The sequence below is a fragment of the Terrabacter sp. P2_E3 genome (assembly GCF_056403915.1).
Genome location: NZ_JBFUEN010000009.1, coordinates 393257 through 450927 on the forward strand (window position 1 = coordinate 393257; position 57671 = coordinate 450927).

The window sequence follows — 57671 nt, forward strand, 5'->3', positions numbered from 1 at the left end:
GCCACGTAGACAGAGGCCATGCCTCCGTCTGCGAGGTGGGAGAGGATGCGGTACCGGCCGTCGATCACCCGACCGACGAGGGCGTCCGCCACGCTGGACGTCACGCCCCGCAGTTTACGGGCTGGGTCTGCGCATCCCGTGCAGGCCAGCCGCGGCGGGGTCTCGCGGTGCGGGCGCGCTGCCCGCCCCGATGGGCGCGCCGGTCAGGCGCACCGCGAGACCTCCGCCTGCGCTCCGCGCCCGAGGGGCCGTCCGGCGACCTCCCCGTCGGGCGGCTCGGGACGCGGAGCGGCACCCCGTCAGAGGCGGTCGTAGACGGCCATGACGTTGGCCACGTAGCGCTTCGTGTCCTCGTACATGCCCTTGGTGCGGACCGAGTAGAGGCCCTGGTAGTAGCCGGCGATGGCCTGCTCGCGCGAGTCCGCGCTGGCCTGCAGGGCGCGGATGATGAGGACGCCTCCGGTGATGTTGTCCTGCGTGTCGTAACGGTCGAGCGTCCGGCCCGCGAGCTGCGAGGCCCACGTCTGGGCCACCGGCATGAGCTGCATGACGCCGACGGCGTTGGTGTAGGAGACGGCGCGCTGGTACCACCCGGACTCGAGGTAGCCGATGGCGAGAGCGAGCTTCGGGTCGACGCCCTGGCGGGTCGCGGTCGCCCGGATCATCGCGGCGGTGTCGGTGCGGCTGGGCACGTCCATGGCCGCGAGCTTCGCCTTGCTCTCGGCGACGGCCTGCGCGGTCTTGCTGGGGTACTGGTAGCCCGGCGCGGGGGCCGGGGCGGGGGCCGGTGTCGTGGGCGCGGGGGCCGAGACGGTGCCGGGGATGACGATCTTCTGGCCCACGTAGATGCGGCCCGCGTCGGCCAGCTTGTTGGCCGCGAGCAGCTTGGTCAGCGAGACGCCGTAGCGCTGTGCGATGACGCTCATGCTGTCGCCCGCCTTGACGACGTAGATCGTGCCGGCACCGCTCGGGGTCGTCGGTCCCGTCGCCGGCTTCGAGGGCGTCGGGGTGGAGGGCTTGGGCGCCGACGGCGTCGGGGTGGCCGGTGCCTTCGCACCCGGCACGCTGATCCGCTGCCCGACGAAGATGAGTCCTGCGTTGGGGAGCCGGTTCGCGGCGAGGAGCTTGGTCAGCGAGACCCCGTAGCGCTTGGCGATCCCGCTCATCGTCTCGCCCGCACGCACGACGTGGATGACGGTGGCGGTCGTGCTCGCCGGGCGGACGGTTGACGCCGTCGACGCGGCGGACCGGGCCGGGGTCGCCGAGGGGCGACCGGGCACGAGGAGCTTCTGCCCCGGGTGGATCACCGATCCGCGTGCGGTGAGCCGGTTCTTCTCGACGATCGCCTGGACGGTCGTGTGGTTGGCGAGGGCGAGGTGCCAGATCGTGTCACCCGGGCGGACCGTGACGGTCTTCCACGGGGTGGCGGCCACGGGGGCCACGGCGGCGTGTGCGGGTAGCGCGAGCGCGGCGACGTCGGCGAAGGGCATGGGGTGGAGTCCTTTCCTGGAGCCCGAGCTGAGTTCGAGAAGCGTGGAGGGGCGTTCGGAAGGGGTTCGGTGAGGTACTGGAGGGTGTTGTGATGCTGCTGCGGTGTTGTGAGGTGCTGTGTGACGCTTGTGAGCGGAGTGGCGCCTGTGACGATAGCGCATAATTGAGCACTAAAGTATAAATACACCCGTGTAATTCGTCCCGGTCTGCTCCAGCACGCCTCGGTCGGCGGTGTGCGCGGACCGGTCGGGACGGTGGCAGACTCTCGTCCTGTGAGCGAGACCCCTGAGCTGCAGCCCGACGTGCCCACCACCCGTGACCTCGAGTCGCTCGTCGGGGAGTGGCTGACCGTTCCCGACGCCGCCGAGCGGTTCGGTCTGCAGCTGTCGCAGGTGCGCCAGCTCATCGCCGACCGCGAGGTGCTCGCTGCCCGCATCGGTGAGCGGCGCGTCGTCGCGATCCCGGCGAAGTTCTTCGACGAGACCGGCCCGCGGCCCGAGCTGCGCGGGACCTTCACCGTGCTCGCCGACGGTGGCATGGACGACGACGAGATCATCGAGTGGCTGCACACCCCCGACGAGACGCTGCCCGTCGAGGGCGCTCCCATCGACGCCATGCTGGCCGGCCACAAGACCGAGATCCGGCGCCGGGCGCAGGAGCTCGCCTTCTGACGCGTCCTGGCGCGTCCTGACGGACCGAGGGCGTATGCCGTCCGGCCGGGTCGTCAGGACCGGCGGGCCGTCGAGACCGCGACGAGCGCCTCGAGGACGTCGAGCGCCGACGTGTCGTAGGAGCCCGTCGCCCGGGCCCGGTCGACGGCGCGGCAGGCCTCGTCGGCCAGGGTCGCGATGAGGCTCTCGACCCGGTCGACCGCCCCGGTGTCGAGCAGCACCCTGCGGATCGCCTCGACGCCGGCAAGCTCGAGGTCGTCGCGCCCGAGGAGGCTCTCGACCGTGTCACGGTCGGTGTCGGACGCCGCGTCGAGGGCGTGGGCCACGAGCACGGTGCGCTTGCCCTCGCGCAGGTCGTCACCCGCGGGCTTGCCGGTGGCCTCGGGGTCGCCGAAGACGCCGAGCAGGTCGTCGCGCAGCTGGAACGCCTCCCCGAGGGCGAGCCCGTAGTTCGACAGGGGGGCGAGCGACCCGTCCGGCGCGCCGCCGACGAGCGCCCCGATGAGCAGCGGGTGCTCGATGGTGTACTTCGCGCTCTTGAAGCGGATCACCTTGCGCGCCGAGGCGACCCGGGCGTCGAGGTCGAGCCCGTCCCAGCCGCGGGCGGACTCGAGCAGGTCGAGGAACTGGCCGCCCATGAGCTGCGTGCGCATCGAGTCGAAGAGCTGACGGCCGCGGGCCAGCTCGTCGGCGGGCAGGCCGCACGTCGCGTAGAGCTCGTCGCACCACGTGAGGCACAGGTCGCCCGCGAGGATCGCGGTGCCCTCGCCGAAGCGGTCGGCGTCACCCGCCCAGCCACGCGCCTGGTGCAGCGAGGCGACGGCACGGTGCGCGGATGGCATACCCCGTCTCGTGTCGCTGCGGTCCATGACGTCGTCGTGGAGCAGGGCGGCGCCCTGGAAGAACTCCATGCTCGCGGCCAGGCGCACGAGCGCGTCGGAGTCGGCGCCACCTGCGGCGCGGTAGCCCCAGTAGAGGAAGCCGGCGCGCAGACCCTTGCCGCCGGTCAGCAGGCCGGACACGGCCGCGACGAGCGGGGCTGTCTCCTCGCCGATCGCGGCCAGCGACTGCGTGGCCCCGGCGATCTGCCCGTCGATCGCCTGCTGCACCCGACGGCGCAGCACGTCGAGGTCGGTGGGGGTCTGCACGGGGTCCTCCATCGAGTCGCGGGAATCGGGGTCAGCCTACGCGGCGCGCGGGTGCGCCCGTGAACAGCCCGGACACCGCGGACGCGCGCGGCTTATGGTGTGCGGCATGGCACACGGCACGGCATCCTCGATGGCGCGGGCGGAGCGGTTCACGCGGTCCATCCCGGCGATGATCGAGGCCGACACCCCGACGTACAGCTTCGAGTTCTTCCCGCCCAAGGACGACGCGTCCGAGGCACAGCTCTGGGACGCCATCCGACGCCTCGAGAAGGTGTCGCCGAGCTTCGTCTCGATCACCTACGGCGCCGGCGGCGGCACCCGCGACCGCACCGTCCGGCTCACCCAGCGCGTCCTCGAGGCGACCTCGCTGACGCCCATGGCGCACCTGACGTGCGTCGGGCACTCCGTCGCCGAGCTGCGCGGCATCGTCGGGTCGTATGCCGCCGCGGGGGTTCGCAACATCCTGGCCCTGCGCGGTGACCCCCAGGGCGGCCTCGGCCAGCCGTGGGTGGCGCACCCCGAGGGCCTCGACCATGCCGACGAGCTCGTCGCGCTGGTCCGGGGGCTCGGCGACTTCACCGTCGGTGTCGCGGCCTTCCCCGACGGCCACCCCGAGTCGGGCGACATCAGCGAGGACGCAGAGACCCTGATCCGCAAGGAGCGCGCTGGCGCCGAGTTCGCCATCACCCAGATGGTCTTCGACGTCGACCACTACCTCCGGCTGCGCGACGAGCTCGCCCGGCGCGGGTCGCGTCTGCCCGTCGTCCCGGCGATCATGCCGATCACCAACGCCCGTCAGGTGGTGCGCATGGCGCAGCTCGCGGGGCAGCCGATGCCGACGGCGGTCACCGACCGTCTCGAGCGGCACGGCGACGACGCCGCCGGGGTCCGGGCCGAGGGCATGGCGATCGCCACGGAGTCGTCGCGCCGCCTGCTCGACGAGGGTGCTCCCGGGATCCACTTCATCACGATGAACCGGTCGTCGGCGACGCTCGAGGTCTTCGGCAACCTCTGACCGGCGCGGAGACTCGGAGGACGAGGGGCCCACCGGCGACAGGTGCGGCCAGCCCGACGACACGAGGACGACCGGCCCCCAGGGAAGGGCCGGCCGTCCGGTGCGTGGACCGGGTCGGTCAGGTGGTGCTCGACGGGGTGGCGGTGCCGTTGGGGGAGGCCGGGGCCTCGCCCTGCTGGCCCGACTGGCCCTGGGGGCCGTCGCCGTCGTGGTCACCGCCACGGCCGCCGGGTCCGCCCGACCCGCCAGGTCCGCCCTCCTGGACGGCCGTCACGGCGAAGGACGCGTCGACCTGCACCGTGATGTGGGTGCCGTCGGTGCGCACCATGTGCGCCTCGTAGACGCCGTCCGAGTCGGTCTCGACGCGCTCGATCGTCGCGGTCGGCTCCTTGGCCTTGGCGGCCGCCGTCACCTTGGCGGCGACGTCGCCAGTGAGCAGCGTCTCGTCGGAGCGCATCGGCTTGCTCGGGTCGGTGTTGCCGTTGGTGTTGCCGTTGGCCTGGGGGCCCTCGCCGAGCTGGCCGTAGCTGGTGGCGGTGCCGGTGGCACCCGTCTCGTCCGCGCTCGCGAGGGCGGCCCCGCCGAGCGCGAGCGCCGACGCGGCCACGATGCCGGCGCCTGCCAGCGCGATGGTCTTGTTCTTCATGCGTTCCACTCCTTCGATGGGCTGGCCTCGTGCCAGCTGTGTCCACCGTCGGCAACAGCCCTGTGTCCCCACCCTCGTCAGGGTGGGGAGGTCCTGTGAGAGGTCTGCGGACCTGTGGGGGCCCAGGTCCGGGGGTGGCCGGCGCTCACCGGGCCGGGCGGTCAGGTCTCCTGGTCGAAGGGTCGCTCGAGACGCTCGTCGGCCCGGGCCGACGGCGGCGGTGGCGCAGCGGTCCCGCGGCGCTCCCGGCGCTCCCGGCGCTCCCGGCGCTCCCGGCGCTCGGAGGGCACGGCGATGCCGACGCGTTCGCCCCACGCGTCGTAGCGGCGCTTGTAGCGGCGGATGCGTGCGGCCAGCTTGTAGACGAGGAACGCGCCGAGCACGAGGAAGAGCAGGGCGATGGCCGCGGCCCACCACGGGTGCGCGATGGCGAGGGCGGTGACGCCCGTGACGGTCACGTCCTCGGTGGTGCTGACGAGGACGTTGCTCGCCGGCTCGGGGGAGGTGTTGACGGCAGCGCGCAGCCCGGCCTTGATCCCGTGCGAGATGAGGGCCGTGACACCACCGGTCGCCGCGCCCACGGCGGCGTCGAGGCTCGCCGTGTCGTGGCCGATGAGGTAGCCGATCGTCGCCCCCACGGCCGGTCTGACGACGGTGTGCACGGAGTCCCAGGCGGAGTCGACGTAGGGGATCTTGTCGGCGAGCATCTCGACGACGAAGAGGACGCCCGCCCCGATGAGCACGTCGGTGCGAGCCAGGGCGTTCGGGATCTGGCTCAGGTTGAAGATCTTGTCGGCCAGCCCGAGGACGAGCACGACGGCGTACGCGTTGATGCCGCTGCCCCACCCGGTGGTGAAGGCCATGGGGATGAGCTCGGCGCCCACGACACCCCTTCGGTCGTGCGCCGGTCGCGGTGCGCCGGTGCGGCTGTGGCCCGACCGGTCGGCCGAGCCCAGGTCCAACGTCCCTGACGCTCCCGTATTCCCGGGGGTGGCGCAACGGGGCGCGCTGCAGGCGGCGGGAGGGGGCAGCGGAACGGGCCCGATCCGTGAGCGGACAGGACCCCTGCGCCCCTCCGTTCGCGGACCGAACCCGCGCCATCACTCTGTCGCCGGGGACGCCGCACGGACCTGAGCACGGGTACTCAGATCGGTCCGGAGCGGGGCGAAACGGACGCGTGCGGAGAGGTCGGCTGCGGCGGCCCGGGATCGCGTGGACGTGACGCGCGGACCGTCTTGACAGGCTGTCGGCGCCAGGGGTTAGGCTTCGAGTATCGAACAGGTGTTCGAACGTCGTCTCTTCGGGTGAGGTGCCCGGGAGGTGAGGTCCGAGCCGGTGTCCGAGCCAGTCAGTTGTCAGTCAGTTGTCAGTTCAAGTCGTCGGTTGGTGTCGGACCGCTCGTGTGGGGCGCGGGTGGTCTGGGTCGTGATGTCCGGCCTCGACGTGTCCGAGGGAGACGTGTCGTGGTGCGCAGGTTCAGTGATGCCGTGCAGGTGAGAGTGCGCGAGCGGGAGCAGCAGGAGCAGTCCGTCGTGGGCCGCTCCGGTGGTCCGGTCGGAAGGTCGACCCGTCCGCCCGGGTCCTCGAGGTCCTCACGGGACTCCGGGTCGTCGGGACCCTCGGGTTCCGAGGCCGGGTCCCTCGAGGCGCCGCCAGAGGCGTTCATCTGGCGCGGGCGCCTCTACGTCGTCCGTGGCGTCCTCGCCCAGTGGCGCGAGCGGCGGGCCTGGTGGCACGACGCGCTCGAGGCCGACGAGGCGCAGGTCCGTCCCGGCGAGACGCTCGTCGCCGCGGCGAGCGAGCAGCACGTCTGGCGCGTCGAGGCGAGCCCGGGATGGTCGTTCACGCCCGGGGTCTACGACCTCGCCCACGACGAGTCCCCGCGCGGCGACCACTGGTCGCTCGTCCGGGTCGCCGACTGAGCCCATGAGACGAGAGAGGAGAGGAACCACCATGACCACCGCCCACGACCTGCGCCGCCCACCCATCTCGGTCGCCGTGCTCGACCTGCTCGAGCGGGGCCGGACCACCCTCGAGACCGCGTGCCGCACGAGCGACGCGTCCGAGCGCTATCGCGACGCCCACCTCGGAGCCCTGCGCGCCGCCGCGGCCCTCGTCGCAGCCCGCACCGTGCCGTCGCCACGTTCGCGACCGCGCAGCGTGTGGCAGGTGCTGCCCGGGGTGGCCCCGGAGCTGGGGGAGTGGGCCGCCTTCTTCGCCGCCTGCTCGGCGCACCGGTCGGTCATCGACCGCGGCGGTCACATCAGCGCACGCGAGTCCGACGACCTGCTGCGCCAGGCCGAGATGTTCCTCGAGATCGTCCAGGACCTCCTCGGTGTCCCTGCGACGATCCCGCTGCCGCAGTCGATCACCCCGGTCTCGAGGAGCCGGGCGAGCGGGTGACGACCGGCATGACCACCACCATCACCAGCGGCCGCACGAGCAGCGCGGCCGGCAGCACCGAGAGCTTCGTGCACCTGCACGTCGCGTCCGGCTACTCCATGCGCTACGGCACGGCCAAGCCGCACCAGCTCGTCGAGCGTGCCGCGGCGTTCGGGCAGCCGGCGCTCGCCCTGACCGACCGCGACGGGCTCTACGGCGCCGTGAAGTTCGTCCGCTCCTGCATGGAGCACGACGTCGCGCCGGTCCTCGGCGTCGATCTCGCCCTCGGCCCCGAGCACCCCGAGCGCCAGCGCAGCCGTCCCGTGCGCACCCCGGTCCGTGGCGGCGCCCTCGTCGACCCGCGGCTCCCGCGGGTCACGGTGCTGGCCCGGGGCAGCAGCACCGGCCTCGCCCCGGGTGCCGGGTGGGCGGCGCTCTGTCGCCTCGTCACGGCGACCCACCTGCACGGCGAGCGCGGCAACCCGGTCACGTCCGCGGCCCTCGTCGCCGAGCACGCGCGCCTGCTGCCCGCCCCGCCCGTCCCGTCCGCAGCGGAGGACGACCGGCCCGGCCGGCCCGAGGGCCGGGGTCGATCGGATGGACGAGGCGGACGGCCTACGCCATCGGGGGCGGACGGTGGGCCGTCCCCGCTCGTCGTGCTCCTCGGGCCCGACTCCGACGTCGGTCGTGCGGTGCTCGCCAAGCGACGCGACCACGCCCGGGCGGTGCTCGAGCGCTGGGTCGCGCTGCTGCCGCGGGGCGCCGTCGTCGTCGAGGTCGTGTGCCACGGCGGGCCCGAGCACCAGCCCGGCAGCCTCGGCCAGGCCGGACGCATGCTCGCGCTCGCCCGCGAGGTCGGCGTGCCGAGCATCATCACGGCCGCGGTGCGCCACGCCGACCCGCAGGACGCCGCCATCGTCGACGTCCTCGACGCCGCCCGGCGGCTCGTCGCGCTCGACGCGCGCCACCTCGACCGCGTCACGACGGCCGGGCACCTCTCGCCGACGCCCCTCATGCACGCGCTCGCCCTCGACGTCGTCCAGGTCTCCGGCCCGGGGCTCGTCGGCGGCGGGTCGCTGGCCCGCGAGCAGGCCCGCGAGCTGCTCGCCCGCACGACGGCGCTCGCCGCCGAGTGCGTCCAGGACCCACGGGCCGACCTCGGCATCGGCTCGGTCCACCTGCCCGAGCCGGGTGTCCTCGGCATCCGGCCCGGCACCAACCCGCACCGCGTCCTCGCGCGACGGTGCCGCGAGTCCATCCCGACCCGCTACCCCGGCCGCACCGAGAGCGAGCTCGTCGCCGTCAGCGACCGTCTCGAGGACGAGCTCGGCGTCATCGAGACGCTCGGCTACGCGACGTACTTCCTCACCGTCGCCCAGGTCTGCGACCTCATCCGCGAGATGGGCGTGCGGGTCGCCGCCCGCGGGTCCGGGGCCGGGTCGCTCGTCAACTACCTCCTCGGCATCTCCGGCGTCGACCCGATGCGGCACGGGCTGCTCATGGAGCGCTTCTGCTCGCCGCTGCGGGCCGAGCTGCCCGACATCGACATCGACGTCGAGTCGGCCCGGCGCACCGAGATCTACGAGCGCATCCTCGACCACTTCGGCGGCGACCGGGTCACGTGCGTCTCGATGATGGACACCTACCGGGTGCGCCACGCGATCCGCGACGCCGGGGCCGCGCTCGGGCTCCCGCCGCCCGAGGTCGACGCCATGGCCAAGGCCTTCCCGCACATCGCCGCCCGCAACGTCCGCAACGCCCTGGCCGAGCTGCCCGAGCTCCGGGCGAGCGGCCTCGACGTGCCGCGCCTGCAGCTGATGTTCGACATCGTCGAGCGCCTCGACGGCCTGCCCCGGCACATCGCGCTGCACCCGTGCGGGGTCGTGCTGTCCGACTCCGTCCTGCTCGACCGCACCCCCGTCGAGGCGAGCTGGCTCGGCTTCCCGATGAGCCAGTTCGACAAGGACGACGTCGAGGAGATGGGGCTGCTCAAGCTCGACGTCCTCGGCATCCGGATGCAGTCCGCGATGGCGCACGCGATCGAGGAGGTCGAGCGCGTCGACGGCGACCACGTCGACCTCGACGACGAGTCGCAGGTGCCCTTCGACGACGAGCCGACCTTCGAGCTCGTCCGCTCGACGAAGACCCTCGGCTGCTTCCAGATCGAGAGCCCCGGACAACGCGAGCTCATCGGCAAGTTCGGGCCGCGCACCTTCGACGACCTCATCATCGACATCTCGCTCTTCCGGCCCGGCCCGGTCAAGAGCGACATGATCATCCCGTTCCTCAACGCGAGGCAGGGGTGGAAGGACCCGTCCTACCTCCACCCGTCGCTCGTCCCCGCGCTCGAGGAGACCGAGGGCGTCGTCGTCTTCCACGAGCAGGTGCTCATGATCGTCGCCGAGACCACCGGGGTGACCCTCGCCCAGGCCGACGAGGTGCGCCGCACGCTCGGCACGCCCGACGGGCAGAAGCGGATCGAGGCGTGGTGGCGACCGGCGGCCCGGGACCGCGGCTACGCGCCCGAGGTCGCCGACAAGATCTGGGAGGTCCTCAAGGCGTTCGCCTCGTTCGGGTTCTGCAAGGCGCACGCCGCGGCCTTCGCGCTGCCCACCTACCAGTCGGCCTGGCTCAAGACGCACCACCCGGCAGCCTTCCTCGCAGGGGTGCTCACCCACGATCCCGGGATGTACCCCAAGCGCCTCATCCTCGACGACGCCCGCACCTTCGGCATCGCGATCCTCGGGCTCGACGTCAACGTCTCGACCGGCGCCTACCGCTTCGAACGCACCGACGACGGCGGCGAAGCCATCCGGCTGTCGCTCGCCGACGTCCACGGCATCAGCGAGGCCGAGGTCGCGCAGATCGTCGCCGGACAGCCCTACTCCAGCCTCTCCGACTTCTGGCAGCGTGCCCACGTGTCGCGGCCCGTCGCCGAGAAGCTCGTGCTCGCAGGGGGATTCGACTCGTTGCACGACATCGACCTCGGCGGTCCGTCCCGTCTCGACGAGAGCGGGTCCGGGGTCGTGGGCCGGGCGCGGGGCGGCCTCGGCCGTCGTGGCCGGGTCACCCGGCGCGACCTGCTGCTCCACGTCGCCGAGCTCGACCGCTGGTCCTCCTCGCAGCGGTCGTCACGCCGCTCCTCCCATCGGGTCTCGGCCGCGAGCCGGTCGTCGGGACCGGGCTCCTCACGGGGTCGCGTCACGTCCGTCTCCGCCACGGGAGACATCCGGGCCCTCGCCGCCGCCCAGTCGCAGGGCTCCGCCGGGGCGCCCGAGCAGATCGCGACCCAGCTGACGCTCGACCTCGGCGACACGCCGCGGCTCTCCGCGACGAGCGGCCTGCCGGAGATGACCGGCCCGGAGCGGGTCCGGGCCGAGCTCGAGGTGCTCGGCCTCGACGCGAGCGGTCACGTCGTCGACTTCTACGGCCCGCTGCTCGACGCGCTCGGCGTGACCCGGGCGCGCGACCTGCTCTCCGGGCGCAGCGGCCGCGAGGTCCTCGTCGCCGGGGTCAAGGTCGCCACCCAGACCCCGCCGATCCGCACCGGGCGCCGCGTCGTCTTCCTCACGCTCGACGACGCCACCGGCCCGGCTGACCTCACCTTCTTCGAGGACGTCCAGGGCCCGTATGCCGCCACCGTCTTCCACTCGTGGCTGCTGCTCTGTCGGGGGGTCGTGCGGCGCACCGGTCCACGCGGCGTCTCGATCCGGGCCACCGGCGCGTGGGAGCTCTCGGGCCTGCAGGACGCGTGGACGTCCGGGGGCATCACCGCCGTCCGCGACGCGCTCGAGGCCGCCGACCGGTCGGCGTGGGAGCGCGCCACCGCGCTCGCCGGACCCGACGGGGCACGGTCCGGCGTCGGCGAGGGGCCGGACGGCCGGCGGGTGCTCGTCCACGCCTCGGGGTTCAAGCAGTCGCCGTACGCCGACATCAAGCCGGCGGGCGACGACGTCCGGGGACCGCGCGGCACGAGCGGGCTCGTGCCCACCGAGACGGTGGGCGGCCCGCCACGCAAGCTGTGGCACGCGAGTCCGGGAAGCTCGGGGCACTAGGGTGATGACGCACACGAACCACACGCGGCACCACGCGTACCACGTTCCCAGACGGAGGATCCCGTGCCCGACGAGCAGCGCCCCCAGCGACGTGGAGGGGTCCGGCCGTCGGCCGTCGTCTCGGCCGTGGGCCACCTCGCCGACGAGTGCTCGCAGCGCCTCGGCCGGCCGCTCGAGGTGCTCGACCTCGGTGGCGGCACCGGTGGCGTCGCCGTCCCGCTCGCCGAGGCCGGTCACCACGTCACCGTCGTCGACCCCAGCCCCGACGCCCTCGCCTCGCTCGGTCGCCGGGCCCGCGAGGCCGGCATCGTCGACCGCATCACGGCGGTCCAGGGCGACGGTGACTCTCTCGGCTCCGTCCTGGCCGGGCGCCACGTCGACCTCGCCTGCTGCCACGGCACGCTCGAGTTCGTCGACGACCCCGCGGCGACGCTCCACGCCATCGCGCAGGCGCTGGGCGACGGCGGCGTCCTGTCCCTGCTCGTCTCCGGCCGACTGTCCGTCGTCTTCGCCAAGGCCATCGCCGGTGAGTTCGGCCAGGCCCGCGCGGCCCTCGTCGACCCCTCCGGTCGCTGGGGGAGCACCGACCCGCTGCCGCGCCGCTTCGACGTCGAGCAGCTCGAGACGCTCCTCGCCGACGCCGGCTTCACCGACGTGCGGGTGCGTGGCACCAACATCCTCGGCCACCTCGTCCCGGCCTCGCTCATCGACTCCGAGGCCGACCGCGTCGCCCTGGCCGAGCTCGACGAGCTGCTCGTCACCGGTCCGGGGCGCGAGTTCCTCCGGACCCTCGGCAATGCCCTCCACGTCGTCGCGCGCCGCGACTGACCGCGCCCTCGTGAGCGCGTCGACCCGTCCGACGGGCCGACGATGAGCCGCCGCCAGTTCACCGCGCCGACCCGGGCCGGCTCCGAGCCACCCGACGACACCGGCTGCACCGTCCTGCACGTCGACATGGACGCCTTCTACGCGTCCGCCTCGCTCATCTCGCGGCCTGAGCTGCGGGGCAGACCCGTCATCATCGGCGGCGCGAGCGGGCGGTCCGTGGTGCTCTCGGCAACCTACGAGGCGCGGGCCTTCGGGGTCACCTCGGCGATGCCGATGGCCAGGGCCCAGCGGCTGTGCCCGCAGGCAGTCATCATCGAGCCCGACCACCGCCGCTACGCCGCCATCTCCGAGGCCGTCATGGCGACCTTCGCGACGATCACCGACAGCGTCGAGCCGCTCTCGCTCGACGAGGCCTTCCTCGACGTCTCCGGGGCCGTGCGCCGCCTGGGCCGTCCGACCCAGATCGCCGAGCAGCTGCGCGACACGATCGCCGACGAGCAGGGCATCACGTGCTCCGTGGGGGTGGCCTCGACGAAGTTCGTCGCCAAGCTCGCCTCCAACCTCGCCAAGCCCGACGGGCTCATCGTCGTGCCGCGCGAGGAGGTCGTCTCGTTCCTGCACCAGCTGCCCGTCGGCGCGATCTGGGGCGTCGGCGACAAGACCGAGGAGCACCTGCACCGCCTCGGCCTGCGCACCGTCGCCGACCTCGCGCACACGCCCGTCGAGACCCTCCAGCGTGCCCTCGGCGACGTCTCCGGCCGGAGCCTGCACGACCTCGCGTGGGGTCGTGACCCCCGGTCCGTCGTGCCGGAGCGACGCGAGAAGTCGATCGGCGCCGACGAGACCTTCGCGCACGACATCGACGACCCCGTCCGCATCCACCGCGAGCTGCTGCGACTCGCCGACCGCACCGCGGCCCGGGCCCGGTCCGCCGGCATGACGGGGCGCACCGTGTCGATCAAGGTCCGCTTCGCCGACTTCACGACGATCACCCGCGCCAAGACGCTGCGCCACCACACCGACGTGTCCCGCGACATCTTCGCGACGGCCCGCGAGCTCTACGACCGCCTCGGCCTCCAACGCGCCCGCATCCGGCTCGTCGGGGTCCGCCTCGAGGGGCTCGTCCCGTCGGCCGTCGCTCCCATCCAGGCCACCCTCGACGAGCCCGAGCACGGGTGGCGAGAGGCCGACCGCGCGGTCGACCGCGCGAGCGCCAGATTCGGAGCCGGGTCGGTGCGTCCGGCGTCACTCATGCCCGACCGACCCTCGGGTTCCCAACGCGCTCGGCGCGACCTATCCTGAGGGAAAGAAGTCCGCGTCGGCCGTTTCCGACATACGATTCGGGCACAGTCGATTTCGCACCAGGGAGGTGCCAGGTGGCACTCTCGGAACACGAGGAAGCACTCCTCCAGCAGATGGAGGAAGCCCTCTACGCCGAAGACCCTCGATTCGCCTCGCGGATCGAGAAGACGAAGTCGCGCGGTCTCGGCCGTGGACGCCTCGTCGCCGGAGTGGTGGCTGCGGTCGTCGGTCTCGCCCTGGTCGTCTTCTCGGCGATGAGCAGCAGCATCTGGCTCGGTGCGGTCGGCTTCGCCATCATGGTCGCGGGCATCGTCTACGCGATCACCCCGTCGAAGACGAAGCTCGCAGCCGTCGCCAGCGACGGCACCACCAAGCCGCGGGCCGGCGGCAAGGCCAAGGCCGCCTCCGCCAAGCAGGGCACCTTCATGGAGCGCCTCGAGGAGCGGTGGGAGAAGCGCCGCCGCGACCAGTGGTGACGCGCCGCTGACCGGCCCCCACCTCCACGGACGCAGACAGGACCCCGACGGAGACCGTCGGGGTCCTTCACATCTCCGGGCCGTGTCAGACGAGAGCCTCGCGGGCGGGTCAGGGTCGCGTGGCGTAGACGCCGAGAGCCCACGTCGCGATCATCGCGAACGCCGTGACGAGCTCGATGCCGATGTTGAGGGCCACCGCGCGGATGGCCTGGGTCGTCGCGTGCCAGGCCGGTGCATGCCCCCGGTGCTTGGCCAGCTCGAGGACGTAGATCGTCAGGACGAACCCGAGGGGTCCGCCCACGACGGGCACGACGAAGAAGCCCACCACGGCGACGACCAGCGCCACCGCGACGATGACCCCGTCGACGCCCGCGGTCTTCATCCGTCGCCCGGGGACGAGGTACTGCGCGACGAGGCCCACGGCATACAACAGGGTCGCGATGCCGAAGACGAGCCAACCCGGCCCGTCCTGACGTTCGAACGCCCACACGAGCGTCGCACCCCAGACCAGCAGCAGCCCCGGCAGCACCGGGACGACGATGCCGACGGTGCCCACGATCATCGCGAGCAGAACGAGGACGTTCGTCGCAGTGATCACGGGGCAGCCGTCGGCGGCGTGCGGATCAGGATGGGGTCAGGAGGGGCCGGGCCGGAGATCGCCTCTGGACTCAGTGTTCGTCCACGGGAGCAGATCCCGGGACCTCGGTGAGTCGTTCCGTCTCGTCGCGGATGTCGAGAGCCTTGTCCTTCAGCGCCGGGAGGTGCTCCCGTCCGTGGTGCGCGCAGAAGAGCAGCTCTCCGCCGGAAACGAGGCGGGCGCGGATGTAGGCCTGAGCCCCACATCGGTCGCAGCGGTCAGCAGCAGTCAGTTCGGGTGCCAGTGCTGTCGTCATCGTATTTCGCCTCTTTCCTCCCTCGGGGGTCCCCCGGAGGGAAACCCTGCCATGTACCTACGACGCCCGATCGGTCCATCCGGTGGACCTCTCGCGCCTCGTGGACGTTCCAACAGTGAATCACGTCGAAACCTTCCCGATGGTGAGGCTCGGTCAGTGAGTCGCCCGCCGGAGCAACATCGTTACGTGTCAGTGATTCGGCGCGCCGCCCAGATACGGATTGGCAGGCCGCTCCCGACGGGGCTCGCGGGGCTGCCGGGGCTGGTGCCCGACTCGTCGGTGAGGTCCGTCACCCGGGGGAGCCGCGAGCCTCCCGAGGGCGGTCGGTGGAGGTGGCTAGGCTTCCCCTGCCAGCCCTACACAGCCCGACCGCTGGCCGCACACCGACGGAAAGAGAACGACACACCGTGGCCTCCGCCTCACGACCCGCTCCCTCCGGCAACGGCGACTACACCGCCCGCCACCTCCAGGTCCTCGAGGGCCTCGAGGCCGTGCGCAAGCGCCCCGGCATGTACATCGGCTCGACCGACCAGCGCGGCCTCATGCACTGCCTCTGGGAGATCATCGACAACGCGGTCGACGAGGCCCTGGCCGGCGTGTGCACCGACATCGAGGTCATCCTCAGCGGCGACGGGTCCATCGAGGTCCGTGACAACGGTCGCGGCATCCCCGTCGACATCGAGCCCCGCACCGGCCTGTCCGGTGTCGAGGTCGTCTTCACCAAGCTGCACGCGGGTGGCAAGTTCGGTGGCGCGTCGTATGCCGCCACGGGTGGTCTCCACGGGGTCGGCGCCTCCGTCGTCAACGCCCTGTCCGCGCGGCTCGACGTCGCGGTCGACCGCGGCAGCAAGACGTACGGCATGAGCTTCCGGCGCGGCGAGCCCGGCACGTTCGCCGACCGCACGGCGATCCACTCGCCCGACTCGGAGTTCACGCCCTACGAGAAGAAGAGCGCGCTGCCCGTCGTCGGCAAGGCCAAGCGGGGCGTCACCGGCTCGCGCGTGCGCTTCTGGCCCGACCGGCAGATCTTCCTCAAGGACGCCGAGCTCGACTACGATGCCATCCTCGGACGCGCCCGCCAGACCTCCTTCCTCGTCCCCGGCCTGCGCCTGGTCATCCGCGACGAGCGACGCCTCAAGGGCACGCCCGGCGAGGAGGGCACCGTCGAGGAGGTCTTCCAGCACGACGGCGGCATCACCGACTTCGTCGAGTACCTCGCGCCCGACACTCCGATCACCGACGTGTGGCGCCTCGAGGGCTCCGGCACGTTCACCGAGACCGTCCCGGTCCTCGACGTCAACGGCCACATGACCCCGACCGAGCTCGAGCGCGAGTGCGGTGTCGAGGTCGCCCTGCGCTGGGGCCAGGGCTACGACACGAAGGTCCAGTCCTTCGTCAACATCATCACCACGCCCAAGGGCGGCACCCACGTCACCGGCTTCGAGCAGTCCATCGTCAAGGTGTTCCGCAAGCAGCTCGAGGTCAACGCCCGACGCCTCAAGGTCGGCAACGACAAGCCCGAGAAGGACGACATCCTCGCGGGCATGACCGCCGTCGTCACGGTGCGTCTGGCCGAGCCGCAGTTCGAGGGCCAGACCAAGGAGGTCCTCGGCACCAACGCCGTGCGCGCCATCGTGGCCAAGGTCGTCGAGACGGAGCTGACCGACCGCCTCACGTCGACCAAGCGCGGCGACAAGGCGCAGGCGGCCCTGCTGCTCGAGAAGGTCGTCTCCGAGATGAAGTCGCGCATCAGCGCGCGGCTGCACAAGGAGACCCAGCGGCGCAAGAACGCCCTCGAGAGCTCGACGCTGCCGTCGAAGCTGCGCGACTGCCGCACCACCGACGTCGAGCGCTCCGAGCTGTTCATCGTCGAGGGTGACTCGGCCATGGGCACCGCCAAGGAGGCCCGCAACTCCGAGTTCCAGGCGCTGCTGCCGATCCGGGGCAAGATCCTCAACGTCCAGAAGGCGTCGGTCTCCGACATGCTCAAGAACGCCGAGTGCGCCTCGATCATCCAGGTGATCGGCGCCGGCTCGGGTCGCAGCTTCGACCTCGGCGCGGCGCGCTACGGCAAGGTCATCATCATGACCGACGCCGACGTCGACGGCGCCCACATCCGCACGCTGCTGCTGACGCTCTTCTTCCGCTACATGCGTCCGCTCGTCGACGCCGGTCGCGTCTACGCCGCCATGCCGCCGCTGCACCGGCTCGAGGTCATCAACGCCGGGGCCAAGAAGAACGAGCTCATCTACACCTTCAACGAGCCGGAGATGCGCCGCACTCTGGCCCGCCTCGAGAAGTCGGGCAAGAAGATCAAGCAGCCGATGCAGCGCTACAAGGGTCTCGGCGAGATGGACGCCGACCAGCTCGCCGACACGACGATGGACCCGCGTCACCGCACGCTGCGCAAGGTGACGATGCGTGACCTCGAGGCCGCCGAGCGCGTCTTCGAGCTGCTCATGGGCAACGAGGTCGCACCGCGCAAGGACTTCATCATCGAGTCCGCGGCCGAGGTCGACCGCGAGCGGATCGACGCCTGAGCGCAGCGATCCAGGCCCCTGACGTGTCTGTGGGGTGACGGGACCTCCGGCGCGGCACAGCATGCCGTGCTTACGATGTGTCCCTGCCGGCGCGACTCCCTCCGCCGGTACGCGTCGAGAAGGGGAATCGATGGTGGGCAACGTCAACGCCGAGGAGTCGGTCGCCGACGAACGGTCCGGCGCGCTCGACGCGCTCGACGAGCCGGGCGCGCAGCCCGACACGGGTCAGGTCGCCCCGTCGGAGGAGGTCGACGGCACGAGCTTCACCGTCACGCTCCCGAGCCCGGCCGCACCGGACGACGCCGCCGTCCCCGACGAGCCGGACCAGCTCTCGGGCTCGCCCGACGCCCCCGACGAGGACGTCGCCGTGGCCGGCATCGACATCGCCCCCGACCGCACCGCACCGGCACCGACGCGCTACCTCACGCCCGACGAGCTGCACTGGGCCGCCGAGACCATCGAGGCCATCTCGACGGCCTTCGCCTCGAAGGTGGTCGGCCAGGCACGTCTGCAGGAGACCCTGCTCATCGCCCTGATGACCGGCGGCCACGTCCTCCTCGAGAGCGTGCCCGGGCTGGCCAAGACGACGGCGGCGCAGACGATCGCGCAGGCGGTGGGCGGGTCGTTCCACCGCATCCAGTGCACCCCGGACCTGCTGCCGAGCGACATCGTCGGCACGCAGGTCTACAACCAGCACTCCGGCACGTTCGAGACCCAGCTCGGTCCCGTCCACGCCAACTTCGTCCTCCTCGACGAGATCAACCGCAGCAGCGCCAAGACGCAGTCGGCGATGCTCGAGGCGATGCAGGAGCGCCAGACCTCCATCGGTGACCGCAGCTACGCGCTGCCCGACCCGTTCCTCGTCCTCGCCACCCAGAACCCCATCGAGCAGGAGGGCACCTACCCGCTGCCCGAGGCGCAGATGGACCGCTTCATGCTCAAGGACGTCCTCGACTACCCGTCGCCGGCGGAGGAGGCCGAGGTGCTGCGGCGCATCGACTCCGGCATCTTCCTCACGGCGTCCGAGCCGGTCGTGTCCGTCGCCGACGTCAAGCGGCTGCAGGGGCTCGTCGGCCGGGTCTACATCGACCCGGCGATCGTCAACTACGTCGTCGGCATCGGCTACGTCACGCGGCACCCGCGCGACTACATCGAGCCGCGCCTCGCCGGCTACGTCGACTTCGGGGCGAGCCCGCGGGCGAGCATCTCCTTCACGAGTGCGGCGCGGGCCCGCGCCCTCGTCGACGGCCGCAACCACGTCGTCCCCGACGACGTCAAGGCGCTGACGCACCGGGTGCTGCGGCATCGCGTCACGCTCGGTTTCGAGGCGGCTGCTGACGAGGTCGCCGTCGAGAGCATCATCGACGCGATGGTCAACGGGATCCGCACCCCCTGACCGGGGAGCCGGACGACGGACGCGACATGACGACGACGCTGCTGACGAGGGTGAAGAGCAAGCTCTTCGTCCACGCGCGCCGCAAGTCACGCAGCCTCCTCGAGGGGGAGTACGCCTCCGTCTTCCACGGTCGCAGCCTCGACTACGACGACCTGCGCGACTACGTCCCGGGCGACGAGGTTCGCGACATCGACTGGCGGGCCACCGCCCGTAGCCAGTCGCCGCTCGTCAAGCGCTACGTCGCGACGCGGAAGCAGAACCTCATGCTCGTCATCGACACCGGCCGCGGGATGGCGGCCACGACCCGCAGCGGTGAGCCGAAGAAGTCGGTGGCCATCGCGGCGGCCGGCCTCGTCGGCTACCTCGCGCAGCGCCACGGAGACCTCGTCGGGCTCGTCCGCGGCACCGCCGGCACGACGGTCGCGCACGACCTGCGCGGCTCCGAGGCGCACCTCGAGCTGTTGCTGCGCGCCGTGGACGCGGCGACCGTCCTCGACGGCGACCAGAGCAACCTCGCGACGCAGCTGCGCTGGATCGTCCGCAACGTCCGCCGCCGCCTCGTGCTGCTCGTCGTCGCCGACGACAAGGAGCTCGACCCTGCGCTCGACGAGCTGCTGCGCCGTCTCCACGTCCAGCACGAGATCCTCTGGATCACCGTCGAGGACGCCGACCCCACGGCCATCGAGGGGGACCGGACGGCATACGACGTCGCCGACACGTACACGCTGCCGACGCTGGTGCGGCTCGACCCGCGGGTGCGCGCGGCGTATGCCGCCTCGGTCGCCGAGCGCGTGCAGCGCACGACCGAGCTGCTCGACCGCCGCGGGATCAACCATGCCCGTCTCGGGTCGTCGGACGAGGTCGTCGCGACGGTCTTCGCCCTGCTCGAGAGGCAGCGTCGTGCGCGCCGCTGACGCCCCGCCCCCGGGCTTCTACGCTCCCGACCCGTATGCCGCGAGGTGGCTCTGGATCGGCGTCGGCGCGCTCGTGCTCGTCGCCGCCTGGTACGTCTGGGTGTGGTGGTCGACGCGCGAGAGGAAGGTCGTCGTCCCGCCACGCATCACGTCGGACCGGCTCTCACGCCTGCGCGCCGACTACACCCGGCAGATCGACCTCGTGCTCGACCGGGCCGCGGCCGGCGAGATCAGCCAGCGTCGGGCGCACCAGCAGCTCAGCGTCCTCGTGCGCCACTTCGTCCAGGAGGTGTCGGGGATCCATGCCCCGACGATGACGCTCACCGAGCTCAACGCGACGGGATCCCGGCTGACCCCGGTGTCGCAGGTCGTCGGATCGCTCTATCCCGGTGAGTTCGGCCCGCGTGAGACGGCGACCCTCGTCGGGGCGGGCACCGTCGCCAAGCAGGTGGTGGCGCGATGGAGCTGAACGGCCTCGACCTCAAGTGGCCGGGCGTGCTCGGCCTCGGGACGCTCCTCGCGGCCCTGCTCGCGTATGCCGTCTACCGGCTCATGTCCCGCCGGCAGGCACGAGCGTCGGCGGCGGTCGCCAACTCAAGCGCGTTGACCGAGCTGGCGGAGTACCGCCGGGCGCTGCGCCTGCACCGGATCCGGATGGCCGTGCTCGCGTCCAGCGCCGTGCTCCTCGGCGGGGCGGCCCTCGTGGGCGCAGCCCGACCGCTCGACACCACCATCGACAAGCCCCAGACCCGCAGCCGCGACATCATGCTGTGCCTCGACATCTCCGGCTCGATGGCCGCCTACGACGCGACCCTCGTGTCGACATTCAAGACGCTCGTCTCGAGCTTCGAGGGCGAGCGGATCGGGCTCGTCATCTTCAACTCGTCGGCCGCCACGGTCTTCCCGCTCACCGACGACTACGACTTCATCAACGGGGAGCTCGACTCCGCGGGACGTGCGCTGACGGGCGACCCGGAGTACGACTCCTTCTTCGCCGGCACCTTCAACGGCCGCGGCACCTCGTTGATCGGCGATGGCCTCGCCACCTGCGTCTCCAGCTTCGACAAGGTCGACGTCCAGCGCGCCCGCTCGGTCGTCTTCGCCACCGACAACCACCTCGCCGGGCGGCCGATCATCGACGTCGACGAGGCCGGTGCGCTGGCCAAGGCCAAGGGCGTCCGCGTCTACGGGCTCAACCCGGAGGAGGACGGGGCCGACCAGGAGGCGGTGGAGATGCGCGACATCGTCACCGGCACCGGCGGACGCTACTTCGCGATGAGCGACCAGGCGGCCATCAAGGGGATCGTCGACGCGGTCCAGGCCCAGGAGGCGACGCTCATCGACGCCGCTTCCCGTGCCCTCTACTCCGACAACCCGACGCTGCCGATCACGCTCGCCGGGATCGGGCTCATCGGCGTCATCGGTGCGAGCCGGAGGTGGGCGTCGTGACCCTCCTGCCCGTCGCCCCCTGGCCCGTGCTGCTCGTCCTCGCGGTCGGGGCGCTCGCCGCCGTGTGGTGGAACCCGTCGTCGCGCTCGGTGCCGGGAGAGTCGCGGGCGACGCACTGGCGGCTCACGGGTGCGGTCGTGCTCCTCGGGGTCGCCGCGCTGCGTCCGGCCGTTGCGGGTGAACAGGTCGACACCACCGCCGCCAACCTCAACGTCTACTTCGTCGTCGACACGACGAGCAGCATCATCGCCGAGGACTACGGCGACGGTCGCCCGCGCATCGACGGCGTCTCATCGGACATCTCCGCCATCGCTGAGGCTCTTCCGGGTGCCCGCTACTCCGTCGTGACGTTCGACCAGGACGCCCGGGTGCGGCTGCCGCTGACGACCGACACGACGGCCCTCGACGCGGCGGTCGAGACGTTGCTCCCGGAGTCCTACGAGGTCTCGAGGGGCACATCCGTCAGCGAGGCGAACGACCGCCTCAAGACCCTGCTCCAGCAGGCCGACGCGCGCACTCCCGAGCGTGGGCGGGTCGTCTTCTACTTCGGCGACGGCGAGCAGACGGCGCAGGACCCTCCTGCGCCCTTCGACATCGACAAGCGGCTCATCAACGGTGGAGCCGTCCTCGGCTACGGCACCACCGAGGGCGGCCGGATGAAGGCCACGCGGTCACGTTTCGACACGACACGCGACTACATCAAGGACCCCGCGACCGGTGAGGACGCCCGCTCCGTCGTCAGCGAGGACACGCTGCGCACGATCGGCGACCAGTTAGGCCTGAGCTACGTGCACCGCGAGGCGGGCGACGCGATCGGCCCCGCCGTGGGCGGCATCGACCTCGAGCGCTTCGGCACGAGCGAGCAGATCGAGAAGCAGAAGGTCATCGCCCGCCGCGAGCTCTACTGGCCGCTGCTGCTCGGGGTGGCCGGGATCGCCGCGTGGGAGGTCGGCGCCGGCATCACGGCGCTCGTCCAGACCCGGCGCCGGAGGGAGACGCGCCCATGACGATCCTCGACGAGCGACCGGCACGCGCGGACAGCGTCACCGCGGAGGGCGTACGCCGCCGGTTCCGCCTGCGCCGACGTGACCGTCGCCCCCTCCCGCCGCACCTGCGTCGGCGACGCCGGCGGCTGCTGCTCGCGTCCGCTCCCGTCGTCGTCCTGCTCGTCCTCGTGGCGCTCAGGCTCATCTCGCTCAACCTCGTGCACGCCCAGACGCTCGACGCCTACGAGGCCGGCGACAAGCCGCGCACCCTGACCTGGGGCGAGCGGCAGGGGTGGGTCAACGTCGTCGAGCAGTTCCGGTCGCCCTTCGCGATCGGTGACGCCCACGTCCTCTCGGGGCACTTCGAGCTGGCGCGGCCGTGGTTCGAGCAGGCCTTCGAGCAGGTCCCCAAGGGCGGGATCGACGACTGCAAGGTGCGCGTCAACCTCGGCCTGACCTACGAGGCCCTGGGCGACGCCGCGAAGGCGCGCGAGCGAACCGACGAGTGGAAGCAGTACTACGACAAGGGCATCACGATCACGAAGGAGCGGCCGCCGCTCTGCGACGCGCCCGAAGGCGGCCAGACCGGCGAGCAGCTCCAGCAGGCGCAGCAGCGGATGGAGCAGAAGAACTCCGACACACCCCCTGACCAGCAGCCCCCCGACAACCCGCAGCAGCAGCCGGGGCCGGGTCAACAGCCCGCACCCACGCCCGACCCCGGGAACACCCCGAGCCAGGAGGAGCAGGACTACCTCCAGGAGCAGCAGCGGCAGAACACCATCGAGCGCAACCAGCAACAGCAGCAGGGCAACGACGACACCGTGCCCGGCGACGGGTCGCAGACCGTCCCCAAGCCCTGGTGAGCGATCCCGTCCCGATGCGTGGCTAGAACCACGCCTCGACGATCGTCGCTCGGTGCTCGTGCACCTCGACCGCCTTCTTGCCGCAGGACTCGGGGCGCGTGCGACCGGCGGGCTCGCGCGTCACGCGAACGTGCCAGCGGCGCCCGTCGGCGTGCGTGACGGTGACGTCCCAGCCGTCGTCGACCGCCTCGGGGGCGTCGGCCCACAGCGCGGCGAGGCGGGTCTCGCCCGTCTCGGAGCGGACGTGGGACTCGGCGCACTGCGACGGACCGGCGACGCCGGAGCGGCCCCGGTCGTGGAGCGGGCCGAGCAGCTCGGCAGGCAGGTGCCCGGACTCGCTCGCTCCGAGGAGCCACTCCGACGCCCGCTCGTCGAGGCGCGCGAAGGTCTGTCCCCACGGCAGGAGGACGGCAGTCGGCGCGAAGCGGTGACCGCCGGTGTGCGACACCTCCCACGCCCGGCCGGGGGCGACCCGCGCGGCGTGGGCGGCGAGCGGGCGTCCTCGGACGGCGCAGCAGACGTCGCGACGACCGTTGGTGCACACGAGCAGCGTGGGCTCAGCGGGGCGTGAGCCGAGGAGCGAGGCCTGCACGAGGGCGCGGCTGCCGCGGGCGAGGGCGCCCCAGTCGAGTCCCAGCAGGTCGCCGACGTGGTCGACCTCGGCGACGAGCAGCCAGGCGTCCTCGGGACGCGCACCGGCGTGCGCGACGAACACGTGGCGGGGGCCGTCGTTGGCCGGATGCCCGCCCGGGCGTCGGATGAGCATGAAGCGCCCACCTGCCCGGCTCGTGCGGCCCTCGAGCTCGGCGCCGAGCTCCCGGTCGAGGTGCGACTCGCGTGCCGCGTCGCGGCCCCACGGGCCGGGCTGCTCGACGATGACGAAGAAGCGCGCCGTGGCCGCCGTGCCGTAGGCGCTCGTGCCGTCGTGGTCCCAGAGGACCGAGCACGCGTCGGAGGCCGGGGTGCCGTATCCGGTCGTCGCGGGGTGCTCGGCGTGCTCGGGTTCGGCGTGCTCGGGCGATCCGGAGATCGCGTCGACGACCGACGTCACCTTTGCGGACGCCGCGGACGCGGCGGACGTGGCTGCAGCCGCGGCCGCCGCAGCGCGGCGGGCGGCCTTGCCGCCGGGAGGCGGGGTCACGCGTCGCCGCCGTCGGACGGGGCGTCGCCATCGCCGAGGGCATCCGTCGTGACCGCGACCCCCGACTCCGCGTCGGTGGACTGGGAGGTGGCGGGTGGGGCCGCGACGTGCGCGATGACCGCGGCCGTCGGGACGCCCGAGCCGTCGCGGCGACCGTCGGCGGGCGGCAGCTCGACGGCGACGCCGTTGGCGGCGGCGGCGCGGGCCGGGGTGTTGCCGGCGAAGGCGAGCACGAGCGTGTCCTCACCCTTGAGGAAGCGGTGGCAGCGAACGCCACCGGTCGCGCGTCCCTTCGGGGGGTACTCGGCATACGGCGTCACCTTGAGCGACCCGCCCTCGGTGCCGGGCAGCGCACCCGACGAGCCGGACGACGTGACGACGACACCCTCGCGGGCGGGGTCGGCGACGCCGAAGAAGGCGACTCGGGCGCCGGCGGCGAGCTTGATGCCCGCCATGCCGCCGGCCGAGCGGCCTTGTGGGCGAACGGACTTCGCCGCAAAACGCAGCAGCTGTGCGTCGGTCGTGACGAAGACGAGGTCGAGGTCCTCACGGTCGGCGACCGCGGCTCCGACGACGCGGTCGCCGTCCTTGAGGCTGATGACGTCCCAGTCGTTGCTCTTGGGCGCCTCGGACGTGACCCGCTTGACGACACCGGCCGCCGTGCCGACGGCGAAGACCGGTGCGTCGGCACCGATCGGTACGATCGTCACCGGCTCCTCGCCCTTGCCGAGGTCGACGTACGCCGCGAGAGGCGCACCGCCCGACAGGGTGGGGGAGCCGTTGGTCGGCGGCAGGGTCGGCAGGTCGAGCGCCGAGAGGCGCACCATCCGGCCGGCGCTCGTCACGAGCCCGAACTCGCCGCGTGCGGTCGTGCGGACGGCGCCGATGACGACGTCGTGCTTCGAGCGTGAGCCCTCGGCGGTGACGGGCTCGGCCGTGCCGGTGCGGGCCAGCAGGCCGGTCGAGCTCAGCAGGACCCAGCACGGGTCGTCGGCGATCTCGAGCGGCGAGGCGGCCGTCGCCGTCGCGCTGGCACCTGAGCTCTCGAGGAGCACCGTGCGACGCGGGGTGCCGTGCGCCTTGGCGACGTCGGCGAGCTCGGTCGACACGAGCTTGAGCAGCAGCTTCTCGTTGTCGAGCAGGGCGCGCAGCTCCTCGATGGCGCGCTCGAGCTCGGTCTTCTCGTTCTCGAGCTCGATGCGCGAGAACTTGGTGAGCCGGCGCAGCTGGAGGTCGAGGATGTACGTCGCCTGGGCCTCGGAGAGGTCGAAGACGTCCATGAGCCGCGTGCGGGCGGTGCCGGCGTCGTCGGAGCCGCGGATGACCTGGATGACCTCGTCGATGTCGACGATGGCGATGAGCAGTCCCTCGACGAGGTGCAGCCGCTCCTCGCGCTTGGCCAGGCGGTGGGCGGTGCGTCGGCGCACGACGTCGGTGCGGAAGTCGACGTAGACCTTGAGGAGGTCCTTGAGGCCCATGGTGCGCGGCTGGCCCTCGACGAGCGCGACGTTGTTGATGCCGAAGTTCTCCTCCATCGGCGTCAGCTTGTAGAGCTGCTCGAGGACGGCGTCGGGGTTGAAGCCGTTCTTGATCTCGATGACGAGGCGCAGGCCGTGCTGTCGGTCCGAGAGGTCCTTGAGGTCGGCGATGCCCTGCAGCTTCTTGCCCTGGACGAGGTCCTTGACCTTGTCGATGACCTTCTCGGGTCCGACGAGGTAGGGCAGCTCGGTGACGACGATGCCCTTGCGCCGCGGCGTGATCGACTCGATGCGTGCCGTCGCCCGGGTGCGGAAGCTGCCACGCCCGGTGAGGTAGGCGTCGCGGATGCCCTCGAGGCCGACGATCTTGCCGCCGCAGGGCAGGTCGGGCCCCGGGACGAACTTCATGAGGTCCTCGAGCGAGCACGTCGGGTTGGCGATGAGGTGCCGCGCGGCGCCGATGACCTCGACGAGGTTGTGCGGGGGCATGTTCGTGGCCATGCCGACCGCGATGCCGGCCGCGCCGTTGACGAGGAGGTTGGGGTAGGCCGCGGGCATCACGCCGGGCTGGAGCTGGGTGTCGTCGTAGTTCGGGACGAAGTCGACGGTGTCCTCGTCGAGGCCCGCGACCATGAGCAGCGCGGCATTGGCCATGCGCGCCTCGGTGTAGCGGGCCGCGGCCGGACCGTCGTCGAGCGAGCCGAAGTTGCCGTGACCGTCGACGAGGGGCAGGCGCAGGGTGAACGGCTGCGCCATGCGCACGAGGGCGTCGTAGATGGCCTGGTCGCCGTGCGGGTGGTACTTGCCCATCACCTCGCCGACGACGCGCTGGCTCTTGACGTGGCCGCGGTCGGGACGCAGCCCGAGCTCGTTGGCCCCGTAGAGGATGCGTCGCTGGACGGGCTTGAGCCCGTCCCGGGCGTCGGGCAGCGCCCGGCTGTAGATGACGCTGTAGGAGTACTCGAGGAAGGCGTTCTGCATCTCCTCCTCGACGTCGATGCCGACGATCTTCTCCTCGAAGTCCTCCGGTGGAGGCGGGGGGGTCTTTCCACGGGCCATGCCGGGTGGTGCTCCTTGCCGCTAGCGGGTGAACACCCCATCTTCGCGCAGGGTGATCACGGGTTCTCACCTGCCACGCCGAAACGGCCCCAGTGAGCCACGTCGCGACCGGTGCGCCGGTGCCGTCGGAGGCTCGGGCTCCTGGGTCCCGGGACGGCATACCCGATCGACACGACGCCCACGATGCTGCGCGTCGAGGGGATGCCGAACGCCTCGTGGACGGCGCCGTGGCGTTCCGGCGGCACCCCGAAGAAGAGGCTGCCGAGGCCCTCGTCGGTGGCGGTGAGCAGGATGAGGAGCGAGGCCATGCCCGTGTCGACGTCCCAGTAGGGCACCGGCCAGCGCGCCTCGTCCCGATCGGTCCAGCCCTTGTCGGGCGCCGCGTAGCGGTCGAGGTAGGCGTCCTTGTGCGAGAGGCACAGCACGAGCACCGGGGCGGCGCGTATGCCGTCGAGCCAGGGGTCGCTCGCCGCGCCGGGCTCCGTCGTGGCCGCCCAGAAGGCGTCCCGCTCGGGCGGTGTCGTCAGCACGACGAAGTCCCAGCCCTGGCTGAACCCGGCACTGGGGGAGCGCACCGCGTTGGCGAGGCAGCGCTCCACGACCTCGCGCGGGACCTCCCGGTCGGGGTCGTAGCGACGGACCATGCGTCGGGAGCGGACGACGTCGGTGAACTCCATGCGACCACACTCCCATCTCCCGGGGCCGCGCAGCCCGACGTGACACGATGAGGGCATGGAGGGTGGCGAGCTCAGCGACGACACCGGTGCGATCGAGCGGGTCTCGGCGCAGGCCACGGGTGCCCCCGTCGAGTGGGAGGCGGACGTCGTGCTCCGGGACGGCACCGTGGCGCACGTGCGGCCGATCGCGCCCGACGACGCCGACGGCATCCGCCACTTCCACAGCCTCCAGTCGGAGGAGTCGATCTACCTGCGCTTCTTCGCCCCGCTGCGCGAGCTGAGCGCCCGCGACCTCCACCGCTTCACGCACGTCGACCACCACGACCGGGTCGCCCTCGTCGCGACGCTCGACGGCGAGATCATCGGCATCGGCCGGTACGACCGCATCGACCCGACGTCGGCCGAGGTCGCCTTCAACATCTCGGACCACTACCAGGGCAAGGGCATCGGCTCGGTCATGCTCGAGCACCTCGCCGCCATCGCCCAGGAGCTGGGCATCAACCGGTTCGTCGCCGAGGTGCTGCCGCAGAACCGCAAGATGCTCACCGTCTTCAAGGAGGCGGGCTACGAGGTCACGCACCACATCGAGGACGGCGTCGTCGAGGTGTCCTTCGACATCTCGCCGACCGAGCAGAGCAAGGCCGTCCAGCTCTCGCGCGAGCACCGCGCCGAGTCCCGCAGCATGCACACGATCCTCTTCCCGGAGCGGGTCGCGATCATCGGCGCGAGCCGGCGCGAGGAGTCGATCGGTGCCCTCGTCATGCGCAACATCCTCGCCGCCGGCTACCGGGGCGAGCTCTACCCGATCCACCGGGTGGCCGACCGGATCCAGGGCCTGACGGCCTACCCGAGCATCCACGACGTGCCCGAGCCCGTCGACCTCGCGATCGTCGTCGTGCCGGCGGCACAGGCCATCGAGGTCGTCAAGGACTGCGGCAAGGCCGGGGTCAAGGCGCTCCTCGTCCTGTCGGCCGGGTTCGCCGAGGCGGGCGCGGAAGGAGTCCGCCTGCAGGAGAAGCTCCGTCGTCGAGTGCGCCGCGCCGGCATGCGCATCGTCGGACCCAACAGCTTCGGCCTCATCAACAACGACCCGTCCGTGCGCCTCAACGCCACCCTCGCCTCGGTCATCCCCGAGTCGGGTCGGCTCGGCCTCTTCGCCCAGAGCGGTGCGCTCGGGGTCGCGGTGCTCGCCTCGGCGGCCCGCCGCGGCCTCGGCATCTCGGTGTTCGCGTCGGCCGGCAACCGCGTCGACGTCTCGGGCAACGACCTCATGCAGTACTGGATCGACGACCAGGAGACCGACACGGTCGGCCTCTACCTCGAGTCGATGGGCAACCCGCGCAAGTTCTCACGCATCGCCCGAGCGCTCGCGGCGGTCAAGCCCGTGGTCGTGGTCAGCTCGGGGGTGTCGAGCTTCGCCGCCCCTCCCGGGCACCGCACCAGGGTGACCAACGTGCCCCCTCAGGCGTTCGACGCCCTGCTGCGCCAGGCCGGCGTCATCCGCGTCGAGAACGTCCACCAGCTCTTCGACGTCGCCCAGCTGACGCTCCACCAGCCGTTGCCGAAGGGCGACCGCGTCGCCATCGTCGGCAACTCCGACGCCCTCGGCGCGCTGAGTGCGAGCGCGTGCGTCAGCTGGGGACTGCGGGTGACGCACGGCCCCGTCTCGCTGCCGCCGCAGGCCTCGGCCGAGGAGTTCGCCGCCGCGCTCGACGCGGCCTTCGCCGACCCCGAGGTCGACAGCGTCGTCGCCGCCTTCATCCCGCCCCTCGTGACCCAGGACGAGGAGGTGCACATGGCGGTCCGCACCATCGTCGCCGACCACGAGAAGCCTTGTGTCGCGACGTTCCTCGGCATGCGGGGTGTCGGTGACGGTCTCTCCTACGAGCAGCACGGCATCCGGCGGTCGGTGCCGGCGTACTCGATGCCCGAGGACGGCATCCGGGCCCTCAACGCCGTCACGCGGTATGCCCTCTGGCGCCAGCGCGACCGCGGCACCCAGGTTGCCCCGGTGGGCATCGACCGGCTCCGTGCGGAGTCGCTCCTCGAGGGCTATCTCGCAGGCAGTCCCGACGGACGCGCGCTGACGCGCGAGGAGGCGCGAGACCTGCTGGGCGCCTACGGCATACGTGTCTGGCCGGCGGTGGAGGTCGCGGGCGTCGACGCGGCAGTGGCTGCCGCCGACGAGCTGACCTACCCCGTCATCCTCAAGTCGACCTCGCCCGTCGTGCGTCACCAGCCCGGCCTCGTCGGGGTGCGTGGCGACCTCGTCGACGCCGAGGCCGTCCGCGACGCGCACACGTCGCTGACCCAGCGTCTCGGGCCGCTCGGCGCCGACCGGTTCGTCGTGCAGCGGATGGCCGTGCCCGGCGTGTCCTGCGTCATCCGCGCCAGTGAGGACCCGCTCTTCGGTCCGGTCGTCAGCTTCTCCGTCGCCGGGCCGCCCACCGAGCTGCTCGGTGACGTCGCGCACCGCATCCCGCCGCTCACCGACGTCGACGTCACCGACCTCATCGACAGCGTCAAGGCGGCGCCGCTCCTCAGCGGCCACCGCGGCGCCGCCCCGGTGCACCGGGCGGCGCTCGCCGACCTCATCGCGCGGCTGTCGGTCCTCGCCGACGACCACCCGGAGCTGTCCTCGGTCGAGCTCAACCCCGTCAACGCCTGGACCGGCGGGGTCGACGTGCTCGGCGCCGAGGTCGTCGTGCGACCGGCGCTCGTGCGCAAGGACCCGGGCCGGCGCCGGATGACCTGACGCAGCACGGTGTGGACCGCTCGGAGAGGTCACGCCCGCGCTGGTGCAAGGATGGGGGCATGCGACGCGTCACCCCGGGCACCGGCCGAGCCCTTCCCGAAGACCTCACCGAGGCGATCACCCGTGCCGGCTACTACCCCTCGCTCGTCTGCGACGTCGTTGAGTCGGCGATCGCCGACGACGAGGTCGTCTCGCACCTCGTGCACCAGGAGACGACCTTCGACCACGAGACGGTGCGCCGTCACGTGACCGTGCTCGTCGTCACCCCGCAGCGGCTCGTCATCGCCCATGCCGACGACCACGCCGAGTCCGAGGACAAGCTCATGGCGACGGCCACGACCGAGACGGTGCCACTCGCCGCCGTCCGGGGCGTCATGCTGACCCACGTCGTGGCGCAGCCCGACACCTTCGCGCCGGGCACGCACGGCCGTGACCTCACGCTGACGCTCGGGTGGGGAGCGGTGAGCCGGCTCGACATGATCCCTGCCGCCTGCGGCGACCCCGACTGCACGGCCGACCACGGCTTCGAGGGCACCATCGCCTCCGACGACATCTCGCTGCGCATCAGCTCGGCCGCCGACGGTGAGGACGCCGTGGGTCGGGCCATGAGCTTCGCCCGGGTGCTCTCCGCGAGCATCGGTGGCGGCACGGCCCGCTGACCAGCGCACCGTGGCCGACGACGTGACCGCCCACGCGCCGACGCCGACCGACTGGTCGGCGGGCACCCTGGCCTCCGTGCTCCCGTCGGTCGCCGACCGACTCGGGGTGCCCGCGTATGCCGGCCGCGACGTCTTCGACCTACCCACCGTCCCGCGCACCGTCGTCGTGCTCGTCGACGGGCTCGGTCACGACCTGCTGCGACAGCGCAGCGGCCACGCACCCTTCCTGCGCAGCCATCTGGGCACCGCCCACCGGGTGCCGTGCGGCTTCCCCACGACGACCGCGACCTCGATGGGGACCTTCGGCACCGGCCTTCCTCCTGGCTCGCACGGGCTCGTCGGCATGCAGGTGCTCGATCCGGCCACCGACCGGTTGCTCAACGAGCTGTCCTGGGAGGACGGTCCCGACCCGCGCGCCTGGCAGCCGAACGAGACCGTCTTCGAGGCCGCCGAGAACGCCGGCGTCTCGGTGACGATGGTGGGTCCGCACTACTTCGACGGGTCGGGCCTGACCACCGCCGCGCTGCGCGGCGGGCGCTTCCGCGCCGGACGCACACTCGACGACCGTGTGTCGGCCACCGCGTCAGCCGTGCGGGCCACGCCACGAGCCCTCGTCTACCTCTACTGGGGCGACGTCGACAAGATCGGCCACGTCCACGGCTGCCAGTCGTGGCAGTGGGGCGACGAGGTCGAGTCGGTCGACGCTGCGCTGCGACAGCTCGCTGCTCGCGTGCCGGACGACACCTCGATCGTCGTCACGGCCGACCACGGCATGGTCGACGTGCCCTTCCACGACCGGATCGACCTCGTGCACGAGCCCGGTCTCATGGCAGGCGTGCGCCATCTCGGCGGCGAGCCGCGCAACCTCCAGCTCTACGCGGAGCCCGCCGCCGCCGCCGACGTCGAGGAGGCGTGGGCAGCCCGTCTCGGTGACCGTGCCCGGATCCTCACCCGTGAGCGCGCCGTCGACGAGGGGTGGTTCGGCCCGGTGCGAGCGGGGGTCGAGGGCCGCATCGGCGACCTGCTCGTCGTCACCGAGGGGTCCTTCGCCGTCGTCCACTCGGGGCTCATGCGCCGCGAGGTGGTCGCGCTGCTCGGGCTGCACGGCTCGACGAGCGACGCGGAACTCGCCGTGCCGGTGGTCGTGGTGCCACCCCGCCGCGGCGCCTAGGGTGGTGCCTCGTGGCTGAGCTCGTCTTCTTCTCCGGGACCATGGACTGTGGCAAGTCGACCCTCGCCCTCCAGATGGACCACAACCACGGCGCACGGGGTCGCGTCGGTCTCATCTTCACCAAGATGGACCGCGCCGGCACCAACGTCCTCAGCTCGCGGCTCGGTCTGTCGACCGGGGCGCTCGAGGTCCGCGACGACCTCGACTTCTGGGAGGCGATCGTCGACCGGGCCACGGCGGGCACCCGCATCGACTACCTCATCTGCGACGAGGCCCAGTTCTACACCAGCGACCAGGTGGAGCAGCTGGCGCGGATCGTCGACGAGATGGACGTCGACGTCTTCGCCTTCGGCATCACCGCCGACTTCCGCACCGAGCTCTTCCCGGGCAGCAAGCGGCTCATCGAGCTCGCCGACAAGGTGCAGGTGCTCCAGGTCGAGGCGCTGTGCTGGTGCGGCCGTCGGGCGACGACGAACGCCCGAGTCATGGACGGCGTCATGGTCGTCGAGGGGGAGCAGGTCGTCGTCGGCGACACGAAGCCGGGCACGACCGGTCTCGTCGAGTACGAGGTGCTCTGCCGGCGGCACTACATGCGACGGATGACCTCGCACGCCGCGCGGGCCGCCGCGATCTCGCCCGAGGTGCTGCCCTTCGACCTCGACGTGTGCCCGCTGCCACCGCTGCCGATCACCCAGGCCGACTAGCGGAGTCCCTCGCCCACCGATGGCGTATGCCGTGCCGCGGGCTCCCGAGGGCCGCTCACCCGGGTGCAGCGGCCCCGAGCTCATCGGGCGCGACTGGCGTGTGAGGCGCGGCGCCGTCAGTCGTTCTTGCGGCCGAACATGATGTCGTCCCAGCTCGGCACGCTGGGCCGTCCCGACTTGCGCGCCGGAGGAGCGGGTCGGGGGACGGGCTTGGCCGCCGGGGCCGCGGCCCTCTGCTCGACGACGTCGTAGCCGTCGTCCTCGGGCTCGGCGGACTCGGCGGACTCGTCGCCGTCGTCGGCGTCAAGGGACGGCTCGGACTGCGCGGTGGGGACACGTGACAGCCGTCGGGCGTCCTCGCGGCGGCGCATGGCCGGACGCAGCGGCTGCTCGACGGGGACGGGCTCGGACGGCGTCTCGTCCACGACGGCATCCGCGGCGTCCGCCTCGACGTCGGCGAGGTCTATCTCGTGGGTGCCGTGCTGCTCGGCATCCGACTCGGGCTCGGAGGCGGGCGGGCGCTCGGGCTCGTGGGCGCCGACGGGCCCGGGCTCGCCCGGCGCCGGGTCCGCGTCCTGGTCGGTCGTCGGCTCGGGCGCCTGCCGCACCGGCTGGGTCGGCTCGGTACGGCGTGCCTTGCGGCGGGCGGCGTCGACCCCGACGCGCTGCTCGACGGATCCGGTCTTGACGACCTCGGGGTCGTCCTCCGGGTGCGTGTGCGCCGGGGGAGGCAGCTCGTCGCGGGGGTCGCCGGCGAGCTCTTCCAGCGGCAGGGCCTCCTCGGGCGCCTCGTCGAGACCGGGGACCTCGGTGGACTTGGGACGGCGACGACGGCCGCGCTGGGCGCTGCGCTCGCGCATGGCCGCCATGAGGTCGACGGTCTCGCCCTCGCGGCGGCGCATCGTGGAGGCGCCGACCCCACCCTCGGCCTCGACGTCGTAGACGCGGCTCGGACGGTTCGAGGCGCTGAGGTGCGGGGCCGGGATCGGGCCGGGAACCTGCTGGTCCTCGTCCTCGCTCAGCCAGCGGGCCTCGTCGTCGACGGCCGAGACGGTGCGGGCGAGTGGGTCGTACTGCCAGGCGGCCTCGCGCTCGCGACCACCGGCGGTGAAGAGCAGCAGGACGGTCCAGGCGCCCTTGTCGGTGCGACGGGAGTCCCAGCGTGCCGTGACGGAGTCGATCTCGCGGGTGCGCAGACGCTCGGTGACGCGCGCGTCGAGGGTGGGTGCTGCACCGTGGGAGCCGCCGCGCGGGCGCAGCCGGACCTGGCGGGCGAGGCCGGCCACGTGCTCGCGCTCGGCGAGGATCGGCCCCTCGTAGCGGTGCACCTTCTCGACGGGCCAGCCGGCGCGCTCGGCGACCTCCTCGGCGGTCAGGCCGGCCCGGATCATCGCCTGGACGTCCTTGGGCCGCAGGCCTCCCGAGATCTCGATCTGGAGCTGGCCGAGCCGCGGTCGGTCGCGCCGCACCGCGGCACGGAGCGAGTCGTCGAGGGGGACGGAGAAGCGGTGGCCCTCGTCGTCGGCCAGCAGCAGGTGCAATCCGTCCTCGTGGACGCCGACGAGCCTGAGGTGCTGCATGGGTGGGTCTCCCGGTACCGAGTCTGCGTGGTCCTGCCGTGAAGGTGCCCGGTGGCTCGCGTCGCGCGACGTGATGTCGCGTCCCGAGGGGCCGGCCGTGCGCCGTGCTGTCGAGCATGCCACCGGGCCGGGTGCCCACCAAAGCGACCACGCCGCACGGGTACCGTTTGCTCTGGCATGCCTACCTCTTTCGCGTCCGCGCAGCTCGCCCTCGACCTCGTCGGCGTGTTCGTCTTCGCGCTCTCCGGCGGCCTCGTGGCCGTCAAGAAGCGTTTCGACCTCTTCGGGGTGCTCGTGCTGGCCTGTGCCGCGGCCCTCGGCGGCGGCATCCTGCGCGACCTGCTCATCGGCGACATCCCGCCGGTCGGCATCAGCGACTGGCGGCTGCTGACCGCCGCGGCGCTCGGCGGTCTCGTCACGTTCCTCTTCCACCCGGGCGTCGAGCGCATCACCCGGTTCGTCCGGGTCCTCGACGCCGCCGGCCTCGGGGCCTTCGCGGTCGCGGGCAGTCTCAAGGCCGTGACGACGCTCGGGGTGTCGCCGATCGCGGCCGTCCTCGTCGGCGTCATCACGGCGGTCGGGGGCGGGGTCGTGCGCGACCTGCTGGCGGGCCAGGTGCCCGAGGTGCTGCGCCGCGAGCTGTATGCCGTCCCGGCCATGCTCGGGTCCATCCTCGTCGTCGTCGCCGCCCAGCTCGGCTCGCTCCAGGACTGGGTGCTCTGGACCGCCGCGGGTCTGGTCTTCGCCCTCCGGATCCTCGCCGTCCGCCTCGACCTCAACGCCCCGACCCCGTTGCGCTCCAACCCGACCTGACGACGGCGCACCACAGCCGACCCGTCCCACGCACCCTTTCACCCACCGATGGCGGAGACATGACACCTGACGCAGCACCGACGCCCGACGAGCCCCAGCCCTCGCCGCTCGAACCGTACGACGCCGTGATCCTCCTCGGCTTCGGTGGTCCCGAGGCGCCCGACGAGGTCATGCCCTTCCTGCGGCGGGTCACGGCCGGACGGGGCATCCCCGACGAGCGTCTCGAGGCCGTCGGTGAGCACTACCACCACTTCGGGGGCCGCAGCCCCATCAACGACCAGAACCGGGCGCTCATCGCGGCCCTGCGCGCCGAGCTCGACGCGCGCGACATCAGCACGCCGATCGCCTGGGGCAACCGCAACAGCGAGCCCTTCATCGACGACGCCCTGCGCGAGAGCCACGCGGCCGGCCACCGCCGTGTCGTCGCCCTGACGACGAGTGCCTACTCGTGCTACTCCTCCTGTCGCCAGTACCGCGAGAACCTCGCGGACGCCGCGGCCACGGTGGCCGAGGACGGTGTCGAGCTGCAGATCGACAAGGTGTCGCAGTACGCCCGGCGTCCCGGGTTCGCGGCCGCCAACGCAGGCGAGCTCGTCCGGTCGCTGCGGACGCTCGACGGCGCGCCGGACGCGGAGATCGCGCTGCTCTTCGTCACGCACTCGATCCCCGATGCCATGGACGACACGTCCGGACCGGGCGACGGCGAGGGCAACCTCTACCAGCGCCAGCACCTGGCGCTCGCGTCGCAGCTGACCGAGGAGGTCAACCGGGTCCTCGGCCGCGACCTGACGGGCGAGCTCGTCTTCTGCTCGCGCTCGGGTCCGCCGACCCAGCCGTGGCTCGAGCCCGACGTCAACGACCGGATGCGCGAGCTCGCGGCCGCCGGCGTCCGCACGGTCGTCACGGCCCCGATCGGCTTCGTCAGCGACCACATGGAGGTCGTCTACGACCTCGACACCGAGGCGCAGGAGACGGCGGACGAGCTCGGCCTCACCCACGTGCGCGTCCCGACGGTCGGCACCGACTCCGTCTTCGTGCGCGATCTCGTCGACGCCCTGCTCGAACGCGCGGCGGAGGCCCGCGGCGAGGACGTCCCGCAGTTCGAGGGTCGGATGCCGTCGGTGTGCGCGCCCGGGTGCTGCCCCAACCTGCGGCAGGCCCGTCCGGCCCTGTGCGGCAGCGACTGAGCGCCGCGATGACCACCGCACGCCCCGTTCCCGCGCTGCCCGACGGAGTCACGGTCGAGGAGCTCGAGCGGCTCTGCGTCGAGGTCGCCGTCGAGGCCTCGCGCTTCATCCGAGACGAGCGCCCGCCGCGGATGGGTGTCGCCGCGACGAAGTCGACCGAGACCGACGTCGTGACCGTCATGGACCGACGCTCCGAGGAGCTGCTCCACCGGCTCATCCAGGCCGCCCGCCCCGACGACGGCATCCTCGGCGAGGAGGGTGCCGACGTCACCGGGACGTCCGGTCTGACGTGGGTCCTCGATCCCATCGACGGCACCGTCAACTACCTCTACGAGATCCCTGCGTATGCCGTATCCGTGGCCGTCGTCGTCGGGGACGCCCACTCCCAGGGTGGGTGGACCCCTGTCGCGGGCGCCGTCGCCGACCCCTGCCGCCGCCTCGTGCACCACGCCGGCCGGGGCACCGGCGCCTGGACGAGCCCCGAGGACCCGACCGAGTCCGTGGCTCCGGAGCGTCTGTCCGTCTCGGCCGAGGACCGCCTCGCCCGCACCCTGCTCGCGACCGGCTTCGGCTACGCCCCCGAGGTGCGCGCCCGGCAGGCCGAGGTGCTCCGGCGGGTCCTGCCCCTCGTCCGCGACATCCGACGCATCGGCAGCGCTGCTCTCGACCTCGTGCGGGTGGCCGAGGGGTCCGTGGACGCCTACGCCGAGACCGGGCTCAACGCCTGGGACCTCGCGGCGGGCTGGCTCGTCGTCGAGGAGGCCGGGGGCGTCGTCGTCGGCGCGGGAGAGGAGCCCGGGTCGGCGCCCGGCACTGCCCTCACCGTCGCCGCGGGGCCCGCCCTCGTCGAGCAGGTCCGCGCCCTCTTCGTCGCGCCGGTGGACGCAGCAGGCTGACCGTCACGCGCGTGCGCCCAGGACACACGACGACGCCCCACCCGGCCGTGCCGGGTGGGGCGTCTGTCGTCCTGGAGGAGCGGACGGCATACGCCCGCTGGTGTCGTGGTGTGTCGCTGGGACGCCGCTCAGGCCGCCTGGAACGGCTCGAGCTCGGGGACGCGGATGCCGTTCTCCGTGGCGAGACGGGCGAAGGACTCCAGCTCGCCGGTGTGCACCTGCACGCGGTAGTCGTCACCCGCCTGTCGCGCCTCGGCGAGGTCGCCCAGCGCGTCGTTGACACGTTGCCTGATCTGGTCGACGAACTCGGTCATGGGTGCCACCTCCGGGCCTGGGTTGTCGATCGGTCGAGTCCGGAGACCCTACCGCGCCGTAGGACCACCAATGTGCACCCGCGATGGTCGGCGAATGGCAAAGCCCAGGTGAACTGTTCGTCCGAAAAGGGTAGGCGTGAGTGGTGCGGGAGGGCCCGCGTCTCAGGCCTTGGCTCGGACAACGTGACAACGCGGTGGGGATCGGGCACCATACGCGCACGCGGACATGTTTCGTCGCTGTTAACAACGTCGTTGATCGCACGGGTTCTCCGGGAACAAGCACGGGCCCACGAGCGTTCTCCGCGTCACAGACCGCAAGGCGCAGACGAGTAGAAGTGAGACAACGAGATGGCAACCGATTACGACGCGCCACGCAAGACTGACGACGATCTGAGCGAAGACTCCATCGAGGAGCTGAAGTCCCGTCGGGTCGACAAGACGTCGTCCAGCGTGGACGTCGACGAGACCGAGCAGGCCGAGGGCTTCGAGCTCCCGGGCGCCGACCTCTCCGGTGAGGAGCTGTCGGTGCGCGTCCTGCCCAAGCAGGCCGACGAGTTCACCTGTGGGCGTTGTTTCCTCGTCCACCACCGCAGCCAGCTCGCCAAGGAGAGCAATGGCATGATGATCTGCACGGAGTGCGCCGCCTGAGCGCATTCCACACCGGGCAGCAGCACGGCCAGGAGCAAGTAGGGTCGGTCCTCGTGACCGACCCTTGTGCTGTCCCGGTCCGGAGGCTCGACCCCGACCTGGCGCTGCCCCGCTATGCGCACCCCGGTGACGCCGGTGCCGACCTCTGCTCGCGCGTCGACGTGACCATCGAGCCGGGGGAGCGCGTTCTCGTCCCGACCGGCGTGGCCCTCGCCCTGCCGGCCGGCCACGCGGGCTTCGTGCACCCGCGCTCCGGCCTCGCCGCACGCCACGGCATCTCCATCGTCAACGCCCCCGGAACGGTCGACGAGGGGTACCGGGGCGAGATCCTCGTCAACCTCGTCAACCTCGACCCGCGCGAGCCGTTCACGGTGCGGCGCGGTGACCGCATCGCCCAGCTGGTCGTCCAGCGGGTCGAGCGCGTGCAGTTCGTCGAGGTGGATTCGCTCGACGAGACCAGTCGGGGGGACACTGGACACGGATCCACCGGTGGGTTCGCCACCGGCGGCGCCGCCTCGCCGACACCGGGGGAGACGCCCACCCGGGCGTGATCATCGGATACGGTTCGCCGGGCGCTGCGTCAGCGCCGACGACCGCGGGCGGGCATCGTGCCCACCGTGCAGCAGGACTCAAAGGACGGAATGACGTGGGACTCTTCAGCCGGGGCAAGTCGAAGGACCGCCCGGACACCGATGCCGTGGACCGTGCCGACGACCTCGAGCAGGACGAGCTCGCCGAGGACGGCGCGCTCTACGGCGACGCGGACGGTGACACCGCCGCCTCGGCCACGTCCCGACCGCTCGACCGCAGCGAGGTCGAGGACGACTCCGACTACCTCAACCTCGGCGCCATCTGGCTGCGTGGACAGCAGGGCATGGAGCTGCGCCTCGAGGTCAACGAGCAGGAGCAGCAGATCACGGGCGTGACGGCCGTCATCGGCGAGTCGGCGGTGCAGCTGCAGGCCTTCGCGGCCCCGCGCACCGAGGGTGTCTGGATCGACATCCGCAACGAGATCGCCGCGAGCATCGTCGATGCCGGCGGCACCGCTGAGGTGCTCACCGGCGAGTTCGGCGAGGAGCTCCTGACCCGGATGCCGCAGGCCGGACCCGACGGCCGCACCGTCTTCATGCCGGCCCGTTTCGTCGGCGTCGACGGCCCCCGCTGGTTCCTCCGAGCCGTGGTCTCCGGCCGCGCCGCGATCGAGCCGGCCGCCGCCGAGGCCGTGCACGACGTGATCCGGACGACGGTCATCGACCGCGGCGAGGAGGCCATGCCTCCCCGCGAGCTGCTGCCCCTGCGCCTGCCCGACGCCGACGGCGCCGTCCAGGCCGAGGAGGGCGCTGTCGAGGGCGGCCCCGACCTCAACCCGTTCGAGCGCGGACCCGAGATCACCGAGGTCCGTTGATGGCCGGCCCGTGTCCCGCACCGCGTCCCAGCCGGACGCACCCGTGACCACGGGCCAGCCCGGCGCCCTGCGTCGGCTCACCGACCGCCTCACGCGCTCGTCGCACGAGATCGAGGCGGCCGAGCTGCGCCGTGAGTCCTCGGACCTCGACGGCGTCGTGCACATCGGCGACGCACCCCAGCGGATCACGGTCACCGTGTGCGGCGAGGTGCGTTCCGTGACGCTGCGCCCGCGCGAGGAGACGCCCGCGCTCGACGTCGAGGTCTGGGACGGCACCGAGTCGCTGCACCTCGTGTGGCTCGGCCGTCGGCGCATCGCCGGCATCATCCCCGGTGTCAAGATCCAGGCCACGGGCCGCATCACCACCCGCCGGAAGGTCAAGACGATGTTCAACCCGGCGTACGAGCTCATCGGCCGGGCGGGGCAGGCGCATGGCTGACGCCGACGGCCGGGCCGTCGGCCCGGGCGGAGAACGCGCCGGGGAGGGCGACGCGGTCGTCCGCTCCGAGGCCGACCTGCGCCGCTACGACACGGTCGAGGAGCTGCTCCGCGACAAGCTGTCCGACGCCATCGGCGGGTGGCGCGGCGCCGTGGAGTCGGCCGTCCCGACCCTGGCGTTCGCCCTCGTGTGGGCACGCACCGAGAACCTCCGCACCTCCCTCGTGGTCGCCGGTGTCCTCGTGGCCGTCCTCCTGCTCGTGCGTCTCGTGCAGCGACAGGACCCCCGCTTCATCGCGTACGCGGCCGCGGGCGTGGGGATCTCGGCCTTCTTCGCGCTGCGGTCAGGTCGGGCGGAGGACGCCTTCCTGCCGGGCATGCTCCAGAACGCCGCGCTGCTCGTCCTGCTGCTCGTGACGAACCTGACGCGGTGGCCGCTCTTCGGCTTCGTCGTCGGCGTCGCCGAGCCCGAGGCGTTCGCCGAGAACCCGACGTGGTGGCGTCGCCACTCCGGCATCGTCACGGTCGCGGCACGCCTCGCCTGGGTGCTCATCGCCCTCAACGTCGTGCGGCTCTCGATCATGGTGCCGCTCTACCTCGCCGAGCAGGTGGCCGCGCTCGGGGTGGCCAAGGTGGTCCTCGGCTGGCCGGCCTACCTGCTCGCCATCACGGCGATGGGTGCCATCCTGCTCCGCGGGCGCACCCCGATCGACCCCTCGCGGCTCGCCTGACGCTCGACGCCGGCGACCTCGGGATCAGTCCTCGAGGCTCGTGTGGTGCCGCTCGCCCGGGGCGACGAGGTCCTGGAGGCGGTCCTCCTGCTCCGTCGTCGTGATGAAGAGCAGCTCGTCGCCGGCCTCGATCGCGTCGTCGGGCGTGGGAGCGAGCGGGCGCTCCTCGCGGATGATCGCGACGAGCACGGTGTCGGTGGGCCAGTCGACGTCACCGACGCGGCGCCCAGCGAAGGGGCTGCCCTCGGGCAGGGTGATCTCGACCATCGAGGCCCGGCCCTGCTGGAACTCGAAGATGCGCACGAGGTCGCCGATGCTCACGGCCTCCTCGATGAGCGCCGTCATCAGGCGTGGGGTGGACACCGCGACGTCGACGCCCCACGACTCGTCGAACATCCACTCGTTCTTGGGGTTGTTGACGCGCGCGACGGTGCGCGGGACGCCGAACTCGGTCTTGGCGAGCAGCGAGAGCACGAGGTTGGCCTTGTCGTCACCGGTGGCGGCGACGCAGACGTCGGACTCCTCTAGCCGGGCCTCCTCGAGGGCGGCGAGCTCGCAGGCGTCGGCCAGCAGCCACGACGCCTCGGGCACGCGCGAGGCCTGGACGTCGTCGGCGTCCTTGTCGATGAGCAGCACCTGGTGCCCGTTGCCGAGCAGCTCACGGGCGATGGAGCGGCCGACGCTTCCGGCTCCGGCGATGACGACGCGCATGGGGTTGCTTTCTCCTGTGCCGGTCAGTGGGCGGCCGGGGCCTGGTCGCAGAGCCGCTCGACGCGAGCGAGGTCGTCGCGCGGGACGGTGAGGTGCACGAGGTCGCCCTGCTGGACGACCATGTCGGGCCGGGGGAGCGTGCCCTCGCCGAGCCGGGTGACGTAGGCGACGCGGGCACCGGTCTGCTCCTCGAGGTCGGTGAGGTGCCGGCCGACCCAGCCCTCGGCGAGGGGGACCTCGGCGATGACGATCTTGCCGCTCGGGTCGGTCAGCTCGGGCACGGCGCCCTGCGGCAGCAGCCGCTGGATCATCTGGTCGGCGGTCCAGCGCACCGTCGCGACGGTCGGGATGCCGAGGCGCTGGTAGACCATGGCGCGCTGCGGGTCGTAGATGCGGGCGGCGACGTGCTCGACGCCGAACGTCTCGCGCGCCACGCGGGCGGCGAGGATGTTGGAGTTGTCACCGCTGCTGACGGCCGCGAACGCGTAGGCCTCGCGGATGCCGGCGGCGATGAGGGTGTCGCGGTCGAAACCGATGCCCGTGACCGTCTGGCCCTCGAAGGAGGTGCCCAGCCGGCGGAACGCGGAGGCGTCCGCGTCGATGATGGCGACGTCGTGGCCGTTGCGGCCCAGGGTGCGGGCGAGGGTCGACCCGACGCGGCCGCATCCCATGATGACGAAGTGCACGGACGCGACGCTACACCGTGACGCCGTCGCCCACTCTGCAGGCCGCGCGGGCCGGACCGGGGAGCGAAACGGTCGGGACGGCATACGTTCTCGGGGTCGCGTCCACGACGTCCCGAGTGGGTCAGTGCGGGGAGCTGATCCGTCATACAGTTGCGTCGTGCCCGGTACCGGTTCGCTGTTCAAGCGCCTCCTCCTCGGTCGCGCGATGCGCAGCGACAAGCTCGGGGAGACCTTGCTGCCCAAGCGCCTCGCGCTGCCCATCTTCGCGAGCGACGCCCTCTCGTCCGTGGCCTACGCGCCCGACGAGATCCTGCTCATGCTCGGTCTGGCGGGCGGCGCCTTCGTCGCGACGCACAGCTGGCAGGTCACCGTCGCGGTCGTCCTCGTCATGGTCGTCGTGGTGGCGTCGTACCGCCAGAACGTGCACGCCTACCCCTCGGGTGGCGGCGACTACGAGGTCGCGACCGTCAACCTCGGCCCACGGGCCGGCCTCACCGTCGCCAGCGCCCTTCTCGTCGACTACGTCCTCACCGTCGCCGTGTCGATCTCGTCGGGTGTGCAGAACGCCGCCACGGTGCTCGGGTTCGTGCGCGGGCACGAGGTCATCGTCGCGGTGGCTCTCATCGCCTTCCTCACGGCGATGAACCTGCGTGGGGTGCGCGAGTCGGGCAAGGCCTTCGCCGTGCCGGTCTACGCCTTCATGCTCGCCATCATCGGCATGGGCATCTATGGCTTCATCCAGCACTTCACGGGCTCCCTGACCCCGGCCGAGAGCGCCGGCCTGACCCTGAAGCCCGAGGAGGGGCAGGGTCTCACCGGTCTGGCCGCGGCGTTCCTCCTGCTCCGCGCCTTCTCGTCCGGGTGTGCCGCCCTGACCGGCGTCGAGGCGATCAGCAACGGTGTGCCCGCCTTCAAGAAGCCCAAGAGCGCCAACGCCGCGACGACCCTGCTGCTCATGGGCACGCTGTCGGTCGTCATGCTCGGCTCGATCATCGCGCTGAGCCAGTGGACCGGCGTCAAGATCGCCGACAACCCGGGCGCCCAGCTGCTGCGCGACGGGCAGCCTGTCGGCGACTCGTACATCCAGCACACCGCGATCGGCCAGCTCGCCGAGTCGGTGTTCGCGAACTTCCCGATCGGTGTCGTCTTCGTCTCGATCGTCACCGGCCTGATCCTCGTCCTCGCGGCGAACACGGCGTTCAACGGCTTCCCGGTGCTCGGCTCGATCCTCGCCCGCGACGGCTACCTGCCCCGGCAGATGCACACCCGCGGCGACCGGCTGGCCTTCAGCAACGGCATCCTCATCCTCGCCGGTGCGGCCATCGTCCTCGTCATCGTCTTCAAGGCCGAGGTCACGGCTCTCATCCAGCTCTACATCGTCGGGGTGTTCGTCTCGTTCACCACCTCGCAGGTGGGCATGGTCCGGCACTGGACGCGCCACCTCAGGCTCGAGCGCAACCCCAAGGAGCGGGCCCGGATGCAGCGCTCGCGCGTCATCAACGCCGTCGGCGCGGCGATGTCGGCGACGGTGCTCATCGTCGTGCTCCTGACGAAGTTCCAGGCCGGGGCGAAGTACGCCATCCTCGCGATGGTCGTCCTCTTCGTCCTCATGCTCGGGATCAAGAAGCACTACAACCGGGTGCGCGACGAGCTGGCCATCGACTGGGACGTCGAGCGGCCGATGCTACCGAGCCACGTGCACGCCATCGTCTGCATCTCCAAGGTGCACAAGCCGACGATGCGCGCGCTGGCCTACGCCCGGGCGAGCCGGCCGTCCTACCTCGAGGCCGTGACGGTCGACGTCGACCCCGACGAGACGCAGGCGCTGCTCGACGAGTGGGACAAGCGCGAGATCCCGGTGCCGCTCAAGGTGCTGTCCTCGCCGTACCGCCAGATCACCAAGCCGATCCTCGACTACGTCCGGTCGATCCGCAGCGGCAACCCGCGCGACATCGTCACGGTCTACCTGCCGGAGTACGTCCTCGGGAAGTGGTGGGAGCAGGTGCTGCACAACCAGAGCGCGTTGCGCCTCAAGGCCCGGCTGCTCTTCACACCAGGTGTCATGGTCGTCAGCGTCCCGTGGCAGCTGCAGTCCTCCGAGGGCGCCGAGCGCGACTGGATCGACGAGCCCCCGATCAGCGGCTCGGTGCGCGGTGGAGCGCTGTGAGCGGTCGCCAGAACCGCGAGCGGGCCGCCGGTGGCGAGTCTCTCGTCGGGAGGGAGTGGACCGTCGAGGTCGGACCCGTCGCCCACGGCGGCCACTGCGTGGCCCGTCACGAGGGTCAGGTCGTCTTCGTGCGCCACACGCTGCCCGGTGAGCGCGTCGTCGCACGCGTCACCGAGGGCCGCGTCGGTGACAGCTTCGTGCGCGCCGACGCCGTCGAGGTGCTCGAGGCCGCGCCTGGTCGTGTGACCGCACCGTGCCCGTATGCCGCCCCGGGCCTCTGTGGTGGCTGCGACTTCCAGCACGCGTCCCTCGACACCCAGCGGGCGCTCAAGGGTGCCGTCGTGCGGGAACAGTTCGCGCGCGTTGCCGGCCTCGACGTCGATGTCGTCGTCCAGCCGGTGCCGGGCGACGAGGAAGGGCTGCGCTGGCGCACCCGGGTCGAGTTCGCCGTCGACGGTGCCGGCCGAGCGGGTCTGCGCGGACACCGGTCGAGCGACATCGTTCCCGTCGAGGACTGCCTCATCGCCACGCGGGCGGTCATCGACTCCGGCGTGCTCGACACCGAGTGGCCGGACGTCGAGTCGGTCGACGTCATCGATGCCGTGCACCCCGACGAGCCGGTGCTCGTGCCGCTGCCTGCGCCCGAGGGCGGCGGAGGCCTCGTCGGCGAGCTGGCCCGCGACGGGGACTGGGAGGGCGAGTACGTCGTCTCGGCCCGGGGCTTCTGGCAGGTGCACCCGGGCGCGGCCACGACGTTCCTGTCACGCGTGTCGACGCTGCTCGGAGCGGAGCCGGGGGACCGCGTCCTCGACCTCTTCGCGGGCTCGGGTCTCTTCACGATGCGGCTCGGCGAGCTCGTCGCGCCGGACGGATTCGTCCTCGGCGTCGAGGGTGATCGCCGAGCGGTCGAGAACGGCGAGTCCAACACCGAGCACCTCGAGAACGTCGAGTGGCGCGCCAACCGTGTCGACCGTGAGCTGCGGTCGCTCGTCGGACAGGGCGTCACGGCAGACCTCGTGGTGCTCGACCCGCCCCGGACGGGTGCCGGCAAGGACGTCATGGCCCTGGTGGCCGGGATGGGGCCCCGACGCGTCGTCTACGTCGCGTGCGACCCCGCAGCCCTGGCCCGCGACGTCAAGGCGGCTGTGACCCACGGCTACGGCCTCGTCTCGCTCGAGGCCTGGGACGCCTTCCCGATGACCCACCACGTCGAGTGCATCGCCGTGCTCGAGCCGCAAGATGGCTCGACGAGCGCCTGAGCTCTTCCAACGCGCAGCACCTCAGCCCGGGGGTGGTCACGTCCGCGCCGCGGGGCGAGCACCGGGCGAGGAGGATCTCGGCGGCACGCGTGGCACGCGCGGCACGCGCGGCACGCGCGGCGAGTCTGGGCGGGTCCTGCGTCAGTGCATGACGGCGAGGCCGTCGACACCGGACGCCTTCGTGGACGTCGTGCGGATGACGACGGAGCCGGTGCGGGTGACCGTCTGAAGGGGCAGCCAGCGGATCTGGCGGTACACAGTCGTAGCACTGTAGAGACTGACGCGTCCCAGCCTGACTCCGGCGTGGTAGACGTCGACCGCTCCGCAGGTGGGACAGGTCGTCACCACGATCGCGACGCGGCGCGCCTGCACCGAGGTGCGGGTCAGCGACACCCCGGTGCTGGTCGCACGGGAGACGGTGCCGAACGCGTAGGCGCTGCCTGCGCCGCGGGTCCACCCCGCCGAGGCGGCCAGGGCACGGTCGTCGAGCACGACCGATGTGCACCGTTCGCCGCTCCATGCGCTGAGGTTGCCGGCAGAGTCGCGGGCCCGGGCGCTGAAGCAGTACTGCTTCCCGGCTGTCAGTGTCGTCGACACGTTCGTGCCGTGCAGTGCACGCCACGCTGTCGGGTAGGTCAACGCGGCGAAGCCTGCGTTCCAGGGCGCCGCGCGGTAGCGGATCTCCACTGAGCCGAGGCCAGAGCCGCCGGAGTCGCTGGCCGTCCAGGCCAGCTTGAGTGCCGTGGTCGTCAGCACCGACGGCAGGGCGCCGAGAGCGACGGTGGGCACGGTGACGTCGACGGACCAGGTCGTTCGCGCGATCGCGGACTGCTGACCGCTCGGGTCCGTCACGCGGACTGCGCTCGAGTGTTGCCCCGTCCGCAGTGCAGCCAGTGACCACACCGGCGAGCACGGAGCCCAGGCGGCTCCGTCGAGCTGGCACTCGCGCCGCAGGCCACCCGGGGCGTCGTCAGGGTCGGTGGCGCCGACGGTCAGGTTCGCGGTCGACGTCGTCCAGGCGGGGGCCGCGAGGGAGGCCGACGGAGCGGCCGAGGTAGGGACCAGCCACGACACGGACGAGCCGCCCGGAAGCTGCCGGGCCAGTTTCGGGGTCGCCGAGCGCAGGTCGAACAGCCGGGTGGTGGGCGGGTCGCCGTAGGGTGCTCCGGTCACGGCAAGAAACTGCCCTGTGGGGTCCCACGAGAGGTCCGTGGCGCCGGCGTGGGTCCCGACGAGGGTGGACGCGCCCCCGCTGAGCGTGGTGACGCGGATTTCGCCCGAGCCGCCCCAGCCGGTGAGGGCGTACGCCACGCGCCCGGAGCGCGAGACGGCCAGTGCCGCTGCCCCGGCCGTTCCGGGGATCGGAGTCCGGGATCCCGACACAGGGTTGACCCGCACCAGTCCCGCCTCGGAGTCTGTCGTGGCGACCAAGGCCGCACCGTCCGGGGTCCACGCAGGTCTGGACAGACCCGCGGAGGCGGGCACGACCGTGGCTGGTCCACCGGTGACGGGGACAGTGACGAGTGAGGCTGCACGGTTCTGGCTGCCGGAGTAGCCCGGCCTGAGCAGCACCACCGTGGAGCCGTCTGGGCTCACATCCGGGTCGCGGTCGGCGACGAGCGAGTCGGACGTCAGGATCCTGACGCCGTCACCGGACGATCCCAGCACCCTGACGGAGCCGGCGTACGGGCCCTCGGAAACGACGATCCTGTCTCGGGTGGGCGAGACGGCGACACCGTCCGTTGAACTCCGCCCACTGCCCAGCATGCCGCCGTTGGTGACGCCGCCATCAGCGTCGTAGGCGCGAATCCCGTTCGCCGTCGTGACGAGGAGCCACCGCGACGCCACCGTCAGCGGGACCGGCTCGGACGCCACCTGACGCCCGTCCGTGGTGAGCAGCACGACGCGTAGCGCGTGGGCTCCGGTCACGAGCGAGGAGATCGTGGTGCGACCGGTGGTGCCGCCCGGCACCGTCTGCAGGGCCAGAGGGGTGCCGCTTCCGAGGTCCTCGATGCGCCATCCCCTGATCAGACTCTGGCTCAGCGTCGTCGGGGCCGTCCAGGAGAGGTCCAGCCGCCCGGGCGATGCCGATCCGGCCACCGCCTGGGGTCCTGAGTAGGTGGATGGCTGCTGGCCCACGACCGTCCCCAGCTCCCACTCGCCGACGTCGCTCGACATGACAAGGACGCCGTTGCCCTCCACCGAAGCCGCGGGTCCCGCCGCATAGCTGACGGTGACCGTGCACTCAGATTCAGACGAAAGGGTCAGGCCCTCGCAGGTGGAGCCGGACACGGTCAGCGGGGCTGACGTGGACATCGCCGAGTCCACGATCCGAGCTGCGCCCAGCGACAGGGGCTCAGTGCCGGTGTTCGTGACCGTCACCGGTGTCGTGGTCGAGTCGCCCGGGGCGGCCGTCACCACGGTCAGTGCAGAAGTGGCCAGCGCGTGGGTGGCTTCCGGCGTGTGCCAGCGCAGCTCAGCGCGCAGCCGGTGTCCGTTTCCGCAGTCGAGACTCGCATCCACGCTGATGGAGGCGTAGAGGCCGTCCACGGAACGCGCCGCCCGCGACACCGTCGCGGTTCCGCCAGGCGCCGCGCCTCCCGCGCCGCTCCCGCAGAAGTCACCGGACATGGCCCGCATCTTCAGCATGCCCTCCGCGTCCCCGACGGTGTACGTGCCATCGGCGACGTCAGCAGGGAGCACCAGTGCCTGACGCCAGGATCCCGCGGAGAACGAGATGCCGTTGTCCCAGCCCTGTGTCAGGGCCGGCGTGCTCGAGGCGGTCGCCACCACCGTCGAGCGCTGTGTGTCGTCGCCGCCGGCGGCCTCGTCCCACACCAGTGTCAGAGACACGCGGTTCGGGTCATACGGTCCCGCCCACACGGGGACCCGAGCAGTGACCGGAGCTGACTCGGCGCTGTCCCCGGCCGAGTTGCGGGCCGTGACCATGTAGGTGACCTCGACGTCGACGGGGGCACTGCGGTCGGCGTAGCTCCACATGGTCGACGTCGTGGCCGTGGGCACCACCCAGTCGGCGTCATAGCCGGGGCCGCGCCGGTGGACGACGTACGTCGTCGGCACGCCGCCCGTCTGGGTGGAGCCTCGGTACCAGTTCAGCATCACACCATCGACGCCGACCGACGAGCTCAGTCCCCACGGGGGCTCGGGAAGCGCCGGGGCTGCCGAGGCGATCGCCGTCGTCGTGAACAAGGTGGCCACACTGACCACCAACGCCATGAGGCAGGCCAACGGGCCCCGCATCCGTGCACCCAACGCTGTCTCCGGTGAGTCAAGCGGCAGCGGGCCGGCCGGCGGCAGCCCCCTGGCCGCGCGTGGACACTATAGGCGGCACATCAGCCTGACCGGTCGGGACCGCGCACTCACTCTCACGTGGGTGGTCAGTCCGGGCAGAGGGCACTCTCGGTGGATCGTACTAGTGTTCGAACATGGAGATGGGGAGCGCCGGCGAGAGCAGCGAGGTCGCTGCGGGTGGCGTGCTGTCGTTCCTGACACAGATCCCCGCTGACGTCTTCGACGCGCTGCCACCGGTGGCCCAGGCGGCAGTCGTGGCACGTGTGGTGCCAGAGCGCCTGCGCAGTCTCGACACGGCGAGCGCTGAGGCGGTCCTTGCTGTCGCGCAGCGCGCGATGAACGTCCTCGGCGCCGTTCAGGACCTCGCGCTCGCGGCCTGCGTTCGCCGCGAGGAGCTCGACTTCGCCGATCTGGACGGTGAATGGGGTGACGGCTCGGAGTGGCGGCCCTCGTCGGTGAAGATCGTGGCCTCCAGCGTCGCGCCCGTCCTGTGCTCGACGCCGCGCGGCGCCGAGTCGCGGGTCGCCGACGCGCTCTGCCTCGTCGAGGACCTCCCACGCACCTTGGCAGCCGCACTCGGCGGGCGGCTCACCCAGCGGCAGACGGGCGTCGTGGCGGACCGAGCGGGACTTGTCGCGGTTGATGCTCGCCCGGCCTTCGATGCCGTCGTGATGGAGACCGGGGTGGAGTCGCTGACGCCCGCCCGGCTGCGACGCCAGTGCGAGCGTGCCGCCATGGCGATCGACCCGGACGCCGTTCATCGTCGGGCGGAGCACGGTCTGCGTGACCGCTTCGTGCGGGTGGAGCCGGGACTCGACCCGGGCACGACGTGGTGGAAGGCGTCGCTGCCGGCGGGGGACTCGATGCAGGCCTGGGGCGCCGTCGATGAGCTGGCCCACGAGTACGTGTGTGCCGACCCGGCCCGGTCGATCGACCAGGCGCGGGCGGACGCCTTCCTCGACCTGCTGCTCGGGAGCGCCCAGGTGTCCACCACCGTCGAGCTGGTCGTGCCCACCTTCACCGGTCCCTCGACGGACGACCAGTGGAGCGTTGCCCTCCGAGGTCCATACGACGCCGGGGCCGTTCCCTCCGCCCTGCCGGTGGACGTGTGGCCGGGCGCCCCGTCTGGTCGGCAGGCCCAGCCACCTGCCCCCAACGCGTTCGCAGACGCCGACGCAGCCCCGGATGCCGAGGCCGGTGCTCGCGCTGACGCCGATGCAGCCCCAGATGCCGGTGCCGGCGCCGGCGATCTGGCGTACATCACCGGTCCCCGGCTCGCGCCGGAGCATGCGATCGGGTCCGAGCTCTTCGGGTCCGAGCTGTTCGGGTGCGAGCCCGGGTCGCGCGTCGGCTTCAACGAGGACCTGTCCGCTGTCGGGGCGTGGCACGCGCACGATTCAGCGCTTGCGGTGGCCGACACCAGGTCAGCCAAGGTGACGACGAGCCCCGATCAACGTGTTGGCAGACGATGGCGACGACCGCGGCTCGGCGTCCGGCATCCGCGGTTCGGCTGGATGCTCTCGGACGTGCTGGCAGAGGTGCTGTCCGACCCTGACGTCGCGCTGCGCGTGACCCGGGCCGACGCGTTGACCGGCGTCACGGTCGCCCGCGACCCCGCGATCTACCGGCCCAACGCTGCTCTGGCACAACGCGTTCGGGACCGCGACCGCACGTGTCGGTTCCCGGGGTGCGGTGTCGCCGCGCGCCGGTGCGACCTCGATCATGTCGTGCGCTTCCCCGACGGCCCGACCACCGAGGACAACCTCGTCTGCCTGTGCCGGACCCACCACGGTTTCAAGCACCACGCCGGCTGGACGCTGACGTCGGAAGCCGACGGCACATGCACGTGGAGCTCGCCGACCGGACGCTCCCATGTGACGCACCCAGCAGACGTCAGGCTCGACGCTGCCTGAGGTGGACTCGTGGCCCCTGGGATCTCGACGGTCGCGAAGGCTCGCAGCGTCCATTTTGTGTCTCGCAGCTGGCCGTCTGCCGACCTGGCGACGAAGGGGTGCGCACGTCACGAGACGATGGGGTCATGTCGTTCAGCTATCCCGTGGCCGTGAAGTTCTCCGAGATCGATCTCGCCGGCGTCGTCTTCAACTCCCACTACCTGACGTGGTGCGAGGACGCGAAGATGGCCTTCCTCGACCACCTCGGCTACGGGCCCTACCGCTTCGCCGACGAGCACCGGCTCGCCCTCGTCCGGCACGCGGAGATCGACTGGACCGCGAGCCTCAAGCCGCTCGACCATGCCGACATCCGCGTGGTCGTCGACCGGATCGGCACGTCGTCGTTCACCCTTCGACACGAGATATGGCGCCGGGGCGAGCACCCTCTCCTCACGGCCACGTGCGTCATCACCTACGTCTGGTTCGACACCGAGGCCGGCGCGAAGGCCGAGCTCGATCCCCATTTCCGGGAGGCCCTGACGGGTGAGGGCACCGGCGACGGGCTCGTCTGAAGGCCTTCTGGCGCGGACCACCGCGGTGCTAGCGTCGACGGACGTGCTCGGCATCGGGTGGAGGCGACATGGATGCGTTCATGAAGTTCGACGGTATCGACGGCAGCAGCCAGAGCAAGGACCACAAGGGCGCCATCGACGTCGTCTCGTGGAACTGGGGTGTGACGACCCAGACGAATGGCTCCGGCAGCGGCGGCGCGTCCGGACGTCCGCGGGCCCACGAGTTCCGGATCGTGCACCGCTATGACCTCGCCTCGCCCCACCTCGCGTCGTTCGCCGCGACCGGCAAGCACCTCAAGGACGCGACGCTCAACGTCGCCCATCCCGGCGCCCGCAAGGACTTCCTCACGGTGACGATGAAGGACCTCGTCGTCACCGAGGTCCTGGTCTCCGGTGACGAGGACGACGTCGACGAGGAGGTCGCCCTCCAGCCCGCATGGATCCGCTTCGACTACGCGGAGCCCGGTCCAGGCGGGGGTGCGACCGGGCGAACGTCCAGCGTCACGTGGGACATCCGATCCAACAAGATGGGCTGACCTCCGGCCCCGACGGCGCGAACCCTCACCACGTCCCGCTGGACGAGGTGCTCGAGCAGGCGCTGACGCGCTTGCGCGCAGGCGACGGGCCGGGTGCCGAGACGGCGCTCGCCGCGGCGACACGGACACCAGATGACGTACGCGTGTTGCACCTTCGAGCGGTCGCAGCGCACCTGCGTCGTGACGACGCCGCCGCAGAGCGGCTCGTCGCTGAGGCGATCTCGGTGGCCACGGACCCGGTGGTGCTCGCGAGCCTGCACAACGACCTCGGCAACATGCGGCTGGAGGCCGGGGACCCGGCGGCCGCCATCGCGGCCTACGAGTCCAGCCTCGCCGTCCACCCGACCGACGTCCCGACGTGGGCCAACCTTGCCACCGCGCTGCGGCTGGCCCGGGACCCGGCCCGTGCCGGGGAGGCCGGGCTCAGGGCCCTCGAGCTCGAGCCAATGAGTTCGCTCGCGCGGGGTGCCCTGACCGCGGCCGTGCTGGCCCTGACCGCCGACGGAGCGGAGGCCCGGGCCCTCGAGCTCGTGCGTCGGTGGGTCCGTGTCGACCCCGACCATCCTGGCGCCCGACACCGCCTCGCAGCGCTCGGCGGGCTGCCCCCGCCCGACCGGGCGCCGGACGACTACGTCGAGACGCTCTTCGACGCCACGGCCGAGGCCTTCGACCCGCACCTCGCCGGTCTCGGCTACCGCGCGCCGGAGCTCGTCGCGGACCGGGTCGCCGCGGTCCTGGGCCGGCCGGCGGGTGAGCTCGACGTGGCAGACCTCGGCTGCGGCACGGGCCTCGTCGGGGCACTCGTCCGACCGTGGGCGCGCACCCTGTCCGGCTGCGACCTCTCGGTCAACATGCTCCGGCTGGCGCAGGTGCGCGGCTGCTACGACGTCCTACAGCGCGCCGAGCTCGGCGCGTTCCTCCGGGCCGAGCCCACGGCATACGACCTCGTCGTCGGTGCGGACACTCTCTGCTATCTCGGGGACCTCGGCCCGACGACCACGGCCGCAGCGTGGTCGTTGCGGCCCGGCGGTGTCCTCGTGGCGACCGTCGAGCGGCTGGTCGACGGGTGGGGGACTGGCGGCTCACGTCGTCGGGGCGCTACGCCCACGGCGAGGAGTACCTGCGGTCGGTCAGCGCCGTCGCCGGTCTGGGAGACGTCGAGGTGACCCCGGTCCACCTCCGCCTCGAAGCGGGTGTCCCGGTCGAGGGACTGCTGTGGTCGGCGCGTCGACCCGTCACAGGGAGCGGTCCGACCGCTGCGGGAGAGAGGCCGGCACAGGGGGCGACAACGGCGCGAGCGGAGGGAAGGATGGGCGGGTAGGGGTGGACTGACAAGGACGAACGAGTGTGGTTAGATATATCTTGACGTCAAGATAAATCGAGCACCGTGACATCAGAGTTGCTGGAAGGAGCCCGTCGTGGGCAGTGTTGACAGCTTCAAGGCCAAGGGGACCCTCGAGGTCGGTGGCCAGTCCTACGAGATCTACCGCCTCGCAGGGGTGAAGGGGCAGGAGACCCTGCCGTACAGCCTCAAGGTCCTCCTCGAGAACCTCCTGCGCACCGAGGACGGCGCGAACATCACCGCCGACCACATCAACGCGGTCGGCTCGTGGGACGAGAACGCCGAGCCCGACACCGAGATCCAGTTCACGCCGGCCCGCGTGATCATGCAGGACTTCACCGGTGTGCCCTGCGTCGTCGACCTCGCCACGATGCGTGAGGCCGTCGCCGACCTCGGTGGCGACCCGGCCAAGATCAACCCGCTCGCCCCGGCCGAGCTCGTCATCGACCACTCCGTCATCATCGACGTCTTCGGCCGCGCCGACGCCTTCGAGCGCAACGTCGAGATCGAGTACCAGCGCAACCGCGAGCGCTACCAGTTCCTCCGCTGGGGCCAGACCGCGTTCGACGACTTCAAGGTCGTCCCGCCGGGCACCGGCATCGTCCACCAGGTCAACATCGAGCACCTCGCCCGCACCGTCATGGTCCGCGAGATCGACGGCGAGCGCGTCGCCTACCCCGACACCTGCGTCGGCACCGACTCGCACACGACGATGGTCAACGGCCTCGGCGTGCTGGGCTGGGGCGTGGGCGGCATCGAGGCCGAGGCGGCCATGCTCGGCCAGCCCGTCTCGATGCTCATCCCGCGCGTCGTCGGCTTCAAGCTGAGCGGCTCGATCCCCGTCGCCGCCACGGCCACCGACGTCGTCCTCACGATCACCGAGATGCTGCGCAAGCACGGTGTCGTCGGCAAGTTCGTCGAGTTCTACGGCGAGGGCGTCTCGCAGGTGCCGCTCGCCAACCGCGCCACCATCGGCAACATGAGCCCCGAGTTCGGCTCGACGTGCGCGATCTTCCCGATCGACGAGGTCACCCTCGACTACTTGCGCCTCACCGGTCGCTCCGACGAGAGCGTCGCCCTCGTCGAGGCGTACGCCAAGGAGCAGGGCATGTGGCTCAAGGCCGGCCCCGACCAGCCGGAGGCCCGCTACAGCGAGTACCTCGAGCTCGACCTCTCGACCGTCGTCCCGTCGATCGCCGGCCCGAAGCGTCCGCAGGACCGCATCGCTTTGACCGACGCCAAGGACGCCTTCCGCAAGGTGCTCCCGACGTACGTCGCGCACGAGGAGGGTGACGCGGGCGCCGCCTCGTCCTTCCCGGCCAGCGACCCCACCCCCCAGGGCACCGTCGAGGGCACGAACGGTGGCGACCGTCCGGCCGACTCCGGTGGCGTCAGCGGCCGCCCGTCGAAGAAGGTGTCGGTCACCGACGCCGAGGGCCGCGAGTTCGAGATCGACCACGGCATCGTCTCGATCGCCTCGATCACGAGCTGCACCAACACGTCCAACCCGTCGGTGATGATGGCGGCCGCGATGCTCGCCAAGAACGCCGTCGAGAAGGGCCTCTCGGTCGCCCCATGGGTCAAGACGTCTATGGCGCCGGGCTCCAAGGTCGTCACGGGCTACTACGACAAGGCCGGCATGTGGCCCTACCTCGAGAAGCTCGGCTTCCACCTCGTCGGCTACGGCTGCACGACGTGCATCGGCAACTCGGGTCCGCTCAACGAGGAGATCTCCAAGGCGATCAACGACAACGACCTCGCCGTCACGTCGGTCCTCTCGGGCAACCGCAACTTCGAGGGGCGCATCAACCCCGACGTGAAGATGAACTACCTCGCGAGCCCGCCGCTCGTCATCGCCTACGCCCTCGCCGGCACGATGGACTTCGACTTCGCGTCGCAGCCGCTCGGCCAGGACACGGACGGCAAGGACGTCTTCCTCGAGGAGATCTGGCCGGCACCCGCCGACGTCGAGCGCACCATCGCGAGCTCGATCAGCCAGGAGATGTTCACCGAGGACTACGCCGACGTCTTCGCGGGCGACGAGCGCTGGCAGTCGCTGCCGACCCCGGAGGGCGACACGTTCGCCTGGGACGGCGAGTCGACCTACGTCCGCAAGCCCCCGTACTTCGACGGCATGTCGATGGACACGACCCCGGTCGCCGACATCGAGGGCGCCCGCGTGCTCGCCAAGCTCGGCGACTCGGTCACGACCGACCACATCAGCCCGGCCGGCGCCATCAAGAACGACAGCCCCGCCGGGAAGTACCTCGCCGACCACGGCATCGAGCGCAAGGACTTCAACTCCTACGGCTCGCGCCGCGGCAACCACGAGGTCATGATCCGAGGCACGTTCGCCAACATCCGCCTGAAGAACCTCCTCCTCGACGGCGTCGAGGGCGGCTTCACGCGCGACTTCACCAACGGCGGCGAGCAGTCGACGATCTACGACGCCGCCCAGAGCTACGCCGCTGCCGGCACCCCGCTCGTCATCCTGTCGGGCAAGGAGTACGGCTCCGGCTCCTCGCGCGACTGGGCCGCCAAGGGCACGAGCCTGCTCGGCGTCAAGGCCGTCATCGCCGAGAGCTACGAGCGCATCCACCGCTCCAACCTCATCGGCATGGGCGTCATCCCGCTGCAGTACCCGGCCGGCCAGAACGCCGACTCGCTCGGCCTCGACGGCACCGAGACCTTCTCGGTCACCGGCATCACGGCCCTCAACGAGGGCACGACGCCCAAGACCGTCAAGGTCGTCGCCACCAAGGAGTCGGGTGAGACGACCCCGTTCGACGCCGTCGTGCGCATCGACACCCCGGGTGAGGCCGACTACTACCGCAACGGCGGCATCCTCCAGTACGTCCTGAGGTCGCTCGTCAACAGCTGACCCGCAGGCCAGCCCAGCCCGCCGGGCCCGTATGCCGTACGCCACGGCATGCGGGCCCGTCGCCGTGTGCGGGCGCTCGGGGACCCGGCCGGACGGCATGCGCACTCGGATGGCATGCTCGTCGCGTGACTGAGCGACACGCCATCCTGACCGTGTGGGAGACCGGTTTCGACTGGTCCCCGGCACCCGACGTCGACTATGCCGACGTCCACGTCGACGGAGCCGAGGCGATGACCTACCGCGCGCGGGTCTGGGAGTCACCGGTCGTCGAGTCCCCTTTCGCCGCAACGGAGCTCATCCCGTCGTGGAACGCCCGGACGCCGGCCGGCACGTGGCTCCGGGTCGAGGGGCGGGTGGCCGACGACGCCGGCTGGACGCCGTGGTTCACCTTCGCGCGGTGGGCCGAGGACGACCCGGCGGGGGAGTCGCCGATCACCCGGACCACGGTGCCCGGACAGACCTTCGAGCCGGGGAGCGTCTCGACGGACACCTGGCTGTCCGCGCCGGGACGAGGCGTCGACCGGTGGCAGCTGCGGGTCACGGCCCTCGCACTCCCGGATGACGGGATCGTCTGGCCCACGGTGACGCTCGTCGCCGGCGCGGCCTCACGCTTCACCGTCACGCCTGACGAGTCGACGAGCCGACCCGGTGTGGGGCAGGGTCACGAGGTCGCGGTCGCGCCGCACTCGCAGCGGCTGCACGTCGGGTCGTTCCCCCAGTGGGACAACGGCGGGCAGTCGTGGTGCTCACCGACGTCGACGACGATGCTCCTCGAGCACTGGGGGAGAGCGCCGTCACGGGACGAGGCCTCGTGGGTCGGGCACGACACCGACCCGGAGGTCGTGCACGGCGTGCGTCGCGTCTACGACCGGGCCTACGGCGGGGCGGGCAACTGGGCCTTCAACACCGCGTATGCCGGCGCGCGGGGGCTGCGTGCCTACGTGACCCGCCTGCGCGACCTCACCGAGGTCGAGGCGTTCGTCGCGGCGGGCATCCCGCTCGTCGTGTCGGTGGGCTTCCGCGAGGACGAGCTCGACGGGGCCGGCTACGAGACCAACGGCCACCTGCTGACGGTCGTCGGCTTCACGGACGCGGGTGACGTCGTGTCCAACGACCCCAACTCCCACCGCATCGCGAGCAACGAGCAGGTGCGCAGCGTCTACCGCCGCGACCAGTTCGAACGGGTCTGGCTCGGCACCAACGGAGGGCTGACCTACGTCATGCACCCGCGCGACGTCGCGCTGCCGTCCTCGCCCTCCGAGCCGAACTGGCGCTGACGCGTCAATTTCCTCCGCATCGCGTCCTCATCGCGAGAATTTGCGACGCCAACGCCCCACGGGGCGAGGACCGGGTGTTGACTGGCCGCGCGATCCCCCTCCGGAAGGTGTGCCATGCCCAGTCGCTCGACCGTCTCAGCCGCCCCGTTCCAGCCCAGCCGTCGCTCGCTGCTCGTTGGTGCGGCCGCCGGCGCCGCCGCAGGCGCCGCCTTCGTCGGGGTCTCCGACGCGCCGCGGGCCCGCGCGGCCGAGAGCAAGAAGGGCGGGGCCGACCGGCACGTCCACTACACCTCCTGGTCGGGCAGCGACCTCGTCTTCGGGCCGT

At 71.8% G+C, this 57671-nt stretch carries 50 protein-coding genes (1 of these 50 cut by a window edge); 35 read left to right on the forward strand and 15 right to left on the reverse strand.

Features of this window, described 5'->3' with window-relative positions:
- A protein-coding gene (gene pknB, locus AC1DW8_RS14285) for a Stk1 family PASTA domain-containing Ser/Thr kinase (RefSeq protein WP_478094823.1) crosses the window boundary here: on the reverse strand, positions 1-104 show its beginning. Its footprint begins 1888 nt before the window's first position; 104 of the gene's 1992 nt are visible here — the first part of the coding sequence; it begins with the start codon at positions 102-104; its stop codon lies beyond the left edge, outside the window.
- A 195-nt stretch (positions 105-299) separates the two neighbouring features.
- Positions 300-1490 carry a lytic transglycosylase domain-containing protein gene (locus tag AC1DW8_RS14290; protein ID WP_056825199.1) on the reverse strand — a complete coding sequence of 397 codons (1191 nt, stop codon included), beginning with the start codon at positions 1488-1490 and terminating at the stop codon, positions 300-302.
- A gap of 273 nt (positions 1491-1763) precedes the next feature.
- Between AC1DW8_RS14290 and AC1DW8_RS14295 the strand changes: the two genes are divergently transcribed.
- Entirely contained in the window at positions 1764-2162 is a 399-nt protein-coding gene (locus AC1DW8_RS14295) for an Rv2175c family DNA-binding protein (protein WP_478094825.1), read from the forward strand.
- Positions 2163-2215: 53 nt separating this feature from the next.
- Here the strand turns inward: AC1DW8_RS14295 and AC1DW8_RS14300 are convergent, their stop codons facing one another.
- A complete protein-coding gene (locus AC1DW8_RS14300; protein WP_478094827.1) occupies positions 2216-3322 on the reverse strand; it encodes a polyprenyl synthetase family protein in 1107 nt (368 codons plus the stop codon).
- A 94-nt stretch (positions 3323-3416) separates the two neighbouring features.
- On the opposite strand from AC1DW8_RS14300, the gene AC1DW8_RS14305 reads away from it, so the two are divergent.
- Positions 3417-4325 carry a methylenetetrahydrofolate reductase gene (locus tag AC1DW8_RS14305; protein ID WP_056781276.1) on the forward strand — a complete coding sequence of 303 codons (909 nt, stop codon included), beginning with the start codon at positions 3417-3419 and terminating at the stop codon, positions 4323-4325.
- 118 nt (positions 4326-4443) lie between these two features.
- On the opposite strand, the gene AC1DW8_RS14310 is transcribed toward AC1DW8_RS14305, so the two are convergent.
- Both AC1DW8_RS14310 and AC1DW8_RS14315 read right to left on the reverse strand, forming a co-directional pair.
- Positions 4444-4971, reverse strand: a complete 528-nt coding sequence (locus AC1DW8_RS14310) for a hypothetical protein (protein ID WP_056781067.1) — start codon at positions 4969-4971, stop codon at positions 4444-4446.
- A 161-nt stretch (positions 4972-5132) separates the two neighbouring features.
- Positions 5133-5855 carry a DUF4126 domain-containing protein gene (locus AC1DW8_RS14315; RefSeq protein ID WP_056825201.1) on the reverse strand — a complete coding sequence of 241 codons (723 nt, stop codon included), beginning with the start codon at positions 5853-5855 and terminating at the stop codon, positions 5133-5135.
- A gap of 579 nt (positions 5856-6434) precedes the next feature.
- Between AC1DW8_RS14315 and AC1DW8_RS14320 the strand changes: the two genes are divergently transcribed.
- The 6 genes from AC1DW8_RS14320 to AC1DW8_RS14345 all read left to right on the forward strand — a co-directional run bounded on the left by AC1DW8_RS14320 (position 6435) and on the right by AC1DW8_RS14345 (position 14014).
- Positions 6435-6893: a DUF6504 family protein gene (locus AC1DW8_RS14320; RefSeq protein ID WP_235508628.1), complete on the forward strand. Its 459-nt coding sequence runs from the start codon at positions 6435-6437 to the stop codon at positions 6891-6893.
- Between the two features lie 31 nt (positions 6894-6924).
- Positions 6925-7374 (forward strand): SAV_6107 family HEPN domain-containing protein, encoded by a 450-nt coding sequence (locus AC1DW8_RS14325; RefSeq protein WP_056781063.1) that lies wholly within the window; start codon positions 6925-6927, stop codon positions 7372-7374.
- Between the two features lie 8 nt (positions 7375-7382).
- The gene (locus AC1DW8_RS14330) at positions 7383-11408 is read left to right on the forward strand and encodes a DNA polymerase III subunit alpha (RefSeq protein WP_478094831.1); all 4026 of its coding nucleotides are present in this window, start codon (positions 7383-7385) and stop codon (positions 11406-11408) included.
- 63 nt (positions 11409-11471) lie between these two features.
- Complete coding sequence (locus AC1DW8_RS14335) at positions 11472-12236, forward strand: class I SAM-dependent methyltransferase (protein WP_020145492.1); 765 nt, start codon at positions 11472-11474, stop codon at positions 12234-12236.
- 42 nt (positions 12237-12278) lie between these two features.
- Positions 12279-13538 (forward strand): DNA polymerase IV, encoded by a 1260-nt coding sequence (gene dinB / locus AC1DW8_RS14340; protein ID WP_056781059.1) that lies wholly within the window; start codon positions 12279-12281, stop codon positions 13536-13538.
- Between the two features lie 74 nt (positions 13539-13612).
- Positions 13613-14014, forward strand: coding sequence for a DUF3040 domain-containing protein (locus tag AC1DW8_RS14345; RefSeq protein WP_082620078.1), 402 nt, complete (start codon positions 13613-13615; stop codon positions 14012-14014).
- Between the two features lie 109 nt (positions 14015-14123).
- Here the strand turns inward: AC1DW8_RS14345 and AC1DW8_RS14350 are convergent, their stop codons facing one another.
- Both AC1DW8_RS14350 and AC1DW8_RS14355 read right to left on the reverse strand, forming a co-directional pair.
- Entirely contained in the window at positions 14124-14612 is a 489-nt protein-coding gene (locus tag AC1DW8_RS14350; protein ID WP_056781053.1) for a DUF456 domain-containing protein, read from the reverse strand.
- A gap of 70 nt (positions 14613-14682) precedes the next feature.
- Positions 14683-14907 carry a DUF7455 domain-containing protein gene (locus tag AC1DW8_RS14355; protein WP_028785799.1) on the reverse strand — a complete coding sequence of 75 codons (225 nt, stop codon included), beginning with the start codon at positions 14905-14907 and terminating at the stop codon, positions 14683-14685.
- Positions 14908-15314: 407 nt separating this feature from the next.
- On the opposite strand from AC1DW8_RS14355, the gene AC1DW8_RS14360 reads away from it, so the two are divergent.
- The 7 genes from AC1DW8_RS14360 to AC1DW8_RS14390 all read left to right on the forward strand — a co-directional run bounded on the left by AC1DW8_RS14360 (position 15315) and on the right by AC1DW8_RS14390 (position 23055).
- On the forward strand, positions 15315-17447 hold the full coding sequence (locus AC1DW8_RS14360) for a DNA gyrase/topoisomerase IV subunit B (RefSeq protein WP_056781050.1): 2133 nt from the start codon (positions 15315-15317) through the stop codon (positions 17445-17447).
- A gap of 382 nt (positions 17448-17829) precedes the next feature.
- The gene (locus AC1DW8_RS14365; RefSeq protein ID WP_369793483.1) at positions 17830-18843 is read left to right on the forward strand and encodes an AAA family ATPase; all 1014 of its coding nucleotides are present in this window, start codon (positions 17830-17832) and stop codon (positions 18841-18843) included.
- 26 nt (positions 18844-18869) lie between these two features.
- On the forward strand, positions 18870-19757 hold the full coding sequence (locus AC1DW8_RS14370; RefSeq protein WP_478094835.1) for a DUF58 domain-containing protein: 888 nt from the start codon (positions 18870-18872) through the stop codon (positions 19755-19757).
- A complete protein-coding gene (locus AC1DW8_RS14375; protein WP_478094837.1) occupies positions 19744-20226 on the forward strand; it encodes a hypothetical protein in 483 nt (160 codons plus the stop codon). The genes AC1DW8_RS14370 and AC1DW8_RS14375 overlap by 14 nt, the downstream gene beginning before the upstream one ends.
- Positions 20217-21206: a VWA domain-containing protein gene (locus AC1DW8_RS14380; RefSeq protein ID WP_478094839.1), complete on the forward strand. Its 990-nt coding sequence runs from the start codon at positions 20217-20219 to the stop codon at positions 21204-21206. The genes AC1DW8_RS14375 and AC1DW8_RS14380 overlap by 10 nt, the downstream gene beginning before the upstream one ends.
- Entirely contained in the window at positions 21203-22213 is a 1011-nt protein-coding gene (locus AC1DW8_RS14385; RefSeq protein ID WP_478094841.1) for a vWA domain-containing protein, read from the forward strand. Before AC1DW8_RS14380 ends, AC1DW8_RS14385 begins: the two co-directional genes overlap by 4 nt.
- Positions 22210-23055 (forward strand): tetratricopeptide repeat protein, encoded by an 846-nt coding sequence (locus tag AC1DW8_RS14390; RefSeq protein WP_056825207.1) that lies wholly within the window; start codon positions 22210-22212, stop codon positions 23053-23055. The genes AC1DW8_RS14385 and AC1DW8_RS14390 overlap by 4 nt, the downstream gene beginning before the upstream one ends.
- Positions 23056-23077: 22 nt before the next feature.
- Here AC1DW8_RS14390 and AC1DW8_RS14395 read toward each other — a convergent pair whose 3' ends face one another.
- The 3 genes from AC1DW8_RS14395 to AC1DW8_RS14405 are packed head-to-tail and all read right to left on the reverse strand — an operon-like array spanning position 23078 to position 27410.
- The gene (locus AC1DW8_RS14395) at positions 23078-24196 is read right to left on the reverse strand and encodes a sucrase ferredoxin (protein ID WP_478094844.1); all 1119 of its coding nucleotides are present in this window, start codon (positions 24194-24196) and stop codon (positions 23078-23080) included.
- The gene (locus tag AC1DW8_RS14400; RefSeq protein WP_478094846.1) at positions 24193-26733 is read right to left on the reverse strand and encodes a DNA gyrase/topoisomerase IV subunit A; all 2541 of its coding nucleotides are present in this window, start codon (positions 26731-26733) and stop codon (positions 24193-24195) included. Before AC1DW8_RS14400 ends, AC1DW8_RS14395 begins: the two co-directional genes overlap by 4 nt.
- Before the next feature lie 56 nt (positions 26734-26789).
- Entirely contained in the window at positions 26790-27410 is a 621-nt protein-coding gene (locus AC1DW8_RS14405) for a nitroreductase family protein (RefSeq protein ID WP_056825213.1), read from the reverse strand.
- Between the two features lie 55 nt (positions 27411-27465).
- On the opposite strand from AC1DW8_RS14405, the gene AC1DW8_RS14410 reads away from it, so the two are divergent.
- Genes AC1DW8_RS14410 through AC1DW8_RS14425 form a run of 4 tightly spaced genes read left to right on the forward strand, consistent with a single transcriptional unit; the run spans position 27466 to position 32699 of the window.
- The gene (locus AC1DW8_RS14410; RefSeq protein ID WP_478094848.1) at positions 27466-30165 is read left to right on the forward strand and encodes a bifunctional acetate--CoA ligase family protein/GNAT family N-acetyltransferase; all 2700 of its coding nucleotides are present in this window, start codon (positions 27466-27468) and stop codon (positions 30163-30165) included.
- Between the two features lie 59 nt (positions 30166-30224).
- Complete coding sequence (locus tag AC1DW8_RS14415) at positions 30225-30824, forward strand: DUF5998 family protein (RefSeq protein ID WP_056781029.1); 600 nt, start codon at positions 30225-30227, stop codon at positions 30822-30824.
- Between the two features lie 10 nt (positions 30825-30834).
- Positions 30835-31995, forward strand: a complete 1161-nt coding sequence (locus AC1DW8_RS14420; RefSeq protein WP_478094851.1) for an alkaline phosphatase family protein — start codon at positions 30835-30837, stop codon at positions 31993-31995.
- Positions 31996-32006: 11 nt separating this feature from the next.
- Complete coding sequence (locus tag AC1DW8_RS14425) at positions 32007-32699, forward strand: thymidine kinase (protein ID WP_020145510.1); 693 nt, start codon at positions 32007-32009, stop codon at positions 32697-32699.
- 116 nt (positions 32700-32815) lie between these two features.
- On the opposite strand, the gene sepH is transcribed toward AC1DW8_RS14425, so the two are convergent.
- Positions 32816-34279: a septation protein SepH gene (gene sepH, locus AC1DW8_RS14430; protein WP_478094853.1), complete on the reverse strand. Its 1464-nt coding sequence runs from the start codon at positions 34277-34279 to the stop codon at positions 32816-32818.
- A gap of 177 nt (positions 34280-34456) precedes the next feature.
- Here sepH and AC1DW8_RS14435 point away from each other — a divergent pair, with 177 nt between their 5' ends.
- The 3 genes from AC1DW8_RS14435 to AC1DW8_RS14445 are packed head-to-tail and all read left to right on the forward strand — an operon-like array spanning position 34457 to position 37175.
- Entirely contained in the window at positions 34457-35092 is a 636-nt protein-coding gene (locus tag AC1DW8_RS14435) for a trimeric intracellular cation channel family protein (RefSeq protein ID WP_056781024.1), read from the forward strand.
- A 59-nt stretch (positions 35093-35151) separates the two neighbouring features.
- The gene (locus AC1DW8_RS14440; protein ID WP_478094856.1) at positions 35152-36279 is read left to right on the forward strand and encodes a ferrochelatase; all 1128 of its coding nucleotides are present in this window, start codon (positions 35152-35154) and stop codon (positions 36277-36279) included.
- Between the two features lie 8 nt (positions 36280-36287).
- Positions 36288-37175 (forward strand): inositol monophosphatase family protein, encoded by an 888-nt coding sequence (locus AC1DW8_RS14445; RefSeq protein WP_478094857.1) that lies wholly within the window; start codon positions 36288-36290, stop codon positions 37173-37175.
- Between the two features lie 128 nt (positions 37176-37303).
- Here AC1DW8_RS14445 and AC1DW8_RS14450 read toward each other — a convergent pair whose 3' ends face one another.
- A complete protein-coding gene (locus tag AC1DW8_RS14450; protein WP_020145515.1) occupies positions 37304-37489 on the reverse strand; it encodes a hypothetical protein in 186 nt (61 codons plus the stop codon).
- A 348-nt stretch (positions 37490-37837) separates the two neighbouring features.
- Between AC1DW8_RS14450 and AC1DW8_RS14455 the strand changes: the two genes are divergently transcribed.
- From AC1DW8_RS14455 to AC1DW8_RS14475, 5 genes are all read left to right on the forward strand, one after another.
- Positions 37838-38137 (forward strand): DUF4193 domain-containing protein, encoded by a 300-nt coding sequence (locus AC1DW8_RS14455; protein WP_020145516.1) that lies wholly within the window; start codon positions 37838-37840, stop codon positions 38135-38137.
- A 53-nt stretch (positions 38138-38190) separates the two neighbouring features.
- Entirely contained in the window at positions 38191-38688 is a 498-nt protein-coding gene (dut, locus tag AC1DW8_RS14460; protein WP_478094859.1) for a dUTP diphosphatase, read from the forward strand.
- Between the two features lie 95 nt (positions 38689-38783).
- Entirely contained in the window at positions 38784-39542 is a 759-nt protein-coding gene (locus tag AC1DW8_RS14465) for a DUF3710 domain-containing protein (protein ID WP_478094861.1), read from the forward strand.
- Positions 39543-39585: 43 nt separating this feature from the next.
- Positions 39586-39981 carry an OB-fold nucleic acid binding domain-containing protein gene (locus AC1DW8_RS14470; RefSeq protein ID WP_056781255.1) on the forward strand — a complete coding sequence of 132 codons (396 nt, stop codon included), beginning with the start codon at positions 39586-39588 and terminating at the stop codon, positions 39979-39981.
- A complete protein-coding gene (locus AC1DW8_RS14475; protein WP_082620075.1) occupies positions 39974-40711 on the forward strand; it encodes a DUF3159 domain-containing protein in 738 nt (245 codons plus the stop codon). Before AC1DW8_RS14470 ends, AC1DW8_RS14475 begins: the two co-directional genes overlap by 8 nt.
- 24 nt (positions 40712-40735) lie before the next feature.
- Here AC1DW8_RS14475 and AC1DW8_RS14480 read toward each other — a convergent pair whose 3' ends face one another.
- Both AC1DW8_RS14480 and AC1DW8_RS14485 read right to left on the reverse strand, forming a co-directional pair.
- Positions 40736-41422 carry a potassium channel family protein gene (locus AC1DW8_RS14480; protein WP_056781009.1) on the reverse strand — a complete coding sequence of 229 codons (687 nt, stop codon included), beginning with the start codon at positions 41420-41422 and terminating at the stop codon, positions 40736-40738.
- A 23-nt stretch (positions 41423-41445) separates the two neighbouring features.
- Entirely contained in the window at positions 41446-42108 is a 663-nt protein-coding gene (locus tag AC1DW8_RS14485) for a potassium channel family protein (RefSeq protein ID WP_056781006.1), read from the reverse strand.
- Between the two features lie 205 nt (positions 42109-42313).
- On the opposite strand from AC1DW8_RS14485, the gene AC1DW8_RS14490 reads away from it, so the two are divergent.
- Positions 42314-44275, forward strand: coding sequence for an APC family permease (locus AC1DW8_RS14490; RefSeq protein WP_056781248.1), 1962 nt, complete (start codon positions 42314-42316; stop codon positions 44273-44275).
- On the forward strand, positions 44272-45534 hold the full coding sequence (locus AC1DW8_RS14495) for a class I SAM-dependent RNA methyltransferase (protein WP_478094865.1): 1263 nt from the start codon (positions 44272-44274) through the stop codon (positions 45532-45534). Before AC1DW8_RS14490 ends, AC1DW8_RS14495 begins: the two co-directional genes overlap by 4 nt.
- A gap of 141 nt (positions 45535-45675) precedes the next feature.
- Here AC1DW8_RS14495 and AC1DW8_RS14500 read toward each other — a convergent pair whose 3' ends face one another.
- Entirely contained in the window at positions 45676-48753 is a 3078-nt protein-coding gene (locus AC1DW8_RS14500; protein ID WP_478094867.1) for a hypothetical protein, read from the reverse strand.
- Positions 48754-48980: 227 nt separating this feature from the next.
- Between AC1DW8_RS14500 and AC1DW8_RS14505 the strand changes: the two genes are divergently transcribed.
- The 6 genes from AC1DW8_RS14505 (at position 48981) to AC1DW8_RS14530 (ending at position 57346) form a co-directional block, all read left to right on the forward strand.
- Entirely contained in the window at positions 48981-50759 is a 1779-nt protein-coding gene (locus tag AC1DW8_RS14505; RefSeq protein WP_478094868.1) for an HNH endonuclease signature motif containing protein, read from the forward strand.
- Between the two features lie 125 nt (positions 50760-50884).
- Positions 50885-51310, forward strand: coding sequence for an acyl-CoA thioesterase (locus AC1DW8_RS14510; protein ID WP_478094870.1), 426 nt, complete (start codon positions 50885-50887; stop codon positions 51308-51310).
- 80 nt (positions 51311-51390) lie between these two features.
- A complete protein-coding gene (locus tag AC1DW8_RS14515) occupies positions 51391-51846 on the forward strand; it encodes an Hcp family type VI secretion system effector (protein ID WP_162260602.1) in 456 nt (151 codons plus the stop codon).
- A gap of 143 nt (positions 51847-51989) precedes the next feature.
- Complete coding sequence (locus AC1DW8_RS14520) at positions 51990-53012, forward strand: methyltransferase (protein WP_478094872.1); 1023 nt, start codon at positions 51990-51992, stop codon at positions 53010-53012.
- A gap of 252 nt (positions 53013-53264) precedes the next feature.
- Complete coding sequence (acnA, locus tag AC1DW8_RS14525) at positions 53265-56069, forward strand: aconitate hydratase AcnA (protein WP_056825231.1); 2805 nt, start codon at positions 53265-53267, stop codon at positions 56067-56069.
- A gap of 125 nt (positions 56070-56194) precedes the next feature.
- Positions 56195-57346, forward strand: coding sequence for a C39 family peptidase (locus tag AC1DW8_RS14530; RefSeq protein ID WP_478094875.1), 1152 nt, complete (start codon positions 56195-56197; stop codon positions 57344-57346).
- Positions 57347-57671: the final 325 nt, after the last annotated feature.

Bases quoted from the DNA above. Each gene is read 5' to 3' on its own strand.
- AC1DW8_RS14435 (WP_056781024.1), top strand. From the start codon at position 34,457: ATGCCTACCTCTTTCGCGTCCGCGCAGCTCGCCCTCGACCTCGTCGGC.
- AC1DW8_RS14510 (WP_478094870.1), top strand. From the start codon at position 50,885: ATGTCGTTCAGCTATCCCGTGGCCGTGAAGTTCTCCGAGATCGATCTC.
- AC1DW8_RS14355 (WP_028785799.1), bottom strand. From the start codon at position 14,907: ATGACGACAGCACTGGCACCCGAACTGACTGCTGCTGACCGCTGCGAC.
- AC1DW8_RS14515 (WP_162260602.1), top strand. From the start codon at position 51,391: ATGAAGTTCGACGGTATCGACGGCAGCAGCCAGAGCAAGGACCACAAG.
- AC1DW8_RS14475 (WP_082620075.1), top strand. From the start codon at position 39,974: ATGGCTGACGCCGACGGCCGGGCCGTCGGCCCGGGCGGAGAACGCGCC.
- AC1DW8_RS14330 (WP_478094831.1), top strand. From the start codon at position 7,383: ATGACCACCACCATCACCAGCGGCCGCACGAGCAGCGCGGCCGGCAGC.
- AC1DW8_RS14455 (WP_020145516.1), top strand. From the start codon at position 37,838: ATGGCAACCGATTACGACGCGCCACGCAAGACTGACGACGATCTGAGC.
- AC1DW8_RS14300 (WP_478094827.1), bottom strand. From the start codon at position 3,322: ATGGAGGACCCCGTGCAGACCCCCACCGACCTCGACGTGCTGCGCCGT.
- AC1DW8_RS14410 (WP_478094848.1), top strand. From the start codon at position 27,466: ATGGAGGGTGGCGAGCTCAGCGACGACACCGGTGCGATCGAGCGGGTC.
- AC1DW8_RS14490 (WP_056781248.1), top strand. From the start codon at position 42,314: ATGCGCAGCGACAAGCTCGGGGAGACCTTGCTGCCCAAGCGCCTCGCG.
- AC1DW8_RS14480 (WP_056781009.1), bottom strand. From the start codon at position 41,422: ATGCGCGTCGTCATCGCCGGAGCCGGAAGCGTCGGCCGCTCCATCGCC.
- AC1DW8_RS14305 (WP_056781276.1), top strand. From the start codon at position 3,417: ATGGCACACGGCACGGCATCCTCGATGGCGCGGGCGGAGCGGTTCACG.
- AC1DW8_RS14310 (WP_056781067.1), bottom strand. From the start codon at position 4,971: ATGAAGAACAAGACCATCGCGCTGGCAGGCGCCGGCATCGTGGCCGCG.
- sepH (WP_478094853.1), bottom strand. From the start codon at position 34,279: ATGCAGCACCTCAGGCTCGTCGGCGTCCACGAGGACGGATTGCACCTG.
- AC1DW8_RS14440 (WP_478094856.1), top strand. From the start codon at position 35,152: ATGACACCTGACGCAGCACCGACGCCCGACGAGCCCCAGCCCTCGCCG.
- AC1DW8_RS14450 (WP_020145515.1), bottom strand. From the start codon at position 37,489: ATGACCGAGTTCGTCGACCAGATCAGGCAACGTGTCAACGACGCGCTG.
- AC1DW8_RS14380 (WP_478094839.1), top strand. From the start codon at position 20,217: ATGGAGCTGAACGGCCTCGACCTCAAGTGGCCGGGCGTGCTCGGCCTC.
- AC1DW8_RS14390 (WP_056825207.1), top strand. From the start codon at position 22,210: ATGACGATCCTCGACGAGCGACCGGCACGCGCGGACAGCGTCACCGCG.
- dinB (WP_056781059.1), top strand. From the start codon at position 12,279: ATGAGCCGCCGCCAGTTCACCGCGCCGACCCGGGCCGGCTCCGAGCCA.
- AC1DW8_RS14290 (WP_056825199.1), bottom strand. From the start codon at position 1,490: ATGCCCTTCGCCGACGTCGCCGCGCTCGCGCTACCCGCACACGCCGCC.
- AC1DW8_RS14325 (WP_056781063.1), top strand. From the start codon at position 6,925: ATGACCACCGCCCACGACCTGCGCCGCCCACCCATCTCGGTCGCCGTG.
- AC1DW8_RS14400 (WP_478094846.1), bottom strand. From the start codon at position 26,733: ATGGCCCGTGGAAAGACCCCCCCGCCTCCACCGGAGGACTTCGAGGAG.
- AC1DW8_RS14405 (WP_056825213.1), bottom strand. From the start codon at position 27,410: ATGGAGTTCACCGACGTCGTCCGCTCCCGACGCATGGTCCGTCGCTAC.
- AC1DW8_RS14445 (WP_478094857.1), top strand. From the start codon at position 36,288: ATGACCACCGCACGCCCCGTTCCCGCGCTGCCCGACGGAGTCACGGTC.
- AC1DW8_RS14505 (WP_478094868.1), top strand. From the start codon at position 48,981: ATGGAGATGGGGAGCGCCGGCGAGAGCAGCGAGGTCGCTGCGGGTGGC.
- AC1DW8_RS14370 (WP_478094835.1), top strand. From the start codon at position 18,870: ATGACGACGACGCTGCTGACGAGGGTGAAGAGCAAGCTCTTCGTCCAC.
- AC1DW8_RS14415 (WP_056781029.1), top strand. From the start codon at position 30,225: ATGCGACGCGTCACCCCGGGCACCGGCCGAGCCCTTCCCGAAGACCTC.